Source organism: Streptomyces sp. UW30 (genome assembly GCF_008042075.1).
GTDB lineage: Bacteria > Actinomycetota > Actinomycetes > Streptomycetales > Streptomycetaceae > Streptomyces.
This window is the reverse complement of sequence record NZ_RDBN01000048.1, coordinates 2,919-49,728: the sequence shown is the minus strand read 5'-3', so window position 1 is coordinate 49,728 and position 46,810 is coordinate 2,919. Positions and strand designations below refer to the sequence as shown.

43 protein-coding genes are annotated in these 46,810 nt (G+C 69.9%); 19 read left to right on the top strand and 24 right to left on the bottom strand.

Going from position 1 to position 46,810, the window contains the following annotated elements; translation table 11 throughout:
• From EAO75_RS33100 to EAO75_RS33090, 3 genes are all read left to right on the top strand, one after another.
• Positions 1–485 (top strand): hypothetical protein (locus tag EAO75_RS33100; protein WP_222724007.1); only part of this gene is annotated, 485 nt, incomplete at its 5' end.
• 132 nt (positions 486–617) lie between these two features.
• A complete protein-coding gene (locus EAO75_RS33095; RefSeq protein WP_147998857.1) occupies positions 618–1,391 on the top strand; it encodes an IclR family transcriptional regulator in 774 nt (257 codons plus the stop codon).
• Positions 1,388–2,236 carry an SMP-30/gluconolactonase/LRE family protein gene (locus EAO75_RS33090; RefSeq protein ID WP_147998856.1) on the top strand — a complete coding sequence of 283 codons (849 nt, stop codon included), beginning with the start codon at positions 1,388–1,390 and terminating at the stop codon, positions 2,234–2,236. The genes EAO75_RS33095 and EAO75_RS33090 overlap by 4 nt, the downstream gene beginning before the upstream one ends.
• Positions 2,237–2,274: 38 nt before the next feature.
• Here the strand turns inward: EAO75_RS33090 and EAO75_RS33085 are convergent, their stop codons facing one another.
• The 7 genes from EAO75_RS33085 to EAO75_RS33055 all read right to left on the bottom strand — a co-directional run bounded on the left by EAO75_RS33085 (position 2,275) and on the right by EAO75_RS33055 (position 9,717).
• Entirely contained in the window at positions 2,275–3,675 is a 1,401-nt protein-coding gene (locus EAO75_RS33085; RefSeq protein WP_147998855.1) for an NAD(P)/FAD-dependent oxidoreductase, read from the bottom strand.
• A gap of 155 nt (positions 3,676–3,830) precedes the next feature.
• Positions 3,831–5,015 carry an MAB_1171c family putative transporter gene (locus EAO75_RS33080; protein ID WP_147998854.1) on the bottom strand — a complete coding sequence of 395 codons (1,185 nt, stop codon included), beginning with the start codon at positions 5,013–5,015 and terminating at the stop codon, positions 3,831–3,833.
• The gene (locus EAO75_RS33075) at positions 5,012–6,247 is read right to left on the bottom strand and encodes an MAB_1171c family putative transporter (RefSeq protein WP_147998853.1); all 1,236 of its coding nucleotides are present in this window, start codon (positions 6,245–6,247) and stop codon (positions 5,012–5,014) included. Before EAO75_RS33075 ends, EAO75_RS33080 begins: the two co-directional genes overlap by 4 nt.
• Positions 6,244–6,744, bottom strand: a complete 501-nt coding sequence (locus tag EAO75_RS33070) for a toxin (RefSeq protein WP_147998852.1) — start codon at positions 6,742–6,744, stop codon at positions 6,244–6,246. Before EAO75_RS33070 ends, EAO75_RS33075 begins: the two co-directional genes overlap by 4 nt.
• Positions 6,745–6,877: 133 nt before the next feature.
• Complete coding sequence (locus tag EAO75_RS33065) at positions 6,878–7,468, bottom strand: helix-turn-helix domain-containing protein (protein WP_147998851.1); 591 nt, start codon at positions 7,466–7,468, stop codon at positions 6,878–6,880.
• 399 nt (positions 7,469–7,867) lie between these two features.
• Positions 7,868–9,103: a DUF6545 domain-containing protein gene (locus EAO75_RS33060; RefSeq protein ID WP_147998850.1), complete on the bottom strand. Its 1,236-nt coding sequence runs from the start codon at positions 9,101–9,103 to the stop codon at positions 7,868–7,870.
• Positions 9,100–9,717, bottom strand: a complete 618-nt coding sequence (locus EAO75_RS33055; RefSeq protein WP_187284679.1) for a toxin-antitoxin system, toxin component family protein — start codon at positions 9,715–9,717, stop codon at positions 9,100–9,102. The genes EAO75_RS33060 and EAO75_RS33055 overlap by 4 nt, the downstream gene beginning before the upstream one ends.
• Before the next feature lie 407 nt (positions 9,718–10,124).
• Here EAO75_RS33055 and EAO75_RS33050 point away from each other — a divergent pair, with 407 nt between their 5' ends.
• From EAO75_RS33050 to EAO75_RS33030, 4 genes are all read left to right on the top strand, one after another.
• Positions 10,125–11,480 (top strand): extracellular solute-binding protein, encoded by a 1,356-nt coding sequence (locus tag EAO75_RS33050; protein ID WP_147998849.1) that lies wholly within the window; start codon positions 10,125–10,127, stop codon positions 11,478–11,480.
• Positions 11,477–12,415: a carbohydrate ABC transporter permease gene (locus tag EAO75_RS33045; protein WP_147998848.1), complete on the top strand. Its 939-nt coding sequence runs from the start codon at positions 11,477–11,479 to the stop codon at positions 12,413–12,415. The genes EAO75_RS33050 and EAO75_RS33045 overlap by 4 nt, the downstream gene beginning before the upstream one ends.
• Complete coding sequence (locus tag EAO75_RS33040; protein ID WP_147998847.1) at positions 12,412–13,245, top strand: carbohydrate ABC transporter permease; 834 nt, start codon at positions 12,412–12,414, stop codon at positions 13,243–13,245. Before EAO75_RS33045 ends, EAO75_RS33040 begins: the two co-directional genes overlap by 4 nt.
• A 165-nt stretch (positions 13,246–13,410) precedes the next feature.
• On the top strand, positions 13,411–14,937 hold the full coding sequence (locus EAO75_RS33030; protein ID WP_147998845.1) for an alpha-N-arabinofuranosidase: 1,527 nt from the start codon (positions 13,411–13,413) through the stop codon (positions 14,935–14,937).
• A gap of 182 nt (positions 14,938–15,119) precedes the next feature.
• On the opposite strand, the gene EAO75_RS33025 is transcribed toward EAO75_RS33030, so the two are convergent.
• Entirely contained in the window at positions 15,120–15,395 is a 276-nt protein-coding gene (locus tag EAO75_RS33025; protein WP_261989520.1) for a hypothetical protein, read from the bottom strand.
• A 273-nt stretch (positions 15,396–15,668) separates the two neighbouring features.
• On the opposite strand from EAO75_RS33025, the gene EAO75_RS33020 reads away from it, so the two are divergent.
• Positions 15,669–16,328 (top strand): DUF4360 domain-containing protein, encoded by a 660-nt coding sequence (locus tag EAO75_RS33020; protein WP_147998844.1) that lies wholly within the window; start codon positions 15,669–15,671, stop codon positions 16,326–16,328.
• A 72-nt stretch (positions 16,329–16,400) separates the two neighbouring features.
• Here EAO75_RS33020 and EAO75_RS33015 read toward each other — a convergent pair whose 3' ends face one another.
• Complete coding sequence (locus tag EAO75_RS33015) at positions 16,401–17,162, bottom strand: intradiol ring-cleavage dioxygenase (protein ID WP_147998843.1); 762 nt, start codon at positions 17,160–17,162, stop codon at positions 16,401–16,403.
• A 168-nt stretch (positions 17,163–17,330) separates the two neighbouring features.
• Between EAO75_RS33015 and EAO75_RS33010 the strand changes: the two genes are divergently transcribed.
• Both EAO75_RS33010 and EAO75_RS33005 read left to right on the top strand, forming a co-directional pair.
• A complete protein-coding gene (locus tag EAO75_RS33010) occupies positions 17,331–17,669 on the top strand; it encodes a trypco2 family protein (RefSeq protein WP_147998842.1) in 339 nt (112 codons plus the stop codon).
• Positions 17,666–20,866, top strand: coding sequence for a serine protease (locus tag EAO75_RS33005; RefSeq protein ID WP_147998841.1), 3,201 nt, complete (start codon positions 17,666–17,668; stop codon positions 20,864–20,866). Before EAO75_RS33010 ends, EAO75_RS33005 begins: the two co-directional genes overlap by 4 nt.
• Here the strand turns inward: EAO75_RS33005 and EAO75_RS33000 are convergent.
• Both EAO75_RS33000 and EAO75_RS32995 read right to left on the bottom strand, forming a co-directional pair.
• Positions 20,848–21,033, bottom strand: coding sequence for a DUF397 domain-containing protein (locus tag EAO75_RS33000; protein WP_147998840.1), 186 nt, complete (start codon positions 21,031–21,033; stop codon positions 20,848–20,850). The two genes, EAO75_RS33005 and EAO75_RS33000, sit on opposite strands and share 19 nt — an antisense overlap.
• Entirely contained in the window at positions 21,030–21,869 is an 840-nt protein-coding gene (locus EAO75_RS32995; RefSeq protein ID WP_147998839.1) for a helix-turn-helix domain-containing protein, read from the bottom strand. The genes EAO75_RS33000 and EAO75_RS32995 overlap by 4 nt, the downstream gene beginning before the upstream one ends.
• A 130-nt stretch (positions 21,870–21,999) precedes the next feature.
• Between EAO75_RS32995 and EAO75_RS32990 the strand changes: the two genes are divergently transcribed.
• Positions 22,000–22,434 carry an ATP-binding protein gene (locus tag EAO75_RS32990; protein WP_147998838.1) on the top strand — a complete coding sequence of 145 codons (435 nt, stop codon included), beginning with the start codon at positions 22,000–22,002 and terminating at the stop codon, positions 22,432–22,434.
• 132 nt (positions 22,435–22,566) lie between these two features.
• Positions 22,567–23,535, top strand: coding sequence for an arabinan endo-1,5-alpha-L-arabinosidase (locus tag EAO75_RS32985; protein WP_147998862.1), 969 nt, complete (start codon positions 22,567–22,569; stop codon positions 23,533–23,535).
• Positions 23,536–23,820: 285 nt separating this feature from the next.
• Here EAO75_RS32985 and EAO75_RS32980 read toward each other — a convergent pair whose 3' ends face one another.
• Positions 23,821–24,648 carry an MBL fold metallo-hydrolase gene (locus EAO75_RS32980; protein WP_222724006.1) on the bottom strand — a complete coding sequence of 276 codons (828 nt, stop codon included), beginning with the start codon at positions 24,646–24,648 and terminating at the stop codon, positions 23,821–23,823.
• Positions 24,649–24,878: 230 nt separating this feature from the next.
• Here EAO75_RS32980 and EAO75_RS32975 point away from each other — a divergent pair, with 230 nt between their 5' ends.
• The 4 genes from EAO75_RS32975 (at position 24,879) to EAO75_RS32960 (ending at position 27,630) form a co-directional block, all read left to right on the top strand.
• On the top strand, positions 24,879–25,505 hold the full coding sequence (locus EAO75_RS32975; RefSeq protein ID WP_261989518.1) for a TetR/AcrR family transcriptional regulator: 627 nt from the start codon (positions 24,879–24,881) through the stop codon (positions 25,503–25,505).
• A 220-nt stretch (positions 25,506–25,725) separates the two neighbouring features.
• A complete protein-coding gene (locus EAO75_RS32970; protein ID WP_147998837.1) occupies positions 25,726–26,172 on the top strand; it encodes a PaaI family thioesterase in 447 nt (148 codons plus the stop codon).
• 112 nt (positions 26,173–26,284) lie between these two features.
• On the top strand, positions 26,285–27,298 hold the full coding sequence (locus EAO75_RS32965) for a zinc-dependent alcohol dehydrogenase (RefSeq protein ID WP_147998836.1): 1,014 nt from the start codon (positions 26,285–26,287) through the stop codon (positions 27,296–27,298).
• A gap of 32 nt (positions 27,299–27,330) precedes the next feature.
• A complete protein-coding gene (locus EAO75_RS32960; RefSeq protein WP_147998835.1) occupies positions 27,331–27,630 on the top strand; it encodes an EthD family reductase in 300 nt (99 codons plus the stop codon).
• A gap of 134 nt (positions 27,631–27,764) precedes the next feature.
• On the opposite strand, the gene EAO75_RS32955 is transcribed toward EAO75_RS32960, so the two are convergent.
• From EAO75_RS32955 to EAO75_RS32920, 8 genes are all read right to left on the bottom strand, one after another.
• Positions 27,765–29,369 (bottom strand): pyridoxal phosphate-dependent aminotransferase, encoded by a 1,605-nt coding sequence (locus EAO75_RS32955; protein ID WP_147998834.1) that lies wholly within the window; start codon positions 29,367–29,369, stop codon positions 27,765–27,767.
• A 182-nt stretch (positions 29,370–29,551) separates the two neighbouring features.
• On the bottom strand, positions 29,552–30,697 hold the full coding sequence (locus EAO75_RS32950; RefSeq protein ID WP_147998833.1) for an aldose epimerase family protein: 1,146 nt from the start codon (positions 30,695–30,697) through the stop codon (positions 29,552–29,554).
• Positions 30,698–30,767: 70 nt separating this feature from the next.
• Entirely contained in the window at positions 30,768–32,012 is a 1,245-nt protein-coding gene (gene mmsB / locus EAO75_RS32945; protein ID WP_147998832.1) for a multiple monosaccharide ABC transporter permease, read from the bottom strand.
• Positions 32,009–33,559, bottom strand: a complete 1,551-nt coding sequence (gene mmsA / locus EAO75_RS32940; protein WP_147998831.1) for a multiple monosaccharide ABC transporter ATP-binding protein — start codon at positions 33,557–33,559, stop codon at positions 32,009–32,011. The genes mmsB and mmsA overlap by 4 nt, the downstream gene beginning before the upstream one ends.
• A gap of 33 nt (positions 33,560–33,592) precedes the next feature.
• Positions 33,593–34,705, bottom strand: coding sequence for a multiple monosaccharide ABC transporter substrate-binding protein (gene chvE / locus EAO75_RS32935; protein ID WP_410092504.1), 1,113 nt, complete (start codon positions 34,703–34,705; stop codon positions 33,593–33,595).
• A 142-nt stretch (positions 34,706–34,847) separates the two neighbouring features.
• Positions 34,848–35,810 (bottom strand): hypothetical protein, encoded by a 963-nt coding sequence (locus tag EAO75_RS32930; RefSeq protein ID WP_147998829.1) that lies wholly within the window; start codon positions 35,808–35,810, stop codon positions 34,848–34,850.
• A 123-nt stretch (positions 35,811–35,933) separates the two neighbouring features.
• A complete protein-coding gene (locus EAO75_RS32925; RefSeq protein WP_147998828.1) occupies positions 35,934–36,938 on the bottom strand; it encodes a zinc-dependent alcohol dehydrogenase in 1,005 nt (334 codons plus the stop codon).
• Positions 36,935–38,098, bottom strand: a complete 1,164-nt coding sequence (locus tag EAO75_RS32920; protein WP_147998827.1) for a mandelate racemase/muconate lactonizing enzyme family protein — start codon at positions 38,096–38,098, stop codon at positions 36,935–36,937. Before EAO75_RS32920 ends, EAO75_RS32925 begins: the two co-directional genes overlap by 4 nt.
• A 397-nt stretch (positions 38,099–38,495) precedes the next feature.
• Between EAO75_RS32920 and EAO75_RS46150 the strand changes: the two genes are divergently transcribed.
• Positions 38,496–39,413, top strand: a complete 918-nt coding sequence (locus EAO75_RS46150; protein WP_187284678.1) for a hypothetical protein — start codon at positions 38,496–38,498, stop codon at positions 39,411–39,413.
• 5 nt (positions 39,414–39,418) lie between these two features.
• On the opposite strand, the gene EAO75_RS32910 is transcribed toward EAO75_RS46150, so the two are convergent.
• Together EAO75_RS32910 and EAO75_RS32905 are read right to left on the bottom strand one after the other, a co-directional pair.
• On the bottom strand, positions 39,419–40,792 hold the full coding sequence (locus EAO75_RS32910; protein WP_147998826.1) for a diacylglycerol/lipid kinase family protein: 1,374 nt from the start codon (positions 40,790–40,792) through the stop codon (positions 39,419–39,421).
• A gap of 108 nt (positions 40,793–40,900) precedes the next feature.
• Entirely contained in the window at positions 40,901–41,344 is a 444-nt protein-coding gene (locus EAO75_RS32905; protein WP_147998825.1) for a MarR family winged helix-turn-helix transcriptional regulator, read from the bottom strand.
• A 101-nt stretch (positions 41,345–41,445) separates the two neighbouring features.
• Between EAO75_RS32905 and EAO75_RS32900 the strand changes: the two genes are divergently transcribed.
• The gene (locus tag EAO75_RS32900; protein ID WP_147998824.1) at positions 41,446–42,444 is read left to right on the top strand and encodes an NADP-dependent oxidoreductase; all 999 of its coding nucleotides are present in this window, start codon (positions 41,446–41,448) and stop codon (positions 42,442–42,444) included.
• Between the two features lie 107 nt (positions 42,445–42,551).
• Positions 42,552–42,971 carry an organic hydroperoxide resistance protein gene (locus EAO75_RS32895; RefSeq protein ID WP_147998823.1) on the top strand — a complete coding sequence of 140 codons (420 nt, stop codon included), beginning with the start codon at positions 42,552–42,554 and terminating at the stop codon, positions 42,969–42,971.
• Between the two features lie 106 nt (positions 42,972–43,077).
• Here the strand turns inward: EAO75_RS32895 and EAO75_RS32890 are convergent, their stop codons facing one another.
• Together EAO75_RS32890 and EAO75_RS32885 are read right to left on the bottom strand one after the other, a co-directional pair.
• Positions 43,078–44,229 (bottom strand): serine hydrolase domain-containing protein, encoded by a 1,152-nt coding sequence (locus tag EAO75_RS32890; RefSeq protein ID WP_147998822.1) that lies wholly within the window; start codon positions 44,227–44,229, stop codon positions 43,078–43,080.
• 9 nt (positions 44,230–44,238) lie between these two features.
• Positions 44,239–46,752 (bottom strand): M14 family zinc carboxypeptidase, encoded by a 2,514-nt coding sequence (locus EAO75_RS32885; protein ID WP_147998859.1) that lies wholly within the window; start codon positions 46,750–46,752, stop codon positions 44,239–44,241.
• Positions 46,753–46,810 lie beyond the last annotated feature (58 nt).

Below are 46,810 nucleotides of genomic sequence, written 5' to 3'. Positions count from 1 at the left end.
GTGACCGTGGAGGCGTCGGTGCGGGCCATGAAGCTGTTCGCCGACTGGACGTCATGGTCGGCGAGTGGGACCTGTGGGCCGCCGGCCACACCGTCGGCCCGATCCGCACGGAGTTCGCCTGGCTGGAAGGCGGCACCGTCCTCGCCCAGCGCGCGGACATCGGCCCTGACACCGCCCTCCCCGGCGCCTGGGCCCCGAACGCCCCCTTCCCGACCCTCGCCCTGATCGGCTACGACGACACGTCCGACGAATTCACCGTCCTCTACACCGACGGCCGAGCGGTCGCCCGCGTCTACCAGGCCACCATGACCGACCGAACCTGGCGCCAATGGCGCGCGGCCCCCGGCTTCCACCAGCGCCTCACCGTCACCGTCAGCCCCGACGGCAACACGATCGACGGCCGCTGGGAACAGTCACCCGACGGCGAACAATGGACGACGGACTTCGACCTGATGTACGTCCGCACGGGGAAGGCGGGCGGCTGAAGGGTTTCGAGGCTGGTCCCCGCACGGCCATTGCCTGGGTAAACGGACTTTGAGTAGCCTGTGTTCGTTATTCCGATCGGCTGTTGAAATATCGAACGCAGCCTGACTGACACCCAAGGGAAGGGGCCGGACGTGGGACGCCTCGTACCAGCCGTGACGCGGGCTCTCGACATTCTCGAGCTCTTCCTCGACGGGGACGGCACGCTGTCCGCCCCCGACATCGTGCGCAAGCTCCAGCTGCCGCGCACCACCGTGCACGAACTGGTCACCACGCTCGCAGCCCGGTCGTACATCGTCCAGGTTCCCGGTCAGCCGGGACGGTACCGCCTGGGCGTACGGCCGTACCAGCTCGGGAGCCGGTATGCCGAGCAGCTCGACCTCGCCGCCGAGGGGCAGCAGGTCGCGCGGTCCGTCGCCGAGACCTGCGACGAGACCGTGCACGTGGCCATCCTCGAAGGCACCGACGTCATCTACATCGCCAAGGTCGATTCGACGCACGCCGTGCGCATGGTGTCCGCCGCCGGGCGCCGGCTGCCCGCCCACTGCACGTCCGTCGGCAAGATGCTGCTGGCCTCGCTTCCCGAGCCGGAGCTCAGCTCCCGTATCCCCGACGGGGCCGAGCTCGTCGCCATGACACCCAACAGCATCACCGAACCCGGCGCCCTGCGCGAGGCCCTCGCCGGGATCCGGCAGCGGGGGATCGCCGTCGAGAGCCGGGAGTCCAACCCGGACGTCAGTTGCGTGGCCGCACCCGTGCGGGACCGTACCGGGCAGGTCGTCGCCGCCCTCTCCATCTCCGTCCCCATGATCCGCTGGAGCGACGAGCGCCGCGCCGAGCTGGAGCAGCTCGCCGCCAAGGGCGCCGCCGAGCTGTCGGAGCGCCTCGGACACCGGAACGTGGCATGAGCGGCCAGTACGAGGTCGCGGTACTGGCGCAGGCCGAGCTCGGCGAGGGGCCCACCTGGGACGCGCGCAGCGGTCGGCTGCTGTGGATCGACATCCTCCGGTCGCGGGTCCACACCTTCGATCCCGTCTCCGGGCGCCGGTCCGTGCGGACCACCCCGCAGCACGTCGGCGCCGTCAAGCCCCGCGTCGGCGGCGGGCTCGTCCTCAACCTGCGCGACGGGGTGGGACTGCTCGATCCGGACGACACCTTCCGCTGGCTGCACCACGAAGCCGTCCCCGGCCGCCGCGCCAACGACGCCGCCGTCGCCCCCGACGGCTCCCTGTGGGCGGGCACCATGCGCTACGACGAGGCCCCCGGCGGCGGCAGCCTGTCCCGCTTCACCGGCGACGGTTCGGTGGACCTCGTCCTGGACGACGTGGCGGTCAGCAACGGCACGGGCTGGAGCCCCGACGGCGGCCTCATGTACTACGTCGACTCGCCCACCCGGCGCGTCGACGTCTTCGACCACGTGGACGGGGGCGTCGTGGGCCGGCGGCCGTTCGTCGAGATCGAGGACGGCGCCGGTTTCCCCGACGGGCTGACCGTGGACGCCGACGGCTGTGTGTGGGTGGCCCTGTGGGACGGCGCGGCGGTGCGCCGCTACACGCCGAGCGGTGAGCTGGACCGCGTGATCGAGCTCCCGGTGCCCCGGGTGACCGCGTGCGCGTTCGCCGGGCCCGACCTGAGCGACCTCTACATCACGACCGCCCGCGTCGGACTGGCCTCGCCGCTTGCGCTGTCGGGCTCGCTGCTTGTCGTACCCGGCGCGGGGAAGGGGCTGGCCCAGCCGGCCTTCGCCGGCTGACGAGGGAGTCGGCCAACGGCCCCGGACGGTGGTACGCGTCAGCTCACCGTCCGGTCCAGCTCCCGCAGGATCTCCCGCTCCTCCTTCGTCAGCGGCGCCCCCACCGCCGCCGGCAACGGCGGGCCGCTCAGCGTCGCCAGTACCGTCGAGGGGCGCAGCAGTCGCGTCGGCCCCGTCGTCATGCTCGTCACGTCCCACACCGCCGACGCCGCCGTGTACGAGCCGGTCGCCGTGCGGATCATGCGGCGGGTGTACGCGGTGAGCGCACGGTCCGCGAGCCCGGGCGAGCCGCCCCGCGTATCGGGGAACCACACGTCCTGGCTCACCGCCATCGTCCACGCCGCCTCCACCGACCGGGCCGCCGCCCGCTGCACCCGACGGGCGAGGCCCGCCCCGTCCAGGCCCGTGCGCCGCAGCTCCCCGCTCAGCACCTGCGCGCCCATCGCCGCCACCGACATGCCCTGCCCGTACGTCGGGTTGAAGGTGGCCAGCGCGTCGCCGAGGACGACGAAGCGCTCGGGCCAGTGCCGCGTCTTCTCCAGGTACCGCCGGTGGTTGCTGGTGCTGCGGCTGACATGGACGTCGGTGAGCGGTTCGGCGCCGGAGACCAGCCGGCCCACGATCGGGTCGGGCAGGTCGAGGGCGTACCGCAGGAAGGCCTCCGGGTCCGACGGCGGTTCACCGCCGCCCCGGGTGCCCGCGAGGCTCACCATCCAGCGGTCGCCCTCGATCGGCAGCATCATCCCGCTGCGGCCGGGCCGGCCCAGGTAGGGGTTGGCCTGCACGATGGTCAGGGGGAAGCGCTCGGCGCCCACGGGGGTGCGGTAGAGCCGGGTGGCGTTCACCAGACCGGCGTCCACCGCCTTCTCGCGGACGTCCGAAATACCCAGCCCTGCCAGCCATTTGACGACCCGTGAGCCGCGTCCGCTCGCGTCCACCACGAAGTCGGCCGGGAGTTCCTCCGTACCGGCGGCGGTCGCCAGGCGCACTCCGGTGACCCGCTGCCACGAGCCCGTCAGCTCCAGCGCCTGCGCCTTGCGTATCTCCACTGTGGTGTTGGCCAGCACCGCGACCCGTATCGCCCAGTCCAGCAGCGCCCGTGTGCTCGTCAGCATCTGCGGTCCGGGATGCCGCCAGCGTCGGAACCAGCCTTCGGGGGTGAGGGCGACCATGCCCGAGGCGAGCGGGACCTCGCGCGCTCCGGCGGCGAGCAGATGCTTGCGCATGCTCACGCCCGGCACCAGGTCCTCCATCGCGGCGAGACCGCCGGCCATCAGCAGATGCGCGTGGCGTCCCTGCGGGAGGCCCTTGCGGTGCTCGGGCCCGTCGGGCAGCTCGTCCCGGTCGAGGACGACCACCTCGTCCGCGACGGTGGACAGTGCCGCCGCGGCCAGCATGCCCGCCAGTCCCGCACCGATGACGACAGCTCTACGCGACATGCGACCCCTCGCACTCAGTGGCCGTGAAGGCCGGCCGACGGGCGCCCCGGCGCCCCGAAAGGGGCGCGGGGAACTGCGCGACCAGCCACGACGGCGCCGCAGACTGACGACGACACATCGCGGCACTCCCCATCGCGGCGCTTCCCGCGGAGCGCTTAGGCTCTCACCGTACCTTCACGCACCGTGCCCGCGGCAGCCAATCCCCCCAGAGCCTGCGCCAACTCCACCAACCCGCCCGCACCGGACACCTCGGTGGCGTGCAGCCGGCAGGTACTCGGCGCCCTGAGCGGCTCCTCGCGGGCCGCCGCCCGACGGGCCGCGGCGGCGAGCATGGCGGCCTCCGCGGCGACGCGCGCCTCGTGCACGGGGCGGCCCTCGGCCAGGGCGGCCGACCGCGCCCGCTCGCGCACCCGGTCGTCGAAGTAGGGCGCCAGCGCCAACAGGGCGTCATGGATGGCCACTTCACGCCAGTGCAGCCGCTCCGCGGGCGACTGCCACCAGGAGGAGGCCGGCTTGGGGGCCGTGGACACGAACCCCACCCGCAGCCACAGCGGGTCCAGCCGCCGGTAGTCGCGCAGCCCGCGCCAGTGCCCCACGGCGGCCGGCAGCAGCCTCGGCAGCACGAACCCGGCGGAACAGAGCAGCGCGGCCAGCGCGGCCATCGGCGGGGCGACCTTGGTGGACAGGAAGTCCAGGTCGTGCCCCGTCCAACGGGCCACCACGGCCGTGTACTTGGTCAGCTGGAACCCCACCAGGTCCAGCAGCGCACCCAGGAAGATCAGCCACAGCCCGGCCCGCAGCAGCCCGGTGACCTCCCGGCCCCACCGCACGCACACCACCGACATCGCCACGATGGCCGCGCTGTGCCCGAGCAGATAGAGCACGATCATCTCGCGCATGCCGGGGGTGTTGGCGTAGTAGGTGTCGAGGTCGTTCAGCCGCTCCACCTGCGCGTCCGCCAGCGTGAACAGCACGACGACGGCCACGATCAGCGGGACGTACACGGCGATGCTGCGCAGCACCAGCCGCCGCACCCGCTCCCGGGGCCCGCCCCGCCAGTTGATCAGCAGGATCAGTAAGGAGCAGCTGTACGCCGAGAGCAGCCCGTAGGTCAGCGGGGCGCCGAAGTTCGGGATCCCGGTGAGGTCGTTGACGGCGGCCAGGGTCATCGGCGCCGAACAGAGGAACACGACGGCGCCGAGGACGATGGCCACGCAGGTGGACACGGTCAGCGGGTTGCGCAGGGCCGACGGCGTCCCCGGCGTCGTACGCGGGCGTCGCAGCAGCACGGCCGCGGACAGCGCGAGGACGGCGGCCGCCAGATAGACGACGAGACTCATACGGCCGAGCTCCGTTCCGCCGCCATCGCCCGCACCCCGGCCGTGGCCCGGCGTACGAGAGGCGAGGTGGCCAGCGCGTCCGCGATCCGCACGAGCGCGTCGGGACCGGGCGCCCGCTCCTGGAACCACTCCGACTCACCGGCGTGCACCGGCCGCCGGACCCGCCCGGACGCCGGTCCGGGAGCCTCGTGCCCGCGCTCGTCCTGGTCCGCGAGACAGAGCCCGGCCGCCGCCGCGATCACCGCCGCCCAGGCTGTCGCGGCGGCCCGCTCGGGGTCGCCGGTCGTGCGCAGGGCGGCCTCGCGGGTCTCGTCGTACAACTCCCGGTCGACGTAGGCGTCCAGGTGGCTGAGCGCGTTGTGGATGCTGGTCTGGCGCCAGACCAGCCGGGTGGCGGGGGAGGACCAGCGCGGGCGCGGCAGGCGCAGCCGGCGCCGGGTGAGGATGTCGTCCAGTTCGCGCTCCAGGGGTGCGAGACGTACGTACGTCCGCCAGGCCCGCCGCCACTCGGCCAGCCGGGGCCCGGCCACCGGTATCAGGACGCCGGTGGCCGTCAGCAGGGCGCCGAGACCGGCGGCGGCCTGCGCGACGTCCGTGCCGAGGGCGGGCCAGTCCTGCCCGGACCAGCGGGCGGCCACGGCGACGAGCTTGGACATGCTGTACCCGGCACCGCACACGGCCCCGGCCCCCAGGGTGATCAGCCCCGCGCGCAGCGGACCGCGCACCTCGCGGGCCCAGCGCAGCGCCGAGAACGCGGTGACGGTGACGGCGGTGAGATGCCCGGCGAGATAGAGCAGGATCATCTCGCGCAGATACGGCGTCGTCGCGTAGTAGGTGTCCAGGTCCTCCCGGCGCTCCACCGGGGCGTCACCCAGCAGGAACAGCACCGCGATGCACAGCACCACACCGGCGTAGGCCAGGACCCAGCGGCGGGTGGTGCGGTGCACGCCGGGCCCGCCGCGCCACAGGGCGACCAGGATCTGGGAGGCGGCGCTGTACGCGGTGATCGCCGCGTACGTCAGCGGCGCCGCGAGGTTGGGGATCCCGCTGAGGCGGTTGACGCCGCCGACGGTGGGCGGGGCGCCGAGAAGGAAGCAGAGGCCGCCGAGGCCCAGCACCGCGCAGATGGTGAGCAGGTAGGGGTCGCGGCGATGGCGGATCAGGTCCGGGGACTTCACCACCAGGCCCAGCCACAGCGCCGCGCAGCTGACATAGCCGAGCAGGCCGTTCATCTCGTGGTCCCGCGGTAGTTGAGTGCGGCCCCGATGCGTCCGGCCAGGTCCTCGCCGTCGGCGCCGGCCGCGAACACGGAGTCCGCCGAGGCCTCCAGCCAGGTGCGCAGCCGACGGCCCATCAGCATGCCGAAGCGGTCCGCCTCCTGCTCGTCGGCGAGGGTGAAGTCGGTGCGCGCGGCGGCGGGTTGGGTGCCGGACCCGGTGCCGCACCGCTGGTGCATGTGCCACACCTCATGGCAGAAGATCACGATCTGGTGCCATACGGCGGCCCGCTTGTCGACGATGACGTCGTCGTGCGTCTCGCGCTCCAGCCACAGCCCGCTCGCGGTGTGCGGCGGAAACACCTCACGGTGGACGACGATCGGACGTCCGCGCCACTGGACGGCCGAGTCCACCACCGCCTGGAACAGGGTCTCCGCGTCCGCGGGGACGGGCACGCGCATGGGGCCGATGAGGGCGTCGGCGAGACGACGCATCTCCCTGTTCGTACGCACGGTTCTCCCCGTGGCTGCTGGACGTTCGACCCTGTGCAATATGCCAAGCCGCACGTCGCCTCAGCCACCTCCAGCACCGGCGGTCGGCCAGGGATGGCCGAAACCGAGCCTGTGCACGGCCAACGCCGGGTCCTCAGAGGTCGTCGTCCTCCGCGGGGTTCCGCTCCGTGATCATCTCGGCCCATTCCGCGAGCGCCCGCAGCTTGCGCGGCGACATGTGCGGCGCGCGCCTGGCCAGCCGGTAGAACCCGGGGGTGCGCAGCGGGGCCAGCGGATCGGCCTTCGCCTCCAGCTCTCCCAGCACCGGCTGGAGCGCGGTGTGCAGCGCCTCCGCCTCGTCCGCCGTGAAGAAACCGGCGGGCAGGTCGAAGTGGCGGCGGATCCGGTCGGCGTGCTCCAGACTGGGCAGTCCGCTGCGGCGCCACTCGCTCAGCCACTGTCTGCTGGTCCCGGCGATTTTGGCCAGTTCGTCGAGCGAGTAGCGCTTGCCGTCGGGGCGGCGCCGGGTCTCGCGCAGGAAGTCCAGCCGCTGCCGGACGCGCTCGTCCAGGCTCGTCTCCGGCACGCCGCGCCCCGCCAGCAGGGCGGCGACGGTGTCCGTGGGGATGCCGGTCGCGTACGACAGCTCCGCCACGTCCAGTACTTCGGCCAGCAGGCCCGGCCGTCCGGTCAGTTCCTCCAGGCGCTCGCGCAGTTCGGCGAGGGAAGCGTGGGCGTCTCTCACCGAGGTCTCCCTGTTCTCCCTGGGCGCGTTCGCCGGATCCGTGGCTGGGCTGACGGGAGCGTATCGGGTCGCTCCCGTCGCGGCCAGCGGCGTACGGCAGCAATAGCTGCTCTCTTTCGCAGCAATGGTTGACAGTAAAGGTCACCGCGAGCAATGATCGCGTCACTGAAAGACGCATTCCGCTTGCGCGACGTGTGCCTTTCACGAGGTGCGACTTCCGGCTGCGCACCCGCCTCTTGACGTGGCCGGATGAGGCCGAGGCCGCCTCGACGGGGGACGCGAGCACTGTCGGCTCGCCGTCTGCGAGGCAGCCTCGGGCTGTCACGGGGGTCCGGGCGCTGCCTTGGGGGAGCAGCGCCCGGGGCGCCCGCCCCGTTCTGAACCCCCGCTAGCCGCAGCTCAGTTGGGGACGCGCACGTCGTCCGGCCGGACCTGTACGCGCGCCCGCTCCCGCACCGCCCGGATGTCCTCGGCGTCGCGCAGGGCCCGGGACATGGCACCGATGTCCCGCAGCAGTTCCGTGGTGTCGGTCCCGCCCGTGCCGTCGCCCTCGCGGGCCCTGCTCCTGGCGTCGACGGCGTCCAGGATCGCCACCGCGGCGGCCAGCGCCTTCGCCCGCTGGGTCGGCAGGCCGAGCGCGACGGCGGCGTCGTAGGACCGCCTGCGCCGCTCCTCGTCCACGAACCGGGCAAGCGGCAGCAGCACATCGCGGATGAACGTCTCCCGGCGGATCAGCCGCAGCTCCGGGGTGGCGCGCAGGGCGAAGGGGATGCCGCCGCCGTTGACGGACCGCATCAGCTGGTACAGCGGCCGCAGTTCGTGGTGGGCGAGCCGGATGCGCCAGCGGTCGTGCAGATACTGGCCGGCGTGCGGAAGGATGAAGCCCACCGCGACCAGGATGGCGGACAGACAGGCGATGGGCGGCGCCACCGCCGTGCTCAGCCAGTCCAGGTTCCGGCCCGCCCAACGGGTCACCACGGCGGTGATCTTGGCGGCGTCGAAGACGAGTTGCAGGGTGTAGCCCACGCCGAGGAACTTCAGGCCCCAGCGCAGCCAGGCGTCGAGTCCGTCGGTACGGATCCAGTTCCAGATCAGCCAGTTGGTGATCAGGGCGGCCGTGGTGTGCGCGAGCAGATAGAGCACGATCATCTCGCGCACGTACGGGGTGGTGGCGTAGTACGTGTCCAGGTCCCGCAGCCGCTCCACCGGCACGTCCGCCAGGGCGAACAGCACCCACATCGCGACGATCACACCGGAGTAGACGGCGACGACCCCGCGCATGGCGCGGCGGGTGCGGGGGGAGCGGTCGGACAGGCCGCTGCGCCAGGTGATGATCAGCAGCAGACAGCACGCGCAGAACGCGGTGAGCAGGGAGTACACCCAGGGCCCGGAGAAGTTCACGATCCCCGTCAGCCGGTTGACGCGGGCGATCGTCGACGGCGCCACGAACACGAACACCGAGCAGGCGAGCAGCAGCAGCCCGCCGACGGCGCGCAGCAGCGGGTCGTTCCACAGCCGGATGATGCTGGGCAGCTTGATGCCCAGGGCGGCGGCGAGGATCCCGGCGGGGATCCACCAGAAGTTCGGATAGAACTCGTTGACGAACTCGACGGGCGTCAGCGCGAGCGCCGTCATGGCGTTGCACCCCTCTTCCGTCCCCGGTAGCCGAGGGAGCGCTGTACGGGGTCGAGGGGCAGGTCCGCACCGCCCTCGCCCGACAGCAGCGGCCGGAACGCCGCCGCCAGCCGGTGCCCGAAGTCGTCGGCCTCGGCCTCGTCCCGCTCCCGGGAGCCGTTGCGCGCGGCCACCGTGAGGGCCGTGTCCCGCCAGCCGGGCGTGCCCGCGAGCGCGTGCGCGGCGGCGGTCCCGGCGCTGTGATGGTCGCGGTGCCCGGCGTGCAGATGCCACAACTCATGGCCGAGGACCACCAGTCGCTGCACCGCCTCGGCCCGCTCCTCGACGATGACCAGGTCGAAGTCCTGGAACTCCACCCACAGCCCGGTCACTTCGATCTCGTCCGGAAACCGCTCGAACCGCAGCTCCACGGGCCGCCCGCCGCGCCGGGCGCTCATCTCCGCGCACAGTGCGCGGCACAACTCATCGACGTCGACCGGGGGGTGGGGTCTGGCACGCACGGCCGCGCTGAGATCGGAAGCCAGGTCCCGCATCCCGGTGGCGGCGGGAGAGCGCCGGGGCCGTAACACCGAAGCGACCCGGGCCGCCTTCCTGCGCGCGCCCGCGATGTCCATCGCACCCCCTGTCCCCCCGCCGTTCGGCGGGCCGTTCGAGCCTACGCGGCCCGAAGTGCCCGCGTCATGTGATCCGGCGACCGTTGTTCAACCGGGAACGAAGCGCTCCGCGGGTGGGGCCGGGTCGGGTCGTTGGTCGTCCGCGGGTCCGTGGGGGCTGGTCGCTCCCCCAAGCTCTCGGCTTTGCTCGAGCAGGGGGGACCCCCATCGCGGCGGAGCCGCATATCGACACAGCCCCGCGCCCCTTGGCGTGCTGCAGCGCCCGGCGCCGACTTCGCGACGTCGCTGAGACCCGGACGTCGGCCCGGAATTCGTGCACGAGGCATTGACTGGAAAGCGCTTCCATCTTACGGTCCCGTTCGAAGTTACGGGCATAATTCGATATCTCGAACCAGTAAGGGCAGGCAATGGGACGACCTGACCTGAATCGCAGGCAACTTCTGGCCACCGCGGGCGGATTGGCGGTGGCCGGCAGCTTCGGCTTCGCCGCACTGGGTACCGGCGCCGACGCGCTCGCCTCCGGCGCGGACACCAGGGTGCGCTACTGGAACCTGTTCAGCGGCGGCGACGGCTCCAACATGATCGCGATGCTGGACGCCTTCCGGGCCGCGAACCCCGGCATCGACGTGAAGGACTCCACCCTCCAGTGGGGCAACCCCTTCTACACCAAGCTCGCCATGGCCGCCGCCGGCAACCGCGCACCCGACCTCGGCGTCATGCACATGGGCCGGGTCACCGGCTTCTCACCCGGCCGTCTCCTGGACGCCTGGGACGTCGACCTGCTCGCCGAGTACGGCGTACGGGAAGGGGACTTCAACCCCGCCCTGTGGCAGCGCGGCGTCATCGACGGCAAGCTCTACGCCCTCCCGCTCGACATCCACGTCCAGCTCTGCTTCTACCGCAAGGACGTCCTCAAGAAGGCGGGCCTGCTCGGCGCCGACGGCCGGATCGTGCCGGTCACCTCGACCGACGACTGGTTCGGCGTGCTGAAGGAGGCCAAGAAGGCCACCAGGAAGGGCCTGCAGACCATCGGAATGTGGGTCAACGACCAGAACTTCCAATGGTGGTTCTTCGTCGCCTTCTACACCCAGCTCGGCGGCACCTGGTTCGACGCGGACAACACCGAGGTCACCTTCGACACCGACAAGGCCACCCAGGTCCTGGAGTTCCTGCGCCGGCACGTCACCGACGGGTACGCCGACCCGGGCATGGGCTCCGTCGGAGCCGAACAGTTCATCAACGGCGCCCCCTTCGCCTGGGAGGGCAACTGGTCGGTGCCGGTCTACTCGGGCGCCGAGCTCGACTACGGCGCCGTGCCGCTGCCGCCCGTCTTCGGCGAGCAGGCCACCCACGCCGAGTCGCACGCGTTCGTCCTGCCCCACCAGTCCGACCGGGGCGGCGCCACCGACGACGGGGCCCACCGGCTCGCCGCGTACATCGTCACGCACGCCCGGCAGTGGGCGGCCGGCGGCCACATCCCCGCCTACACACCCACCCTGTCCACCGCCGCGTACCAGAAGCTTCAACCGCAGAACGAGTACGCCTCGGCCATGGACCACCAGGCCACCGAACCGAAGGTGTGGTTCGCGGGCTCCACCGGCATCCTCGCCCAGCGCGTCGGCCCGATCGTCGTCTCCTCGACGCTCGGCTCCGCGAAGCCCGACGTCGTCGCCCGCCGGATGAGGAGCGAGCTCAGCACGCTGCTCGCCATGCAGAACCCCATGGACGGCAAGACCGCCGCGCAGGGAGGTACGGCCGTATGACGACCGCCGAGACCGTCTTCGCACCGACCCGCGTCACGACCGCCGCCGACAGCGCCACCCTCCGCCGCAAACAGGGCTTCCAGCACGGCGGCTGGTTCGTCGCGCCCTTCCTCGCCCTCTTCGCGCTCTTCGTGATCTGGCCCCTGCTGCGCGGCATCTACCTCAGTTTCACGGACGCCAACATCACCGGCGACGGCGCGAGTTTCATCGGCCTCGGCAACTACCGCGAGGCCCTGGGGGACCCGCTGATGTGGGACGCGCTCGGCCACAGCGCGTACTTCACGCTCCTGGTCGTCCCCTGCATCACGGTCCTCGCCTTCCTCCTCGCGATGCTCGCCCACCACATCGAGCGCGGAAAGTGGCTGTGGCGCCTGTGCTTCTTCGCGCCCTTCCTCCTCCCCTCCACGGTCGCCGGCAACCTGTGGCAGTGGCTGTTCAACCCCGGCACGGGCATGATCAACCACCTCTTCGGCATCGAGACCCCGTGGCTGACCGACAAGTCGTACGCCATGCTCGCCCTCGTCATCACCACCCTGTGGTGGACGGTCGGCTTCAGCTTCCTGCTCTACCTCGCCGCGCTCCAGTCCATCCCCGACCACCTCTACGAGGCCGCCAAGCTCGACGGCGCGAACGCCTGGCACCGCATGGTCCACATCACCCTGCCGATGCTGCGCAACATCACCGGCCTCGTCATCGCCCTGCAGATCCTCGCCTCGCTCCAGGTCTTCGACCAGGCCGTCGTGATGATGGACTTCGGCCCCGGACCGGAGAACTCCACCCGCACCTTCGTGCAGTACACCCTCGAAGAGGGCTTCACCAGCTACCGCGTGGGCTACGCCTCCGCGATCTCCATCATCTTCTTCGTGATCATCGCGGCCGTCGCCCTCGCGAGGATGTGGCTGCTGCGCAACCGTGAGGAGAGCGCCGCCCGATGACGACCAAGGCGTGGACACCCAGCCAGATCCTGCTCACCTTCCTCGGCGCGGCCGTCTCGGTCGTCTTCCTCGCCCCGTTCGCCTGGGGCCTGTTCACCTCGCTCAAGTCGGAGACCGAGGCCGTCGAGGTGCCCCCGCACTGGCTGCCGGAGGACTGGACGGGCCAGGCCTGGACGGCCCTGTTCGAGTCCGGCAACATCACGGACTGGTTCGTGAACTCCCTGGTCGTCTCGGTCTGCGTGACGTCGGTGGTGCTGCTCGTGAGCGCACTCGCCGGATACGGCTTCGCCCGCACGGAGTTCCGCGGCAAGTCCGTCCTGATGGGCGTGGTGATGGCGGGCCTGATGATCTCCCCGGCGGTCCTCGGCGTCCCGCTGTTCACCACGGTCCAGCAGATGGGGATGGTCGACACGTACTGGGGCATGATCCTTCCTCAGTGCGCCCCGGCCGCGATGGTCTACATCCTCTACAAGTTCTTCCAGGGGGTCCCACGCGAGCTGGAGGAGGCCGCGTTCATCGACGGCGCGGGCCGCTGGCGGGTCTTCTTCACCATCGTCGTCCCCCTCGCCCGCCCCTCCCTTGCGGCGGTCGGCATCTTCACCTTCATCGCCTCCTGGAACAACTTCCTCTGGCCGTACATGGTGACCAACAACCCCGACCTCATGACCATGCCGAACGGCATCGCGACCGTCATGAACTCCTACGGCATCCAGTGGGCCCAGCTCATGGCCGGCGGCCTGATGGCGGGCCTGCCCCTGATCGTCGTCTTCGTCTTCTTCCAGCGGCAGATCGTGGCGGGCGTGGCCCACACGGGCCTGGCGGGTCAATAGGCGGCAGGCCGAACGCCCCAAGGGGCGCGGGACTGCATCGATTTGCGGCTCCGCCGCGATGGGGGTCCCCCCTGCTCGAGCAAAGCCGAGAGCTTGGGGGAGCGACCAGCCCCCACAGACCCGCACTCGCCAACGCATCAGATCCACCCACCCCGAAAGGCGCCCATGCACACCGCCCGTTTCACCCTCGACCCCGCCTTCACCATCGGCGAGGTCAATCCCCGCCTCTTCGGCAGCTTCGTCGAACACCTCGGCCGCTGCGTCTACACCGGCATCTTCGAACCCGACCACCCCACGGCCGACGAGAAGGGCCTGCGCCAGGACGTCCTCGCCCTCGTCCGCGAACTCGGCGTCACAGCAGTCCGCTACCCCGGCGGCAACTTCGTATCGGGCTACAAGTGGGAGGACTCGGTAGGCCCCGCCGAGGACCGCCCCCGCCGCCTCGACCTCGCCTGGCACTCGACGGAGTCCAACCGCTTCGGCCTCTCCGAGTACATCGACTTCCTCCGCAAGATCGGCCCCCGGGCCGAGCCCATGATGGCCGTCAACCTCGGCACCCGCGGCGTCGCCGAAGCCCTCGAACTCCAGGAGTACGCCAACCACCCCGAGGGCACCGCCCTGTCCGACCTGCGTGTCGCCCACGGCGACAAGGACCCCTTCGGCATCAGGTTGTGGTGCCTCGGCAACGAGATGGACGGCCCCTGGCAGACCGGCCACAAGACGGCCGAGGAGTACGGCCGTGTCGCCGCCGAGACCGCCCGCGCCATGCGGCAGATCGACCCCGGCGTCGAACTCGTCGCCTGCGGCTCCTCCAGCCAGTCCATGCCGACCTTCGCCGAGTGGGAGGCGACGGTCCTGGGGGAGACCTACGACCTCGTCGACTACATCTCGCTGCACGCCTACTACTGGCCCGAGAACGGCGACATCGACTCCTTCCTCGCCTCCGCCGTCGACATGGAGTCCTTCATCGAGAACGTCGTCGCGACCGCCGACCACGTGGGCGCCCGGCTGAAGTCGAAGAAGCGGATCAACCTCTCCTTCGACGAGTGGAACGTCTGGTACCTGCCCGAGTGGGAGGCGCGCGCGAAGACGTTCGAGCAGCACGACTGGCCTGAGGCGCCGCGCCTGCTGGAGGACAACTACAGCGTCACCGACGCCGTCGTGTTCGGCTCGCTCCTCATCGGCCTGCTGCGGCACGCCGACCGCGTCACCGTCGCCTGCCTCGCGCAGCTCGTGAACGTCATCGCCCCGATCATGACCGAGCAGGGCGGCCCGGCCTGGCGGCAGACGACGTTCTTCCCCTTCGCGCAGGCCGCAGAGTACGGCCGCGGCCAGGTCCTCGACGTCCGGGTCGACTCACCGACGTACGAGACGAAGAAGTACGGCGAGACCGACCTGCTGCACGCCACCGCCGTACGCGCCGACGACGGCACGGTCACCGTCTTCGCGGTCAACCGCAGCCGCACCGAGGCGCTGCCGCTCGATGTCGCCCTGAACGGCCTCGACCTGACGCGGGTCATCGAGCACAGCGCCCTCGCGGACGCCGACCCGGACGCCCGCAACACCCTCGACGACCCCGAGCGGGTCGCCCCGCACCGGGTCGAGGGCACGGCGCTGGAGGACGGCCGCCTCACCGCCGTACTGGAACCGCTGTCGTGGAACGTGATCCGGCTGGGCCGACCGACGGGCTGAGCGGGCCGGATGAGAAATCCTCACGGGGTCCCAAGGCTGCGCMCAGCTTGGGACCCCGCTCGTGGACGGCAGCCTCGGCATGGCATACGGGGTGACGTCGACCACGCTGCCGCCGGCCCTGGGCACCGGACGTGGCCGAGTCCGTGCAGGAGCGGCAGCCTGTCGGCACCTGACCGAGCCGTTCAGGCGGTACTGACGCCCACTGTCAAGGTCGCCTTGCAGCCGTCCGACACGCTTTCGCCGAGTGCCGTGAGGGTCAGCAGGCCAAAGGGCGCGCCTGCGTCGTCGTCGCTGCCGTCGTCCGTCAGTCGGGTCTCCTTGGTGGTGTTCGCCGAGTACGGCGAGGTCGCCTGGATCTCGGTGCTGATGTCCGGGTGGAAGAACAGCTGCCCGGTGTGAATGATGTCGCCGCCTGTGTACGAGTCGTCGGTGAGCGTCACGTCTGTGTGCACTCGCATATGGATCTGCGTTTCCCGTCATGCGAAGCAAGTCAGGAGCCGAGCTGAGGAACGGCTTCATGTGCGGCTGTGAACGACCTGGGGATCCAGTGGCCAACTGTGTTGTAAATGGCTGGAGTTCACCCTGGCTGGCGCTCACGTGGCTACCTACGCTGCGAACGCCTTCGGCCTTCACAGAAAAGTCACCGCTTCTTCAAAGGTTGAACGAAGATGTGGCGACGCTGAAATGTGGGGCTGGGGGCGCAGCCACCCCCCATCCCCAAGGAGAGATCCATGGCACGTGGACTCCTGCGGTTCCTGCTGAGCGGCGGCGCGCTGGCCGCTCTGCTGACCGCCGCGTTGCCCGCACAGGCGGCTCCCGCGTTCGAAGACCCGCCGCCGGACAAGATCGTCATCAAGGTCGCCACGGTGAACGGCTCCGGCTGCCCCCAGGGCACCACCGCCGTCGCCGTCTCGGAGGACAACACCGCCTTCACCGTGACCTACAGCGACTACCTCGCCCAGGTCGGCGGCAACTCCGACCCCACGGCGTTCCGTAAGAACTGCCAGCTCAACCTGGTCGTGCATGTCCCCGGCGGCTTCACCTACGCCATCGCCAGCGCCGACTACCGCGGCTTCGCGTCCCTCCAGCCCGGCGCGAGCGCCATGCAGAGAGCCTCGTACTACTTCCAGGGCTCGCCGAACACGCAGTTCCGCAACCACCCCTTCAGTGGCCCGCTCGCCGACAACTGGCAGGCCACCGACGAGACCGACTGGGCCCAGCTGGTCTGGGCGCCCTGTGGAAAGCAGCGCAACTTCAACATCAACACCGAGCTCCGGGTGAACGCCGGCACGTCCTCTCCGAGCAAGGTCAGCTTCATGACCATGGACTCGACGGACGGTGACATCAGCACGGTGTACCACCTGGCGTGGAAGGAGTGTCCGCGCCAGTAGCGGCACCGGTACGCAGCCGAGCCGCGCCCGCTGGTGGCAGCCGGGCGCGGCTCGGTGTCGGTGCGGGTCGGGTCAGTTCGCCACTCCGAGGGTCAGCGTCCCCGCGTAGCCGGCGGAGGTCGAACTGCCCAGCGCGGTCAGGGTCAGCAGCCCGGACGCGGCGCCCCCGTCGTCGTAGATGCCGTCCTGGGCGAGGGTGGTGCGCGGGACGGTGTTGGCGGCGTAGGTGGCCAGGGCCGCGACCCGCGTCGTGATCGTCTCGTTGAAGAAGAGCTGGCCGGTGTGGAGTTCCTGGCCGCCGGTGAACGAGCCGTCGTCGGTGAGCGTGACGTCGGTGTGCACCTTGACGTGGATGTGGACGCACCGGCCGCGGTACCAGCCGGGGTACACGGTCGTGATGCGTGCGACGCCGTTTGACCCGGTGAGCACGCCGCCGCGCAGGAACGTGCCGTTGTCGGGCTCGTCGTGGCCGTTGTTGCCGACGAAGCCGGAGTACTCGCCGAGGGCGTCGCAGTGCCAGATCTCCACCAGGGCGCTGCTCAGGGGTGCGCAGGTGTCGTCGTCGACGACGGTGAGGGTGAGCTCCAGCGGGATGCCGGTCTTGTCCTCGCTGATGTCGGCGCGGACGAGCTGTCCGTCGAGGTAGTAGGGGCCTTCGGTCATCTCCTTGGTGAGGGTGCAGACGGCCGCTGCGGCTACGGGGGCCGGTGCGGCTGTGGGGGCTTCGGGCGCGGCGGCGCCCACGGCCAGGGTTGCGGCCGTGGCGCCGGTGGCGATCAGTACGGTGCGGCGTCCGATCGCGGTGGGGGTTGCTGCCTTCGAAGTGTCTGTCATGGACACGGCACCGTAGGAAGGCATCCTGTTGGCGGGCTGTCAGTTGGGCAAAGTGACGGGACGTCAAGTCCGTTGCTGGACAGCTCTGGACAGCTCTGGACGGCTCTGGACGGCTCTGTTCAGGCAACCGACGGCGGAGTGGTCCCGCGACTCTCTAGCGTTGGGCACATGACCGACAATCGGATCGAACTGGCCGACGCCGTACAGGCGGTACGGGACGAATTGATCACCGCGGCGGCTCGTTCGGCCGGCCAGGACGTGACCTTCGAAGTGGGCGACATCGAGCTGGAGTTCAGCGTCGAGCTGCACAAGGAAGTCACGGGAGGGGTCAAGGTGAAGGCCTGGGTGATGGAGGCCGGGGTCGATGGCGGCGGGGGCACGACACGGACGCATCGGGTGGCGGTCACGCTCAGGGCGCTGGACTCCAGGACCGGGCAGCCGTGGAAGGTGCGCAACGAGAGCCGGGGGAGTGTCGGGCGGTTCGGTGATGGAGAGAACGGGCGGTGATCGGGAGGCAGGTTCTGGAGCGGGCCGTTGTGGTGTGGGGGCGCGGGCAGGGGAGCGGGGTGTTGCTCGATGAGCGGACGGTGCTCACGGCAGGGCATGTGGTCGAGGGGAGTGAGACCGTCGAGGTGGTCCACCCTTCGTCGGGCAAGCCGGTGCCCTGTCGTATCGGCTGGGCGAACCAGAGACTCGACGTCGCCTGCCTGATTTCCCTCGTGGATGTGATCAGCGCCGAGTGCGCCGCGCCCATGGGCCGTCTCCGCCTCGGCAAGCTCGGCACCGACGTCCCGCTCCCGCACTGCCAGATCGTCGGCTTCCCCGAGATCCAGCGCTACGGCGAGCACGGCGAGGACCTGGAGTACGACCAGTACCGCGTGACCGTGCTGCCCATGGCCGGACGGAACAAGGGCGCTGTCACCTGCGAGCTGGACCAGCCGGCCGCCGATGAGCGCCGGCGCCGGACCTCACCGCTCGGCGGACTGTCCGGCGCCCCGGTCTTCGCCGGCCCGGTGCTGCTCGGTGTGGTGACGCAGGTTCCTCAGGGCCGTCACCACCTCAGGATCGAGGCGGCACCGATGTCGGGCATCATCCAGGAAGGAGCCATGGGGTTCCTCCAGACCCGGCTCCAGATGATCACCGAGGTCAACCCCCAGGACGAGCTGTTCGAGAGCCGGTATGCGCAGGACCTGAGTGCGCAGTACCGCAAGATGGAGATCTTCGGCATCGAGGAACTCGGCCGGAGCGAATCCCGCTGGGACCTCGACACCGCCTATCTGAGCCTGCGAGCCGAGGCTGCCGCCTACCCGTCGTCAATCCCCGGCCCGCGACGGCCCGGCCCGGCGTGGGACAGTGCCCAGCGCATCGAGACCCTGCTGACCGACCGGCCCCTGGTCCTGCTGCGCGGCGAGGCGGGCGCCGGCAAGACGACCCTCGTCTGGTGGCTCGCTGCCCATGCCGCGAACGGCACGCTGAACGACGATCTCGCCGAACTGAACGGCCTGGTCCCGTTCGTCATCCCGCTGCGTGAGGTGCACGCGCGCGGTGGACGCTTCCCCACGGTGTCGGAACTCCTGGCCGCCGGGCGGGTCAGCACGGACGGCCAGCCCGACGGCTGGACCCGCCGGGTACTGGAAGCGCGGCGCGGACTCCTCCTGGTGGACGGCCTGGACGAGGTCCCGGCGGAGGAGCGGGAGGAGGCCCGGCGGTGGCTGTGCGCCCTCCTGGACCGGTATCCCGGCACCCGGTGCCTGGCGACCGTGCGCCCCAACGCGGTCGAGGAGCGGTGGCTCAGAGGCGACGGCTTCGCCGAGCTGACCCTCCTGCCCATGAGCGACGACGACATCCGCGCCTTCGTGCACGCCTGGCACAACGCGGCCCGTCTCGAATGCCGCGAGGAACACGAGCTCCTCACCACCCTGGAACAGGATCTGGCGCACCAGCTGGAGCGGAACCCCGCGCTGCGCGACCTCGCCCGTACCCCGTTGCTGTGCGCCGTGATCTGCGCCCTGCACCGGCGCCGCCGAGGTCTCCTGCCCACAACACGCTGGCAGCTTTACCGCGCCGCCCTCGCCATGCTGCTCGGCGGCCGCGACGCGGGCCGGGGCGTACTCAACGCCGAACACGTCCGACTGGACTCCGACGAACAGCACACCCTGCTCCAGCGGCTGGCCATCTGGCTGGTCCGCATGGGACAGCAGCAGCTGACCCACGCGCAGGCCGTCCGTCAACTGTCCCTCGCCATGCGGGACATGCCCCAGACCCAGGATCACGGCGGGGCGCCGGAGAAGATCCTGCGTTTCCTGCTGGACCGCAGCGGGCTGCTGCAGGAACGGGCGGACGACGCGATCCAGTTCATCCACCGCACCTTCCAGGACTTCCTGGCGGCCAAGGAGTTCCATGAGAGCGGCTACTTGGAGGAACTCCCGCAGCACGCTCTCAGCGAGTACTGGCAGGACGTGATCGTGCTGGCCGCCGGGCACGCGGCGCGTCCGGCCGCCGGCCATCTCATCACCGACCTGCTGGGCCGCGGGGACGCCGCCGAGCACCGCGGCGAGCAGTACCGCCTCTACGCTCTGGCCGCACGGTGCGCGCTCAACGTCCAGTCGTTGAACTCCGGTCTGATAGAGATGGCGAAGGACCGGATCGGCTCTCTCATGCCGCCCCGGGACCGTGAGGAGGTCGAGGACCTCGCGGGTCTGGGCGACTGGGTCGTGGGGCTGCTGCCGGACGCGGAACAGCTGCGCGACCGCGTGGCCCTGAACACCGTACGGCTCCTCGGCCGCGTACGCAGCGCGAAGGCCCGGCAGAAGCTGAGGCAGTGCGCGGCGAATCCGGAACCGGACATCCGCGCCGAGGTCGCCAGGGCCTGGGATCTCCACCCGCTCCAGGATTACGTCGACGAGGTCCTGGACGGGGCCCATCTGCCCGACCTGCTGGTCGACAAGCCCGCGAAGTTCCTACGACTGCCTCGCCTGGGGTCCGTCGCCAAGCTCACCGTGCGCGGCTCGTACTTGGCGGAGGAACTGGACGCCCAACTCCCGGCCCAGCGTCTCGAATCTCTGGCGATCTGGGACAACGAGGCGATCGAATGCCTCGGCTTCCTGCGCGGCCGACCGGATCTGAGCGTTCTCGAACTACAGGACTGCCCAGCCCTGTGGGACCTCTCCGCGCTACGGGACCTCGGCCTGACGGCACTTCGCCTGACCGGAATCACCCAGGGAGACATCGCCCCGCATCCCGGCGTGCGCCACCTGGAGGTGGGCATCGAGAGCCTCGGCCGGCTCGGAGAGCTGGAGGCATGGCCGAATCTGCGGGCGCTGACGGTCGAGGGGTACTGCCGGAACCCGCTCTGGATCCTCCGCTCCGCGCGCCGCGCGCCCCGGCTCACCCGGATCGCGCTGGGGATCGACTCACTCCGCGAACTTCAGCCGGTGGAAGCGCTGCCTCGGGTCGAGCGGCTGATGCTCACCGGGTTGTGGGACTACCGGGACACCAGGGAGCTGGGCCGCGTCTTCCCCGGCCTGAGAAGGCTGGCCCTGGGCCTGAGAACGACGGTGCCGGGCACGCTCGACCTGCGGGACCTGCACGGCAGGCCTGACCTGCGGGTCGAGTTGTGGAGTTCAGGACCGAGCGAGCCCGACCTCGTGGGAGCGGAGGCCTTCGGCGACCGGCTGCGGTTCCATCAACTCCCGCAGGCGTAGGCGAGGAAGTCGGCCCAGGTGGTGGGGGAGAGGGTGAGCTGGGGGCCCGCCGTGTCCTTCGAGTCGCGGACGTGGATGGTGTGGGGGCAGGTGGCGACCTCTACGCAGTCGCCGTCACCGCTGCTGCTGTAGCTCGACTTGAACCACGTCAGTTCGCTGGTGCTCATAGCTCTCCTCGCATCCGCTGCAACAGGCTCACGGAGTCTTCGGGGGTGAGAGCCTGTGAACGCATACTTACATACCGCTTCTGGAGGACGCTGACCTCTTTCGGGTCGGATACGAGCAGGCCGCCTCGCTGCCCCTCGCAGTAGGCGAACCACTTGTTCTCCGGAGTCTCAAGGAGCTGCATTGGGCCAGCGAGCCCTGAATGCGTCTCGCGTACCGTCGGCATGATCTGAATCTCGATGTTCCGCAGTCCGGCGATCTCCATCACGTGGTCGACGAGTTCCCGCGTGACCTCCAATCCGCCCGTTCGCCGCCGGAACAGGTGCTCCTCCAAGACGAAGGCGAACGCCGTGTTCGGTCGCTCCCGCAGCAGCTCCTGCCGTTCCGCCCGCGCTACCCACTGCGCCTCGATCTGCTCGTCGCTCAGCGGCGGCAGCTGGTTCGTGAACAGCGTCCGCGCGTACGCCTCAGTCTGCAACAACCCCGGAATCAACCGGCATTCGTACGTGTACAGCGTGATCGCCGTCGACTCCAACTGCGCCCACCGCCGAAACCACGCCGCCAACCCCGGCTGTCGAGCCAGATGCCGCGCCGCCTTCATCAAGGCACCCGTATTCCCCAGCACCGGATCCGACCGCTCCGGGAACGTCGGATCCGGCATCCGCCTCCCCAACTCCACCGAAGCCACGCTGTGTTTGGACAGCCCGACCAGATCCCCGAACTCTTCCCGACTGAGCCCCGCATGCTCCCGCAGGGCCTGTACAACCGCCCCGAACGTCCGCAGACTGTCCGACGACTCCGGCTCGCCACACGTTCCCGCACCCGCACCATCGACCACCGTTGGTCACCTCCCGCGCACATGGTCACGGTCGGTCACGTGTACTGTCCAGTGCGTAACCGCGTACGCTCGCGGACCGTACGCGGCGCTCACCTGGTGAATCACCCTCCACGGCCGCCAAATTGAGCGCATGTCAGCACCGCTCGCCCAGCGCCTCAGCGCCACTCCCCGCGGCGCCCGCCTCGCCCGGCACCTCACCCTGAACCAGCTCCAGGCATGGGGCATCCCGTACGGCAGCGACGTCTCCGAGGCCGTCGCGGTGATCGTCGCCGAGCTCGCCGCCAACGCCGTCATCCATGGCCGCGTTTCCGGACGGGACTTCGAGCTGCGCCTGTCCCTGCCCGCGGGCAGCGTCCGGATCGAGGTCAGTGACACCCTCACTGAACAGCGTCCTCCGAAACCGGGCGACGTAAGGCATCCGGACCCGCTTGACGAACACGGCCGCGGACTCGTTCTCGTCGAGGCCCTGGCCTCCCGTTGGGAGGTGCTGGACCGGGAGCCGCCCGGCAAGACGGTCCGCGCGGAGGTGGATCTGCCGGGGTGGCTGTCGCTTGGTGGCGGGTGAGGCTGCGCGAACCATTGACGCGCAAGGGGTTCGATTCTACGGTCCCGTTCGAACTTGCGAGCAGCGTCCGAGATACCGGACGAATGAACACCCCCACCCGCAAGGAGGACCCGCATGAGCCGCATGAGCCGCATGAGCCGCAAACGCACGACCCTCCTCGCCCTTCCCGCAGCCGCCCTACTCGCCCTCATCCCATCGGCGGCGTCGGCCTACCCCAACCCCGGCCGGGTCACCGGATCCGTCGTCACCCACGACCCGTCGATGATCCGCACCTCCTCCGGCCAGTACCTGCTCTACGCCACCGGAGGCGGCATCGCCAACAAGACGTCGTCCGACCGCACGGCCTTCAGCGCGGGCGCCGACGCCTTCGGCAGCCGCCCCGGCTGGTGGTCGACCTACTCCTCCGTGCCGGAGGCCTGGGCGCCGGACATCTCGTACCACGGCGGCAAGTACCTGATGTACTACTCCGTCTCGAAGTTCGGCTCGAACACCTCCGCCATCGGCCTGGCGGGCTCCACGACCGGACTGCCGGGCAGCTGGACCGACTACGGCACCGTCTACACGTCCGGCTCCCCCAGCGACTACAACGCCATCGACCCGAACCTCTTCGTCGACGACGACGGCAAGTGGTGGCTGTCCTTCGGCAGTTGGTGGACCGGGATCAAGATGATCCAGATCAACCCGTCCACCGGGAAGCAGCTCTCGTCCAACACCACCCGCTACTCGCTCGCCTCCCGCCCGACCGGCACCAAGGCCGTCGAGGCGCCCTTCATCGTCAAACGGGGCGGCTACTACTACCTCTTCGCCTCCTACGACACCTGCTGCGCCGGCACGAGCAGCACCTACAAGGTGAAGGTCGGCAGGGCCACGAGCATCACGGGCCCGTACGTCGACAAGAGCGGTGTCCCGATGATGAGCAACGGCGGGACCCCGGTCCTCGAATCCCACGGCAGCGTCATCGGCCCCGGCGGACAGTCGATCATGAACGACGCCGACGGCGACCTGATCGTCTACCACTACTACGACGGCAACGACAGCGGCACCCCCAAGCTGGGCATCAACCTCCTGAACTGGAGCACCGGATGGCCCGTCGCCTACTGACCCTGCCGGCCGCGCTGGATCTCGTACCGCGACGGCAACTACTGCCTGGTGACGACGAGTTGGACCGATGTCATCACCAAGCGATCAGTTGGCTACCCTGAACCACCCCGGCCGCACCTCGGTCAGAAGCGGTTGCAGCGACCGCAGTAGGAGTAGGTGCCGATGTGATCACTCCGGCTGATCCGGCGCGAACGGGCCAGGCCGAGGACATCTGCCAGTCGCTCCCCTGACCCGTGGCTGAAGGGATTGTTCCATGGGCCGCCGGCGTCTCCGCGGGACGGCGTGTCAGGACAGGCCGAACATCAGCCACGCCTGCTTGGCGGCGAAGTCGGGGTAGAGCGCGTGCATGGCGTCGAACAGCTCCCGGTCGGTGGACGTCTTTTCCTGGAGGCGTCCGAAGTCGGTGAGGTAGCGCCTCGTCGTCTCGATGCACTCGGAGGTGTCCGGGGCGCCGGGCTTCTTGTGACCGGCCACGGCCGTCTTCGGGTTCAGTGCCGCCAGCCGGTCCAGCGCGGCGATCCAGTTCTCGCGGATCTCGGGGGTGGTCTCGGCGACGTACGAGTGGCACTGGTTGTACAAGACGTCACCACCGACCACGAGGTCGATCGACGGGACGTACAAGGAGGTGCTGTTCTTGCCGTCGGTGTGGCCCTGCTCGATGATCCGCAGCTCGTGGCCCTCCAAGGTGAAGGTCTCGTCCTCGTAGGGCTCCGGCAGCGCGAGCGTGGTCGGCATCTGCCCCGGGAACCACTTGCGGAAGGCCGGCAGCGCCTTGCCGTGCGCTCGTGCCAGCTCGACCGAGCCCGGTGTCGCAATGGCGCGGGCCTCGGGGTAGCGCCGGAGCAGCACGCTGAGGCCGCCGAAGTGGTCGAGGTGGCCATGGGTGATGTAGATCGTGGTCAGGTTGCGGTGGTGCAGGGCGACCCAGTCGGCCAGTGCCTCGGCCTCGGGGACGGTGGTCAGCGGGTCGACCAGGACGGCGTCGTGCTCGCCGTAGATCAGGGTCGAGGTCATCGGATCCCAGGCCGTCGGCGCTCCGAACGGCCGGGGCCGCTCTGCCACCAGTGGCTTCTCCGGGGCGGTGAAGACGTTGACGTTCAGCTGAGTGGTCATGTGACTCGGTTCCTGTCTGTCATACGCATGCGGAACTTCGGACCAGTGGGAGCGCACAAGCTTCCTTGCATGTTCTATGTCATACACCATAGATTAGGTTCAGCGAGTCCGCCTGTGTGGGCAGCCCCCACATCTCCGCGACGAGGAAGACGGACCAGCATGGACGAACGTTGGACCTCCGCGGCCGGGCCCATCTCCGGCTGCGCGGGGCGTACTGAGGTGGTGGTTTCGTGAGCCCTCGTAAGAGCGACAGTCGCGAGCGGATGGTCAGCAGCACCGTGGCCCTGCTGCGCGAGTACGGCGCGAGCGCGACCAGCATCGACCGGGTGCTGGCCCACAGCGGCGCCCCGCGCGGCTCGGTCTACCACCACTTCCCCGGCGGGCGGACGCAGCTGGTCGAAGAGGCGGTCGAGCTGGCCGGCGACTTCATGGCCGGCGTGATCGAGGCCGCCATGCAGGCCGACGATCCGGTGGCAGGCATGGACACGTTCTTCACCGTGTGGCGCGACCAACTCGTGAAGAGCCGCTTCCGGGCCGGCTGCCCGATCGTGGCGGTGGCCGTGGAGGCCAACGACGAAGCCCCCCACCTCGCCCGCTCCGCAGGCGAGGTCTTCGCCGGCTGGCAGGAGGCGTTGACGGCCATGTTGCGGCGTCACGGCCTGGCCGAGGACCGAAGCCGCCGGCTTGCCGCCCTCGTCGTCGCCGCGGAGGAAGGAGCGGTGGTCATGTGCCGGGCTCAGCAGAGCACCGCCCCGATCGAGGCGGTCGCCACCGAGATGCACGACCTGCTGGCCCATGCACTGAGCAACCGCCCCGATGCCGACCCCGCTCCGAGCAGTACACCCCATATCCACTGACCCGTATCGCCGACGACGACGCCGACGCCCGCATATACGCCCAAGTCCTGACCACCCTGCGCGACACCACCAACCCGCTGGGCTGACAGGGCAGTTGACAGGGCCGGCCCGTGGCTTCGAAGTGTGCTCCGCCCCGTACGGCCTTCAGCCCTCATGTGCCCCTGCTGACCTGACGAAGCCCGCCGTCGAAGCGGCTTGAGAACCACACAGGAGAACGACCGTGACCACCACCGACATCGCCGCCATGACCGGCCTGGAACTGATGCGCTGGGTGCAGACCGAACGCCCCACCGACATCCCTTCCATCGGCCGCCTGCTCGGCATGCGCTTCGACGAAGTCGACAACGGCCGCGTCGTCATCTCCCTCGACACCCGACCCGACTTCGCCAACCCCCTCGGCACTGTCCACGGCGGTATAGCCGCCACCCTCCTGGACTCCGTCATGGGCTGCGCCGTTCATACGACCCTGCCTGCCGGCGTCGGTTACACCACCCTCGAACTCAAGGTCAACTACATCCGAGCAGCCCGCACCGAGGGGCAGACCCTCACGGCGACAGGCTCCGTCATCCACGCCGGCCGCCGCACGGCCACCGCCGAGGGAAGGGTGCTGGACGAGCAGGGCCGGCTTGTCGCTCATGGCACGACAACCTGCCTGATTCAAGGATGAGCGTCGGCATCAACCCTGCGGAGGCAGACCTTCGTTCACCAACCCGGGGCCCCGGACCGCGACATGCGCCGGCTTCCGGTCCCGTCTGACCGAGTCCTGAGGAGGGCTACCCGTGCAGAGATTCGAGTTCGTGAAGAAGGGCGAGCTGCGATACGTCGACGCTCCGATGCCGGTACTTGAGTCCGACGACGACGCGATCGTCCAACCGGTCGTCTCGACGACCTGCGACCTGGACCGCTTCATGATCGCGGGTCTGGCCCCGTTCGAAGGCCCGTTCGCCCTCGGGCACGAGACCGTGGCCAAGGTCATCGAGGTGGGCGACAACGTCTCGCACGTGAAGCCTGGTCAACTGGTCGTCCCCGCCTGGCATGTCGCGTGCGGCACCTGCGCCTCGTGTGTTTCCGGCCGCCCCACCGGTTGTACGAACGTTCCGCGGAACGCGATGTTCGGCCTGCCCGTCGGCGGTGACTACGGCGGCTTCTTCTCCGAAGCGGTTCGCATCCCCTTTGCCGGCTACGCATTGGCACCGCTGCCCGAGGGTGTCAGCGCCCGCGCGGCAGCGTCGGTGAGCGACAACTTCTCCGACACCTACGGCGCGGTCGCCCAGGCGCTGCGCAATGCGCCGAGCGCCGACGTTCTCGTCATCGGAGGAACCGGCTCAGTCGGAGTCTTCGCTGTCACCTTCGCCAAGGCACTCGGTGCGTCCTCGGTCTCCTACGTCGACGCCCTCGACCCCGAGTGCGTTGAACTTGCCCGCCGACTGGGCGCCGAGATCCTCGACGAAGTGCCCCGGGGCCGCGAGTTCCCAGTGACGTTCGATGCGTCCGGCCGTCCCGACGGGCTTCATACAGCCCTCCGCGCGGTCGCCCCGGGCGGCACTTGTCACAGTTTCGGCATCTACTGGCAAGACGTCGCCGTGCCCGCGTACTCGATGTACATGCAGGGCGTGACGTTCACGACGGGCCGGCCCGACGTCGGTCCGATCATCCCCGACGTACTCGCCCTCATCGCCGACGGCACCGTTGACCCTCTCCCGGTGTTCTCCGACGTCGTGAGCTTCGAGGACGCCCCGACCGCCCTGGCCCAAGGCCTCCGCAAGCCCCTCGTCGTCCGCGACGGCTACTGAACCAACCAACTGAACCGAGCAAGGAGAAACGCATGCACCGCATCGTCGTCGAGTACTTCGGCCCCGCCGACCCCGACGCCTTCGACGCCCGGTACCGCGACGAGCACGTCGCGCTGGTAAGGGCCATCCCTGGCCTCGTCGACTTCCACCTCTCCCACCCACGCGGGCTCCGCGGCGTGACGCCGTATCTGGTGGCCGAGATGTCCTTCGCCGACGAGGACGCCGTGGCTACCGCACTGCGGTCCGCTGAGTTGGCGGAGGCCAGAGAGCACGCGGCAGGGTTCGAGGTCGCTTCGACCGCCCTGTACACCTCCTCTCCACGGCAACCCTGAAGCCGGCCGACAGCCGGGGTGGGCGGTCCGAGCGGACCACCAGGTGCCTCTGAATCCGTCCTGACGACAGAGGAGTACCGACCGATTGCTGTGACTCCCTGCGCCGCCGGCAAGGGCGGTCCGAAGCGGCGCAGCTAGCCCGCCGCCCCCATCCCCGCCGCATTCGGCCAACTCTGGCTGTTCGGCCACCCGGTCGCCGGCGCGGGCGTAAGCCCCGGCCCGGTCGTCCCCCGAACCTGCGCCGCCGTAAGTCCACCCCGAGCCGGCACCCCCGGCGGGGTGGGACCGGGCATCGCCGCAGCCGCGGCCGGCGCAACCGGCGACGGGAACTGCATCGGCGCGGGTGCCACAGGCGCAGGTGCCACAGGCACCGGCGCGGGCATGGGCGCGGGCATGGGCGCCGGCGCCGCGGCCGGGGCCACCGGAACCGGCGCGGGCATCGGCATACCGCCGCCCTGCGGCATCGCCTGCGGCTGAGGCGCCGCAGGCATCGGCGCCGCCATGGCCTGCGCGGCGAGCCCCGGCATGCCGGCCCCGTTCGTGGAGCTGACCAACCGGTCCACGGCCGCCGTACCCGAGCTGTAGTTGGTCCCTGTACCCAGCTCGGGTACGGCGGCTCCCCTCCTGGACCCGTAGAGCACCTGCTCCAGGCCGGACACCAGGCGACGCACGTCCACCTGGGGGCGCACCACGAGTCGCAGGAAGCGGCTGGACGAACCGATCTTGTTGCCGCACTCGCGGACCAGGATCCGGTGCTCGGTGAGCAGCCGGTCGCGGACCACGGTGCCCTCGGCGCCCACGGGGAGCCGCACGAAGAGGAAGTTGCCCTGTGACGGGTAGACCGTCAGGCCGGGCAGCTGGGCCAGGTGGCTGGCCATGTCGAGGCGGTCGCGGCGCACCTGGTGGAGGCTCTGCGCGTACTCGGCGCCGTGGTTCTTGAGCATGAACACCACGTGCTCGGCGAAGGCGTTGAGGTTCCACTTCGGCAGCATGGAGCGGACCATGCCCGCGAGGGCCGGGTTGGCGACGAGGTAGCCGAAGCGGATGCCGTGCAGGCCGAAGTTCTTGCCGAGGGAGCGCAGGACGATGACGTTCGGGCGCAGCATCGCCTCCTGGACGACCGACGGCTCCTGCTCGGCGTCGGCGAACTCCAGGAACGACTCGTCGATGATGACGAGGTCCAGGTCAGCCATGGCGTCCATGAACTGCACGAGCGCGTGCTTGTGGAGGTAGCCGCCGTCGGGGTTGTTCGGGTTGCAGATCACGGCCACCCGGGTCCCCCTGGCCCGGATGAACTCGGCGTACTGCGCGAGGTCCAGGGCGAAGCCGCTGGACTCCTGGAGCGGGAACATGTCGACCCGCTTGCCGGTCTCCATGGGCTGGTCGGTCCAGCGGCCGAACGTGGGGACGGGGATGGCGAGGGACTCACGGACCATCAGGTGGTCGATCCAGGTGATCAGCTCGGTGGAGCCGTTGCCCATCGCCACGCACTGCGGCGGAAGCTGGAGCAGGCTGCACAGTTCGGCCGTGATCGTGTCGGCGCTGCTCGGGTAGTACGTGATGATGTCCCGCAGCCGGGCCCCCATGTCCTGGAACATCTCCGGCGTCGGGAAGTACGGGTTGCAGGGAATGCAGAAGTCGACCGGACCGGCCCCGTCGCCGCCCTCACGCGTCAGCGCCGCCATCGACGGGCTGTGTGCCGCGGTGCTGCGGAACAGCGAGGTGACGTTGTCGGCCATGGAACCTCCGTAGGGGGCGGGCCCGGTGGMSACSACCGGGCCCGTCGTCTTGGGTGGCCCGCGCGGGGGAGCACGGGCCGCCCTTACATACGGAGACTGGGGTGGCGCTGTTCAACCACTGAGAAATCGGTAAGAACTTGTGTGCCACCTGTGAAGATCAGTCAGAGACGACGTCTCGGACGTCAGCGGCTGAACGAGTGGACCGTCGTCGAACGGTACGTCTGCCCAGGTCGCAGCACCGTCGAGGGGAACGACGGCTTGTTCGGCGAGTCAGGGAAGTGCTGCGTCTCCAGGCACAGTGCGTCGCCCTGCCGGTAGGTGCGGCCGGACGGGCCGACCAGGGTGCCGTCGAGGAAGTTGCCGGAGTAGAACTGCAGGCCGGGCTCGGTGCTCGCCATCCGCAGGGTGCGGCCGGAGGACGGGTCCTTCAGGGTGGCGATCCACTCGGGGCGCGGCGAGATGCCCTTGTCGAGCACCCAGTTGTGGTCGATGCCCTTGCCGTACAGCAGCTGCTGGTGAGCCTCGCGCAGGTCCTCGCCGATCGCCTTGGTGCGGCGGAAGTCGAAGGGGGTGCCCGCGACGGGGGCCAGCTCACCGGTGGGGATGAGGCCCGAGTCGACGGGGGTGTAGCGGGAGGCGTCGATCTTCAGCCGGTGGTTCTCGATCGTGCCGCTGCCCTCGCCGGCGAGGTTCCAGTAGACGTGGCTCGTGAGGTTGACGACCGTGGCCTTGTCGGTGGTGGCCTCGTAGTCGATGCGCCAGTCACCGTGCCGGGTGAGGGTGTACGTCACCTTCACCTTGAGCGTGCCCGGGTAGCCCATCTCGCCGTCGACGGACGTGTAGTACAGATGCAGGCCGACGTCCGAGCCCTTGGTGAACGGCTCGACGTCCCACACCCGCTTGTCGAAGCCCTTGGCGCCGCCGTGCAGGCTGTTGACGCCGTCGTTGACGTTGACCTGGTAGGCCTTGCCGTCGAGGGAGAACTTGCCCTTGCCGATGCGGTTGCCGTAGCGGCCGATCAGTGCGCCGAAGTACGGGCTCTTGGCGACGTAGTCCTCGATGTTGTCGAAGCCCAGGGAGACGTTGGCCAACCGGCCGCGGCGGTCCGGGATCTCCAGGGACTGCACGATGCCGCCGTAGGAGAGGACCTTCATCCGCGTGCCGCCGTTGGCCAGCGACCAGCTGTAGACCTTCGTGCCGTCGGCGAGTTTGCCGAAGAGCGACTTCACCGGCGTCCCGCCTCCCGTGGCGTGTGCGCTGCCGATGGTCGCGGCGGTGATCCCCGCCGCCGCGGCGCCGGCTATGACCGTACGTCTGCTCATGTCCATGTGCGGCTCCTGCTCAGGAAGTTGAACCGAGAGTGGAAGGGCCCCGCCTTCCGGCGGGGCCCCCTTGGACTTACGAACCGACCTTGCGCTTGTTCCACACGTCGAACCCGACCGCGGCCAGCAGCACCAAACCCTTGATGACCTGCTGCCAGTCGGTGCCGATGCCGACGAGGTTCATACCGTTGTTCAGCACGCCCAGGACCAGGCCACCGATGATCGCGCCGAGGACGGTGCCGACGCCGCCGCTCATCGACGCGCCGCCGATGAACGAGGCCGCGATCGCCTCCAGCTCGAAGTTGAGGCCGGCCTTGGGAGAGGCCGCGTTGAAGCGGGCGGCGAAGACCAGACCCGCCAGGGCCGCGAGCATGCCCATGTTCAGGAAGACCAGGAAGGTGACCTTCTTGTCCTTCACACCCGACAGCTTGGCCGCGGGCAGGTTGCCGCCGATGGCGTAGATGTGGCGGCCGATGATCGCGTTGCGCATGACGTAGCCGAAGCCGACGAGCAGCACGCCCAGGATGAGCAGCACGATCGGGGCGCCCTTGTAGCTGGCCAGCAGCATCGTCAGCGTGAGGATGGCGGCGCCGAGCGCGACCAGCTTCAGCAGGAAGAGGTTGAAGGGCGGGACGTCGAGCGAGAACTCCTGCTGGCGGCGGCGGTCACGGAACTCCTGGAAGACCACGAGCGCGATCATCGCGAAGCCGAGCAGAAGTGTGAGGTTGTGGTAGTTGGTGTCCGGGCCGACCTCGGGCAGGAAGCCGTTGGCGACCTTCTGCAGACCCTCCGGGAACGGGCCGAGGGTCTGGCCCTCCAGGAAGATCTCCGTCAGACCGCGGAAGATCAGCATGCCCGCGAGGGTCACGATGAAGGAGGGTATGCCGCCGTACGCGATGAAGAACCCTTGTGCCGCGCCCGCGAGGGCACCCATGGCGAGGCAGAGGATCACCGCCACCGGCCAGGGCAGATCGTTCCGCACCATGAACACCGCGGCCATCGAGCCGATGAACGCCGTCAGCGATCCCACCGACAGGTCGATGTGGCCCGCGATGATGACCAGCATCATGCCGATCGCGAGGATCAGGATGTAGCTGTTCTGGAGCACCAGGTTGGAGACGTTGCGCGGCAGCAGCAGGTCGCCGTCGGTCCACACCGCGAACAGCACCACGATCAGGCCGAGCGCGATCAGCATGCCGTACTGCCGCATGTTGCGGCGCAGGCCGTCCAGCACCAGCTGGAGCAGGCCGTCACCCGCGGCCCCCGAGCTCTTCCCCGGCGGCGCGGGGGCCGGGGTCTTGGCGGTCACATCCGTGCTCATCGGGTTACCTCTTTGTCCTTTGTCATCTGACGCATCAGCGATTCCTGCGAGGCCTCGGCCCGCGAGAACTCGCCGGTCAGCCGCCCCGCGGCCATCGTGTAGATGCGGTCACACATGCCGAGCAGCTCCGGCAGCTCGGAGGAGATGAAGACGACCGCCTTGCCCTGGGCGGCCAGCTGGTCGATGACCGTGTAGATCTCGTACTTGGCGCCGACGTCGATACCGCGCGTGGGCTCGTCCAGGATCAGCACGTCCGGACCCGCGAAGATCCACTTGCTGAGGACGACCTTCTGCTGGTTGCCGCCGGACAGCTTGCCCACCGGCTCGAAGACGGTCGGCGCCTTGATGTTCATGGACTTGCGGAAGGCCTCGGCGACCTGCCGCTCCTCGTGCTCGTCGACCACGCCCCGGCTGGCGACCTTGCCCAGCGCGCTGAGCGAGATGTTCCGGTTGATGGTGTCGATGAGGTTCAGGCCGTAGTGCTTGCGGTCCTCGGTGACGTACGCGATGCCGTGCTTCACCGCCTCGGGGACGGTCTTCGTACGGATCTCCTTGCCGTCCTTGAGGACCGAGCCGCCGTGGTAGCGGCCGTACGTCCGCCCGAACACGCTCATCGCGAGCTCGGTGCGGCCGGCGCCCATCAGGCCCGCGATGCCGACGATCTCCCCGCGCCGCACGGACAGTGACACATCGTCGACCACCTTGCGCTGCTGGTCGATCGGGTGGTGCACGGTCCAGTTGCGGATCTCCAGGGCCGGGGCGGTGCCCTCCTCCGGCTCGTGCGGCGTGCGGTCCGGGAAGCGGTTCTCCAGGTCCCGGCCGACCATGCCGCTGATGATCCGGTCCTCGGTGGTCTCCGGCGCCTTCACATCGAGCGTCTCGATGGTCTGGCCGTCACGGAGGATCGTCACCGAGTCGGCGACCTTGCGGATCTCGTTGAGCTTGTGGGAGATGATGATCGAGGTGATGCCCTGCTTCTTCAACTCCAGGATCAGATCCAGGAGTTTGCCGCTGTCCTCGTCGTTCAGGGCCGCGGTCGGCTCATCCAGGATGAGCAGCTTCACCTTCTTCGACAGCGCCTTCGCGATCTCCACGAGCTGCTGCTTGCCCACGCCGATGTCGGCGACACGGGTGTCCGGGTGGTCGGACAGGCCGACCCGGCGCAGCAGCTCGGTGGCGTGCCGCAGGGTCTCCCGCCAGTCGATGAACCCGCCCTTGGCGTGCTCATTGCCGAGGAAGATGTTCTCCGCGAGGGAGAGGTACGGCGACAGCGCCAGCTCCTGGTGGATGATGACGATGCCGTAGTGCTCGCTCGCCCGGATGTCCCGGAACTCGCAGACCTCTCCCTCGAAGAGGATGTCTCCCTCGTAGGTGCCGTGCGGGTGGACGCCGGAGAGGACCTTCATCAGGGTCGACTTGCCGGCGCCGTTCTCCCCGCAGATGGCGTGGACCTCGCCCTGCCGGACGGTCAGCGTGACGTCCGACAGCGCCTTGACGCCGGGAAAGGTCTTGACGATCGAGCGCATTTCCAGGACGGGTCCCGCCATGGTCGTGCCTTCCAATCAGAGTGGGCCGACGGGTTACTTGAGGTCGCTCTCCTTGATGTAGCCGGAGTCGACGACCTCCTTCTGGTAGTTGGTCTTGTCGACCGCGACCGGCTCCAGCAGGTAGGACGGGACGACCTTCGAGCCGTTGTCGTAGGTCTTGGTGTCGTTGACCTCGGGCTTCTTGTCGTTGAGCAGGGCGTCGACCATGCCCGAGGCGACCTTGGCGAGCTCGCGGGTGTCCTTGTAGACGGTCATCGACTGCTCGTCGGCGATGATCGACTTCACCGAGGCGACCTCGGCGTCCTGACCGGTGACGACCGGCAGGGGCTTGCTCTTGGACCCGTAGTCGTCCGACTTCAGCGCGGACAGGATGCCGATGGAGATGCCGTCGTACGGCGAGAGGACCGCGTCGACGCGCTCGCTCTTGTAGGCCGAGGTCAGGATGTCGTCCATGCGCTTCTGGGCGGTGCCGCCGTCCCAGCGCAGGGTGGTGACCTGGGTCAGCTTGGTCTGGCCGGAGCGGACGACGAGCTGCTTCTTGTCGATGTAGGGCTGTAGGACGTTCATCGCCCCGCCGAAGAAGTAGCGGGTGTTGTTGTCGTCGTTGGAGCCGGCGAACAGCTCGATGTTGAACGGGCCCTTCTTGGAGCCGTCCTTCAGGCCGAGCTTCTCGACCATGTAGTTGGCCTGGAGCTCGCCGACCTTCTCGTTGTCGAACGACGCGTAGTAGTCGACGTTCTCGGTGCCGAGGATCAGGCGGTCGTAGGAGATGACCGGGATGTCCGCGTCCTTGGCCTGCTGGAGCACGTTGTTCATCGACTTGTTGTCGATGGCCGCGACGATCAGCGCCTTGACGCCCTGCGTGATCAGGTTCTCGATCTGCGAGACCTGCTGGTCCGGGTCGTCCTCGCCGTAGACCAGCTTGGTCTTGTAGCCCTTGGACTCCAGGTCCTTGACGACGTTGTTGCCGTCGGCGATCCAGCGCTCGGAGGACTTGGTCGGCATCGCGATGCCGATGGTCGCGCCTTCGGAGCTGCCCGAGTCGTCCTTGGAGCCGCKCTCGCCGCTCTGGCCGCAGGCGGACAGGGTCAGGGCGAGGGATGCGGCGGAGGCTATGGCGGCGAGMGCGGCTCTGCGAGTACGCATGATCATCATCCTTGATGTGTGTGAGCAGGGCTCGGTCTGGGCGGTTGCGACGACGCGTGTCGAGGGCTGTGCGGGTACACCGAGGGTGTGTGGGATTGTGTTCGACTGCGTCTGCTTCTGTGAAGGGGGTTTGTCCGGAACGTTATGCGGGAGTTTCGAATCGCTTCAGAGTTCCGGGCAGTCGTGAACCGAGTGGCGCCATGTCGCCGTCAGCTCCGTGCCGTGCGAGCAGGTCCAATGCCAGCCGTCCGCGCCGTACGCGTTCCCGGGCGGTGGCCAGCGTCAGGTCCCGCATGTGGTGTCCGTAGGGATAGATGCCGGGGGCCTTGGAGAGCCCGAACTTCAGATAGAGCGGTGCGCCACGCCGGATCAGCTCGGCGACCTCGTACATCCGCACATAGCCGCCGAGATCGTCGGGGGCCTCGATGTACATGTCCATGGGGGCGGCGGAGACCCGCCGTATCTCGGTGAGGTGATCGAGCGTCAGATCGCTGGGCACGTTGACCGAGTCCGCGCCCAACTGCTCGTACACCGCGTACGCGGCGGGATTGACGGGCCCGATCAGCGCGCTCACCTTGAGAGTCGTGTCGGCCGGGATGATCCCGGCGACCCGCGCCCGGTGCAGCGTCCACAGCACGCCCTCGTCGGCGACGAGCAGGCACTTGACGCCCAACTCCGTGGCCCGTACGGCGTCTTCGACGCAGCCGGCGACGGCGTCATGGCCGCGTGCGCGCAGTCCGGCCCCCCGCGAGTCGGTGCGCGTGGAGCCGCCGATGTCCCAGGTGCCGCGCGGGCCGGTGAACAGGCAGAGCTCGATGTCGCGTTCGGCGGTGGCCTCGACCATCTCGGTGATCTCGGTATCGGTCAGCATCCACACGCCGCTGCCCTGACTGATCCGGTGGACCGGCACGTCGAGCAGCGAGGCTTCCTTCAGGACGACGGCCAGCGCTTCGGGACCCTCGCACGAGGGGATCTCGGTGCGCCAGCGGCCGCCGCCCGGGAACGTGTGGGGCGAGGCGTCGGCGGGGGAGAGGTCGGGCGCGGCCAGGCCGAGGGCGGCGAGAACCTGCTCACCGGGGCGGCGGGCTGCGGAAGCGTCGGTCACAAGCTGTCCTTCTTGTTCGAAATATCGGACGAGGTTCGCGGCTCGGGGTGTGCGGGGCTTTGGGTGTACGCCGGTACGGGGACCGTCAGGTTGCCCCCGTACCGGCGTACGGCTGAGGGGGCCTCAGGGGCGAAGGAGGACCTTGCCCACCTTCGGATCGCCGGACCCGACGAGCTCGATCGCCTGCGGGAACTCCGTCAGCGGCAGCTCGTGCGTGACCAGCGGCAGCGGATCGAGCAGCCCGGCCGCGAACACGCGCACCGTGTGCGCCCAGGCGTCCGGCGGCGCCCCGAAGACGGTGTGCACCTCCAGCTGCCGTACGACGAGATCGGTCGGGTCGAGCCCCTGCGCACCCGGCGCCGGGATCCCGGTGAGGACCAGCCGCCCGCCGCGCCTGAGCAGGGCTGCGGACACGCGCGCGGCGTCGGCGGACCCGGCGGTCTCGATGACGACGTCGAAGTCGCCCGGGAGCTCCTGGTCCTTGGTGCGGAAGTCGGTGGCGCCGTACTGCCGCGACAGCGCCTCGCGGTCGCGCCGGGTGCCCACCACGAGCAGCTCGGCCGGCGAGCCCGCCTTCAGGAACTGGACGGCGAACATCCCGAGCGTCCCGGTACCGACCACGGCCACCCGCTCACCCGGCAGCGCGTTCGCCTTGAGCGCGGCGGCGGCGATACAGGCCGCCGGCTCAAGCAGGGCGGCCGCGGTGAGGTCGCAGCCGTCCGGCAGGACGTGCAGCAGCCGGGCAGGAAGCGTCAGAGTGGCCGCCATGGCGCCCGGCTGGGTGAACCCGGTCTCCTCGTACCCCGCACCGCACAGCGTGGTCTCACCGGCGTGACAGCGGTCGCAGACCTGGCAGTTGCGGAAGCCCTCGCCGACGACCTTGCGGCCGACGAGCGAGTCCGGCACCCCGGCGCCGACGGCGGCGACGGTCCCGGACCACTCGTGGCCCGGCGTGAGCGGGTAACGGACGTACCCCTCGGGCCGGTTGCCCTGGTACACCTCGCGGTCGCTGCCGCAGATGCCGACCGCGTGGACGCGCACCAGCGCCTCACCGGCCTCCGGCTCGCGCGGCGTGTGCTCGGTGAGCCGGTGCTCGCCGGGCGCCTCGATGACGACGGCGGTGCTCACTGCGCGCCCTTGGGCTTGCGCTGCTCCCAGCCCTCGGCCCACAGGTCGAACCGGGCCTGCTGCTGCGGGAACTCGGCGGCGGCGTCGGCGTCGAACTCGACCCCGAGGCCGGGGGCGTCGGAGAGGTGGAAGTAGCCGTCCTCCGGGTTCACCTGCGGGGCGCCCTTGACGACCTTCTTGATCTCCGCGTCGGCGAAGTCGTTGAAGTGCTCCAGGATCTTGAAGTTCGGGGAGGTGAAACCGACCTGGAGCGACGCGGCGGTCAGGACCGAGCCGCCCACGTTGTGCGGGGCGACCAGCACGTAGTGGGCCTCGGCGGTCGCGGCGAGCTTGCGCGTCTCCCAGATGCCGCCGATGTGACCGACGTCGGGCTGGATGATGTCGACGGCCTGGCTCTCGAAGAGCTCACGGAACTCGATGCGGTCGTGAATGCGCTCACCGGTGGCGACCGGGATGTCGACCTTGGCGGCGACCTTCTCCAGCGCCTTCAGGTTCTCCGGCGGGCAGGGCTCCTCCAGCCAGGCGGGCTTGAAGGGGGCCAGCTCGCGCGCGAGCCGTACGGCGGTGGCGGGGGAGAAGCGGCCGTGCATCTCCAGCATCAGCTCGGCGTCGGGGCCGATGGCGTCCCGCACGGCCTCGATGAGGGAGACGGCGTACAGGGTCTGCTCGTGGTCGAGCTCGAAGTGCCCGGTGCCGAAGGGGTCGATCTTGAGCGCCTTGTACCCGCGCTCCATCACGCCCTGGGCGGCCTTGTGGTACGCCTCCGGGGTCCGCTCCGTCGTGTACCAGCCGTTGGCGTACGCCTTGACCTTGTCGGTGACCTTGCCGCCCAGCAGCTGCCAGACGGGCACCCCGAGGGCCTTGCCCTTGATGTCCCAGCACGCCATCTCGATCACGGCGATACCGGACATCACGATCTCGCCGGCCCGCCCGTAGTCGCCGTACTTCATGCGCCGCACGAGGTCCTCGACAGCGAACGGGTCCGATCCCAGAATGTGGTTGGCCTCGGCCTCCCGCAGATAGCCGATCAGCGCGTCGGTGTGGCCCAGCATCCGGGTCTCGCCGACTCCGGTCAGCCCTTCGTCGGTGTGCACCAGGACGTAGGTCAGGTTGCGCCACGGCGTCCCGACCACGTGTGTGCTGATTCCGGTGATGCGCACGGCAGTTGCCCCTTGCTGCGTCGTCGGCTTCTTCGGTGTCGCATCCGAGCGTGTTCGAAATTTCGACACACGTTCGAAATGCTGACGTGACAGTAGGGAGGGCGTGGTGGGGGTGTCAATGGGTCGAACGCATAACGGTTTCGACACCGCTTTCGATACGGATTTCGGGCACCCCGTCGCGGAGCGTGGGGGGCGTCTCTGGCGTGTCGTGGCATATCCGTCAACTCGCCATGCGGGAACGGTTTGTTTCGTACAGAACTTTCACAGCTGTGACTAGGAACTGTGCGTCTGTGGAACCTAGTCTTCCCGCGTCATGGACTACTGCCACCCGTGCCGACGGCACCTGAATGGCGCCCTCGCCTGCCCGGGGTGCGGCGCCACGGTCGAACATCGCCCGGTGTACGCCAGTGCCCCGAACGAGGCGTACCCGCAGATGGCCGACCGGACCGCGGCAGCCGCGGCGTACCAGGGCTCGTACCAGGGGTACGAGGGGCAGTACGGCGGCGGTTACGGCGCGGACGGATACGGCGGGCAGTACGACGAGCCGGGCCCTCAGGAGACCGAGGCGGCCGCTGACGCCGCCGACGCTCCGGAGGCCGAGTCCGTCGCCTCGGCCGCACCGGTCGGCGGGCGGGCCGCGCGGCGGGCGGCGCAACGCCGAGGCCGTGGCCGCAGGCGCGGTGCCGACGAGTACGCCGAGAGCCACGAGTACGCCGAGAGCCACGAGTACGCCGAGAGTGACGCGTACGACGAGAGTGACGCGTACGACGACGAGGACGACGCCGACCTGGACGAGGAGTCCGAGGCGGGCGGCGCGAGCCGTCGCGATCGCAAGGCCGCCGCGCACCGGCGCCGCCGTCGCCGGGTCCTGCTGATCGCCGCAGGATTCGTCCTGGCCGCCGGAGGCCTGAGCCTGGCGGAACTCGGCATGGACGCCCCGGGCAAGAGCGCCAGTCCGGCCGCCGCCGGGGACGAGTCCGCGGAGGGCGCTGCCGAGGCCGAGGTGTCGCCCTCGCCGGACGCGACGGAGGGCACCACGGGAGCGGACGCGGACAATCCGTCGAAGGACCCCTCGGCATCCCCTTCGGTCTCCAAGTCCCCCAAGGACAAGAAGGACGAGGACAAGGACGGGACCCCGTCGAAGGACCCCCAGTCGTCGGCGACCGGCGGCGGCTCCGGTCCGTCCACTTCGGACCCGGCTCCCACCCCCACCGCCGAGGACCCGGCACCGACGACGGAACCGACCACCTCCGACCCGACTCCGGACCCGTCGCCGTCGGAGACGTGCAACCGGTTCCTGTGGTGGTGCACGTAAGCCGTTCACGTTCGCCAATCCGGACGATCGTGACCGCGTGAGGTGCGGCTGCCCGTGAACGCCAGCCGCCGCAGGGCCCGCCAGTCGACCGGCGGCCTGCTTCCGGGTACCCCCGGCCGCTCGCGAGGTACCCGCACGCGCAGGGCGCCGGGCAGGATGCGGCACACGACGGGGGTGGGCAGCAGCAGCGCCTCGCCGTCGACGCCGACGGGGATGTCGGGAGCGTCGGCGTCGATCACCACCTCGGTCGCGGCCAGCGCGGTCAGCCCGCGTGCCTGCTGGCCGCGCAGCAGACCGGCCGCCTCGGCGGCGTTGTCCACGCTGACGCCGAGCACACCGAGGGCACCGGAGTCCAGCCGCGGCCGCCGGCCGAGACCCGCCGCATCGCCCAACTGGTAGGGATTGTTGCTGATCAGCACCCCTTGGGGAGCGTCGATGGCCACGTGCCCCGCCCGCACGGTCAGCCGTGGGCCGGCGTCATGGGTCAGCAGATCCGGGAGCTCCCGAAGGATGGTCCTCACCTTGTCGTCGCGGTAGGCGGGGCTCTGCACCACCACCGCGTACGCCCCGAAGGACGCGGTGTTCACGAACACGCGGTCACCGATCAGGCCGAGGTCGATGCGCAGTTCGACCCCGTCGGTCAGCGCGTCGAGGCAGGCCGACGGATCCTCCCGGTCCAGGCCGAGGTCCATGGCGAAGTGGTTGCGGGTGCCGGCCGAGATCACCACGAAGGGCAGACCCCGCTCGGCGGCCACGCCCGCGACCAGCGCCTGCGTGCCGTCCCCGCCGGCGACCCCGAGCAGGTCGGCGCCCTCGGCCACGGCCCGGCGGGCGAGTTCCCCGACGTCCTGGGGATGCGCCGGATCCAGTACGGCGACCTCGGCGCCCCGCTCCCGGGCCTTGGCCACGAGGTCGAACCTGCCGACCTTCCCGCCGCCCGAGCGCGGGTTCATGATGAGGAACGGCGCCTCGGCCTTCGGCGCCGGACGGTGCTCGGTCCGTGGACGGTCGGCGTCCGCGGCGAGGGCGGCCCGCCCGATCAGCGCCGCGACGGCCCACAGTGCGAGGGCCGACAGCACGGGCCACAGCAGGCCCACCGTCGAGTAGGCCAGCAGCACCGCGGCCGGTGTCAGCAGCGCGAGGACGGCGGCCAGCATCCGGATCAGGCCGCGACGGGAGAGGGTCCACCACAGCGCCGCGGCCGTCGCGCCGAGCCCGGCCAGGCCCACGAGGAGCAGCGCGATGCTCTTGACCCCGGCCGCCGTCAGCAGCAGCGCGATCGCACCGGCCGCGACCAGCAAGGCCAGCCGCGCCGTCCACCGTTGCCCCGCGGCACCGGACCGATCGGCCGTGCCGGACGCCCGGCCCACCTTCCGCATACCGACCACAGAGGCATCCCACCGCCCGCGCCCCGGCTCCGCATCACCTGCTCCGGGTGATCCGGCCGCGTCCGCGCGCCACGCCGGGCCTCGGGACCGGCCCGGCGGTCAGGCCTGCGCGCCCAGCATCCGCCGCAGCAGATCCCGCAGGGACAACCGCTCCTCCTCGGAGAGCCCCGCGAGCGGCTCCCGGGCGAAACGCAGGGAATCCCGCAGGCCACGGGCCACCTGGCGGCCCTCGTCGGTGACGGCCGCCAGCTTGACCCGCCGGTCCGCCGGGTCCGGGCGGCGCTCCACCAGGCCCCGTGCCTCCAGGCGGTCCACGATCCCGGTCACGTTCGACGGCTCGCAGCGCAGCCGCTGTGCCAGCTTCCGCATCGGCAGCGGCTCCAGCGACAGCAGGGTCAGCAGCCGTGCCTGTGCGCCGGTCAGGCCGTGCTCGCCGGCGGCCTCCTCGTACTCCTCGTGGTAGCGGGCCACGACCGCGCCGATCAGGTCGACGACTTCGAGGGTCAGCTCATCCGGACGGCGGATCTTGTGTGGAGTGGCCATGGTCTCAGGGTAACCCCGTTACTTGACATCCTGAAATATTCAGTAGCATGGTTGTTTCAGATGCTGAAGTAAAAATACCCGTACCGAAAGGCGCACCCCCCATGAGCAACCGCGAGTGGCACCTCCTCTCCCGCCCCGTCGGCTGGCCCAAGGACGAGGACTTCGCCCTGGTCGAGACCGAGGTGCCGACGCCCGGCGAGGGTCAGGTGCTCGTACGGAACAAGTACCTCTCCGTCGACCCGTACATGCGTGGACGCATGTCGGCCGCCAAGTCCTACGTCGCCCCCTTCGAGCTCGGCAAGGTCATGCAGGGCGGCGCCGTGGGCGAGGTCGTCGCCTCCAACGCCGAGGGCATCGCGGTCGGCGACCACGTTCTGCACTTCTTCGGCTGGCGCGAGTTCGCGGCCATGGACGCGAAGGCCGCCGTCAAGGTCGACCCGGATGCCGCCCCGCTGAGCACCTACCTCGGCGTCCTCGGCATGACCGGCCTGACCGCCTACGCGGGCCTGCTGCGGGTCGGCGCCTTCAAGGAGGGCGACGCCGTCTTCGTGTCGGGCGCCGCGGGTGCCGTCGGCAGCCAGGTCGGCCAGATCGCCAAGCTCAAGGGTGCCTCGCGGGTCATCGGGTCCGCCGGCTCGGACGAGAAGGTCAAGCTCCTCGTCGAGGAGTACGGCTTCGACGCCGCGTTCAACTACAAGAACGGCCCGGTCTGGGAGCAGCTCAAGGAGGCCGCCCCGGACGGCATCGACGTCTACTTCGACAACGTCGGCGGCGAGCACCTGGAGGCCGCGATCGGCGCGCTCAACCTCGGCGGCCGGGCCGTGATCTGCGGCATGATCTCCCAGTACAACTCGACCGAGCCGACCCCCGGCCCGAGCAACATGGTCAAGATCCTGCAGAACCGGCTCCGCGTCGAGGGCGTTCTGGTCGGCGACCACTACGACCTCCAGCCGGAGTTCGTCCAGGAGGTCGGCCCCTGGGTCGCCTCGGGGCAGCTCAAGTACCGCGAGACGGTCGTCGAGGGCGTCGAGAACAACCTGGAGGCGTTCCTCGGGGTTCTGCGCGGCGACAACATCGGAAAGATGGTCGTCAAGCTCTGACGTCCCCGGCCGCCTTCTCCAACTTTCCGGTATGCGGTAACTTCTTTCCGAAACCGTCGTCGATCGTGGGCGCGAGTCGCGGCGGACCGAGGAGGAGAAGACACCGCATGTCCATCCAGCAGAGCGATGTCCTGTACACCGCCGTCGCCACCGCCGAGAACGGTCGCGACGGCCGTGTCGCCACCGACGACGGCAAGCTCGACGTCGTCGTGAACCCGCCCAAGGAGATGGGCGGCAGCGGCGCCGGCACCAACCCGGAGCAGCTGTTCGCGGCCGGCTACAGCGCCTGCTTCCAGGGCGCCCTGGGCGTCGTCGCCCGCCAGGAGCAGGCCGACATCTCCGGCTCGACCGTCACCGCGAAGGTCGGCATAGGCAAGAACGACGACGGCTTCGGGATCATCGTCGAGATCTCGGCGGCCATCCCGAACGTCGACGCCGCCACGGCCCGGGACCTGCTTGAGAAGGCTCACCAGGTTTGCCCGTACTCGAAGGCGACGCGCGGAAACATCAGCGTGACGCTGGTCTGACACCGTTCGTTGTATGACGGAGGCCGCACCCCTGGACGTGGGGTGCGGCCTCTGTGTCGTCGGGACAGTGGCTGTTGGTGGGCCGTTGCCCGGCGTCGGTGTGGGTTCAGCTCGCCAGCGCTGCGCTGTGTGCCGCCCTCACCAACCGTTCGTTCTCCTGTGCCGCTCCGCCCGGGAAGGCGCAGCGGCGGCGGGTGTAGCCGTAGGCCAGACCGCTGCGGGGGTCCGCGAGGGCCTGGGAGCCGCCGGCGCCGCTGTGGCCGAAGGTGCCGGCGCCGAGGAAGGGGTACAAGGTGTCGGAGAGCGCCTGGAAGCCCAGGGCGTAGGACCTGTGGATCCGGGCGACCAGGTCGTAGCCGGTGGAGTGGATCTGGCCCACCTCGGCGATCGTGTCCGGCTTCAGCAGGGGCGGGCGCCTCTCCACCTCACTGATCGCCGCCGCGTACATCCCGGCCAGCCCGCGCGCGGAGGCGACGCCGCCCGCCGACGCCGGTCCGCTCGCGCGCACGGCACGGGAGTTGGGGTAGTCGGCCAGCTCGCCCGGATCCGGCACATGCGTGTTGTAGGCGATCGAGGCCAGCGTGTGCGGCCCCGTAGGAGTCGCGTCCAGCACCGCCTGCTGCTCCGGCGTCGGCGCCATCGGCTGCACGGAGCGATACCGGGGCTCCAGCTCCTCGGGCAGCCCGAGGTGGAAGCCCAGGCCGTACGGGGCCCGGATCCGCTCCTCGTAGATCTCCTGGAGTGAACGGCCCGTCGCCCGCCGCACCACCTCGCCGGAGAGCGCGCCGATCACGAGCGCGTGGTAGCCGAAGGCCGTGCCGGGGCGCCAGAACGGCCGCTGGTCGGCGAGGCGTTCGGCGATGGCGCGGTCGTCGGCGATCTCGTCCCGGGTGAACCCGGCGTCAAGACCGACCAGCCCGGCCCGGTGCGAGAGCAGCTCGCGCAGCGTGATGCCGGCCTTGCCCTCGGCCCCGAACTCCGGCCAGTAGTACGTCACCTTCCGGTCCGGCTCCAGCGTGCCCTCCTGGATGAGCAGCGCGACCACGAGGTGCGCGGCGCCCTTGGTGGAGGAGAACACGCCGTAGAGGGAGTCGGCCTCGCAGCCGTCACCGGCCCACAGGTCGACGACCTTCCGGCCGTGTACGTAGGCGCACAACTGTCCTTCGTAGTCGGGGAGTTCCCCCGCCACGAACGCGGCGAACTCGTCCCGTACGGCCTCGAAGCCGTCCGCGACCGTGCCGTGGATCCCCTGCGTCATCCGCTCTCCTCATCTGCTGCCACTGGCCTGGGCCATGCCGAACAACGCCCTTCCCACCTGGGCGAATTCCCCCTTCGGGTGATCCCTGAACAACGGCTCGGTGCCGAACAGGACCGCCCGCGCGCCGCTGACCACCGCGGCCCGCCCCGCCGCGTCCGAGGGCCCGCCGGAGCCGTCCTGCGACGGCCGCCAGTGCCCGGAGAGAAGCGGATTCCCGGTCGCGTACGCCTGCTCCACCCGGACGTCCGGACCGAGGTCGGTGAACCACACGGGCGCGTAGACGAAGCCGTGCGAGGGGGCGCCGCGCATCAGGGCACTGCCCGAGTTCGCCACGCGCACCACGCCGTTGGCGTCCCCGTTGCCCTCGACCGGCTTCACGGCGAGCAGTCCGGCCGCCGCGTTGAGTGCGGCACCGGTGGCACCCCGCCCGACCAGGGCGTGCCGGTCGAGGAAGGCGTCGAGTGCCGTGCGGGCCGCGGGGCTCAGGCCGTCGTGGTCCAGTCCGGCCGACACGAACAGCACGTCCGCCGACGACCAGTCGAACCCGGCGTTCAACACGGCCGTCGACACCGGAGTGACCTCGAAGTTCATCTCCCGCAACGCCAGCAGCTCACCCGGTGTGACAGCCGCGGCGACGCGGGTGCGGTGCAGCGGCGTGATGCCCCTGGCGGTGGTGGCGTCGAAGGCGACGTCGTACGTTTTCGCGGCCGCCGCGGCCTTGGAACGCGCCGACGCCGGGATGATCACACTTGCGTCGGCTGCCTGTCGTACCGAAACCCCCTGCCGCAGAAGGGAGTTGACGGCCGCGATCTCGCGCGGGTCGTCCAGGCGCAGGCGCAGGTCGCCGCGCGGGGCGACGTACGCCACGCGGGTGGCGGCCGACACGGGCCGCAGCGGCGCGGCGGCGAGGCTCCCGCGTGTCACGGGCGCGACCGTCGCGCCCCACAGGCGGCCCAGACTCCAGCCCGAGATGTCGTACATCACCGACACCTTGTCGCTGATGTCCCGCCCGTCGGCGAGCAGCACGTTCGCCAGACCGCGCTTGGGCTGGCGCAGGTCGACGACGTAACTGCCCTTCGCGTACGTCCGTCCGCCGAGCCGGAAGGAGTGCAGCGCCCGCGTGACACGGACGTCGTTGGCGAGGAGGTGGTCGACGAGGCGGGCGGCGGCGGTGGCGGAGCGCTGGGCACCGGTGCCGGCCGGGATGACGTAGGCGCGGGGGAAGGTCGTCGTGTAGACGTCCTCGGGGCCGATGCCGGGGACGCCCGGGACGGTCTCCTCGGACACCGGCACCTGCGCGGCGCCCGCGGCTCCCCGCCGGAAGACCTCGATCTGGTCGGCGACCAGTGAGGTGCGCCTCGCCTGCACGAAGTCGAGGGTGGCACGCAGGGCGGCCCCGGCGACGTCCACGTTGATCGCGGAGCGGCGGCGCAACTCGGCGGTCGGCAGGGTGTCGTACTCCTCGTTGTTCACCGGCAGCGGGATCTCCACCGTGTGCGCGGCGACCGTGCCGTGGAAGGCCGCGTACTGCGGGGTGAAGATCGGCGGCCAGTCGTCCCAGCCCTCCTGCTGGTCCCGGAACGGGATCTGCGCGGGCTCGACGCCGTCCTTCTCGGCCGTGTAGCCGAGTCCGTTGACGGCGGCCTCCATGCCGAGGGCGTTGGCGTAGGTGTTCTTCAGGAACAGGTCGTACTCGTAGTTCTCGCCGTGCGGGGGAGTCGTGGGCTCGATGAGGGTGCCGTTGACGTAGCCGTGCAGGTCGAGCATGACGGCCGGCTGCTTGTCGATCTGGATCTGCCGCATCGCCCGCACCTCGGGCTGCGAGGCGGTGACGAAGTCCCGGTTCATGTCGAAGCCGTTGGCATTCGTACGCGTTCCGGCGATACGGCCGTCCGGATTGGCGGTGATGTTGAAGTAGAGGCGGCTGTGGGCGAGCAGATCTCGCGTCCTGCCGTCGTTGGCGGTGGCGAGCCGCTCGATGAGCTTGAGGGAGGCGTCGGTGCCTTCCCACTCGTTGCCGTGGATGTTGTTGTTGAAGAAGACAGGGGCTTTGTAGGTCTTCTTGAGCGCCGGGGACTTGGCGGCGAGGGCGGGCGCGCTCTCGATGAGCTCGCGCATGCGCGCCTGGGCGCGGGCCTGGCGGGCGCTCTCCGGGGCGGTGACCGTGACGAGATAGAGCCGGTGCCCGCCGGCCGACCGGCCCGCGACCTCGACGCTCACCCGCTCGCCGAGCGCCTGGAGGGCGTTCAGCCTCGGCGCGATGGCGTGGTACGGGGTGAGGCCGAGCTTGATGGACTTGTCGGCCGGGTTCTCGGGATCGGGGGCGAGGACCTGCCGGCGCGGGTAGCCGCGGCTGTCGTCGCCGAGCACCGCCTCGGCGGCGGCCTCGGAGTCCGCCCCGGCGGCGAGGGCCCGCTGGGCCGCGCTCACCGGCGTCCGCGCGGCATGCCCGTCGAGCGCGGCCTCGCGGTGGACCGGGGGCCGGGGCTCGGCGACGACAGCCGCGGCTACCCGCGCCGGCAGGTCCTCGCCCCCGATCCCGAGAACCCGGCCGACAAGTCCATCAAGCTTTTTTTTTTTC

Coding starts and splice junctions, on each gene's coding strand:
- EAO75_RS32955 (WP_147998834.1), bottom strand. CDS start 29,369: ATGGCCGACAACGTCACCTCGCTGTTCCGCAGCACCGCGGCACACAGC.
- EAO75_RS32980 (WP_222724006.1), bottom strand. CDS start 24,648: ATGACCACTCAGCTGAACGTCAACGTCTTCACCGCCCCGGAGAAGCCA.
- EAO75_RS33045 (WP_147998848.1), top strand. CDS start 11,477: ATGACGACCGCCGAGACCGTCTTCGCACCGACCCGCGTCACGACCGCC.
- EAO75_RS32890 (WP_147998822.1), bottom strand. CDS start 44,229: ATGACGCAGGGGATCCACGGCACGGTCGCGGACGGCTTCGAGGCCGTA.
- EAO75_RS32905 (WP_147998825.1), bottom strand. CDS start 41,344: ATGGCCACTCCACACAAGATCCGCCGTCCGGATGAGCTGACCCTCGAA.
- EAO75_RS33030 (WP_147998845.1), top strand. CDS start 13,411: ATGCACACCGCCCGTTTCACCCTCGACCCCGCCTTCACCATCGGCGAG.
- EAO75_RS32960 (WP_147998835.1), top strand. CDS start 27,331: ATGCACCGCATCGTCGTCGAGTACTTCGGCCCCGCCGACCCCGACGCC.
- EAO75_RS33080 (WP_147998854.1), bottom strand. CDS start 5,015: ATGAGTCTCGTCGTCTATCTGGCGGCCGCCGTCCTCGCGCTGTCCGCG.
- EAO75_RS33040 (WP_147998847.1), top strand. CDS start 12,412: ATGACGACCAAGGCGTGGACACCCAGCCAGATCCTGCTCACCTTCCTC.
- EAO75_RS33050 (WP_147998849.1), top strand. CDS start 10,125: ATGGGACGACCTGACCTGAATCGCAGGCAACTTCTGGCCACCGCGGGC.
- EAO75_RS32910 (WP_147998826.1), bottom strand. CDS start 40,792: ATGCGGAAGGTGGGCCGGGCGTCCGGCACGGCCGATCGGTCCGGTGCC.
- EAO75_RS33090 (WP_147998856.1), top strand. CDS start 1,388: ATGAGCGGCCAGTACGAGGTCGCGGTACTGGCGCAGGCCGAGCTCGGC.
- EAO75_RS33075 (WP_147998853.1), bottom strand. CDS start 6,247: ATGAACGGCCTGCTCGGCTATGTCAGCTGCGCGGCGCTGTGGCTGGGC.
- EAO75_RS33025 (WP_261989520.1), bottom strand. CDS start 15,395: ATGCGAGTGCACACAGACGTGACGCTCACCGACGACTCGTACACAGGC.
- EAO75_RS33055 (WP_187284679.1), bottom strand. CDS start 9,717: ATGGACATCGCGGGCGCGCGCAGGAAGGCGGCCCGGGTCGCTTCGGTG.
- mmsA (WP_147998831.1), bottom strand. CDS start 33,559: ATGGCGGGACCCGTCCTGGAAATGCGCTCGATCGTCAAGACCTTTCCC.
- EAO75_RS33015 (WP_147998843.1), bottom strand. CDS start 17,162: ATGACAGACACTTCGAAGGCAGCAACCCCCACCGCGATCGGACGCCGC.
- mmsB (WP_147998832.1), bottom strand. CDS start 32,012: ATGAGCACGGATGTGACCGCCAAGACCCCGGCCCCCGCGCCGCCGGGG.
- EAO75_RS32895 (WP_147998823.1), top strand. CDS start 42,552: ATGTCCATCCAGCAGAGCGATGTCCTGTACACCGCCGTCGCCACCGCC.
- EAO75_RS33085 (WP_147998855.1), bottom strand. CDS start 3,675: ATGTCGCGTAGAGCTGTCGTCATCGGTGCGGGACTGGCGGGCATGCTG.
- EAO75_RS32950 (WP_147998833.1), bottom strand. CDS start 30,697: ATGGACATGAGCAGACGTACGGTCATAGCCGGCGCCGCGGCGGCGGGG.
- EAO75_RS33000 (WP_147998840.1), bottom strand. CDS start 21,033: ATGAGCACCAGCGAACTGACGTGGTTCAAGTCGAGCTACAGCAGCAGC.
- EAO75_RS32990 (WP_147998838.1), top strand. CDS start 22,000: ATGTCAGCACCGCTCGCCCAGCGCCTCAGCGCCACTCCCCGCGGCGCC.
- EAO75_RS33010 (WP_147998842.1), top strand. CDS start 17,331: ATGACCGACAATCGGATCGAACTGGCCGACGCCGTACAGGCGGTACGG.
- EAO75_RS33020 (WP_147998844.1), top strand. CDS start 15,669: ATGGCACGTGGACTCCTGCGGTTCCTGCTGAGCGGCGGCGCGCTGGCC.
- EAO75_RS32985 (WP_147998862.1), top strand. CDS start 22,567: ATGAGCCGCAAACGCACGACCCTCCTCGCCCTTCCCGCAGCCGCCCTA.
- EAO75_RS33060 (WP_147998850.1), bottom strand. CDS start 9,103: ATGACGGCGCTCGCGCTGACGCCCGTCGAGTTCGTCAACGAGTTCTAT.
- EAO75_RS32900 (WP_147998824.1), top strand. CDS start 41,446: ATGAGCAACCGCGAGTGGCACCTCCTCTCCCGCCCCGTCGGCTGGCCC.